The sequence below is a fragment of the Methylocella sp. CPCC 101449 genome (assembly GCF_031921685.1).
GTDB lineage: Bacteria > Pseudomonadota > Alphaproteobacteria > Rhizobiales > Beijerinckiaceae > Terripilifer.
The window spans coordinates 734,933-791,956 of the sequence record NZ_JAPDHU010000003.1 but is presented as its reverse complement, the minus strand read 5'-3'; the positions used below and the strand labels follow the sequence as shown (position 1 = coordinate 791,956).

The window sequence follows — 57,024 nt, the reverse complement described above, 5'->3', positions numbered from 1 at the left end:
ATATTGGAAATTGCATGCCTATAGATTCGGCGGCGCTGCACAAAATTTGCTTGTCCTGCATGCGCGCTGTGCAGGATCGTGGTGGTGAAGGTGGATCAAGCCGATGGCAGTTGACGGCAGAACCCGTTCGGAAGTGCTCGCAGGGGAGATCGCCGACGAAATCCTGACGGGCAGTTTCGTCCCCGGCATGCGGCTCGACGAGCATATGCTGGCGGAGCGGTTCAAGGTGTCGCGCACGCCGGTGCGCGAAGCTTTGCGTCAGCTTGTGGCGACGGGCTTGATCGACATGCAGCCGCGGCGCGGCGCGCATGTGGCCGCCATCACCGCCGATCGGTTGAGCGAATTGTTCGTTGCCATGGGCGAGGTGGAGGCAACTTGTGCCCGTCTCTCAGCGCTTTCCATGAATCCGATCGAGCGGCGCCGGCTGCAGGCTCTGCACGAAACCATGGCCGGCATGGTCGAAGCCAACAACGAGCCTGACTATGTCGAGGCCAATCGACAATTCCATGTGGCGATCTATGCCGGCGCTCATAACGCGACCATGAATGATTTCGCCGTGGCGCTGCGCCGTCGTCTCGATCCGTTCCGGCGGGCGCAGTTTCGGACACCAGGCCGCTTGCGCCAGTCCCATGCGGAACACGAGCGGGTGGTCACGGCGATCCTTGCCGGCGATTCGGTCACGGCGCATGCGGCGATGCTCGACCACGTGAATCTGGTCGAGGATGCCTTCGATCAGATGAGCCATGGCGGCCGGCGTGCCGCCGGATCGCGCCTCTGACATCTGGCGACGGTGGCGCCGCTCCCTGGTGAGGGCTATGAAAGAAGCGGGACCGGCGGTTGTCGGGTCGGCGTGGGCATGAAGCTTGCCTGCCTGATCTGGAGACCGCAGCTTTCGGGAAATCAGCAGCTTGGCACTCAACGTCGCGCTCCACCACGTCACCAGCTACAAATATGATCGGCCGATCGCGCTCGGGCCGCAGGTCATCCGCCTGCGCCCGGCGCCGCATTGCCGGACCAAGGTGACGGGCTATTCGCTGAAGGTCGTTCCCGAAAACCATTTCATCAATTGGCAGCAGGATCCGCACGGCAATTGGCTGGCGCGGTTTGTCTTCCCGGAGAAGACGACGAAGTTTTCGGTCACGGTCGATCTCGTCGCTGAGATGGCGGTGGTCAATCCGTTCGACTTTTTCGTCGAGCCCTATGCGGAAGAATTCCCCTTCGCTTATTCGGAAGAATTGCAGGTGGAGCTGGCCGCCTATCTCGAGCTTGAACCCTCGACGCCGCTGCTCGACAAATTCATCGCTGATCTGCCGCGCGACAGAAACCGCACCATCGATTTCATCGTCGATCTCAACATGCGGCTGCAGCAGAAGATCCGCTATGTGATCCGCATGGAAGCCGGCGTGCAGGCGCCCGAGGAAACGCTGGAACTCGGAACCGGCTCATGCCGCGACTCCGCCTGGCTCCTGGTGCAGATTCTGCGCCGTCTCGGTCTCGCGGCGCGTTTCGTCTCGGGCTATCTCATTCAGCTCAAGGCCGATGTCGATCCGGTCGATGGGCCGAAGGGCACCGACAAGGATTTCACCGATCTGCACGCCTGGGCCGAGGTCTATATTCCAGGCGCCGGCTGGATCGGCCTCGATGCAACCTCGGGCCTGTTGTGCGGTGAAGGCCATCTGCCGCTCTGTGCCACGCCGCATTATCGCTCCGCCGCGCCGATCAGCGGCCTCGTCGATCCGGCCAACGTCGAATTTCATTTCGACATGCACATTAATCGCATCAACGAAGCGCCGCGCATCACGCTGCCGTTTTCGAGCGAAGCCTGGCAAGCGCTCGACGAACTGGGCGAAGCGGTCGATCGCGATCTCGTCGCGCAGGACATGCGCCTCACCATGGGCGGCGAGCCGACCTTCGTGTCGATCGATGATTTCGAAGCGCCGGAATGGAACACCGCCGCCGTCGGTCCGACCAAGCGCGCCTTGGCCGATGAATTGATCCGTCGCCTGCGCGAGCGCTTCGCGCCCGGCGGCTTTCTGCACTATGGCCAGGGCAAGTGGTATCCGGGCGAAAGCCTGCCACGCTGGGCCTTCTCGCTCTATTGGCGCAAGGACGGCAAGCCGCTGTGGGGCGACCCGGGTTTGATTTCGACCATGGACAATGGCGGCCGCGCCACCATCGATCAGGCAGCGACCTTGGCCGACGGGATCGCTGAGAAGATCGGCATCGAGCCGGACTTCGTTCTGGCGGCCTATGAAGACAGCGCCCATTGGATGGTGCGCGAAGGCAATCTGCCTTTCAATGTCGATCCCTCCGATCCGAAGATCGATGATGCGGAAGAACGAGCGCGCATGGTGCGCACGTTCGAGCGCGGCCTGTCACAGCCGAGCGGTTTCGTCCTGCCGGTGCAGCGCTGGAACGCGGAAGCCAAGGCGCAGCGTCGCTGGCGCAGCGAGAAATGGGCCTTGCGGCGTGGCAAATTGTTTTTGGCGCCGGGCGATTCACCGATCGGTCTGCGCCTGCCGATGAATGCGCTGCCCTGGGTGCCACCCTCCGCCTATCCCTATACACACGAGCAGGATCCGCTGGAGCCGCGCGGGCCCTTGCCTGATCCAGGCTCCCCTTCGGGCCATGATCCCAGCCACGTGCAGCAGACGGTGGCGGTCGATGGGGGTGGTGGGGACCGGCAGCACGTTCTGGAGCAAGCGTTGTCAGAAGACGCCGTACGCACGGCGCTGGCGGTGGAAGTGCGTGACGGGCTGCTCTGCGTGTTCATGCCGCCGGTGGAAACTTTCGATGATTATGTCGAACTGCTGGTCTCGGTCGAAGACGTAGCGCGCGAAAAGAAGCTGAAGATCCATGTGGAAGGCTATGCGCCGCCCTTCGATCCGCGTGTCAATCTCATCAAGGTGACGCCAGATCCGGGTGTCATCGAGGTGAACATTCATCCGGCGACGTCCTGGCGCGAAGCGGTTGAGACAACGACCGTGCTCTATGAAGAAGCGCGGCAGATGCGGCTCGGCGCTGACAAATTCATGACCGATGGCCGCCACACCGGCACGGGCGGTGGCAACCATCTGGTGTTCGGCGGCCTCACACCGGCCGATTCACCCTTTCTGCGCCGGCCCGACATGCTGCGCAGCCTCGTGCTCTATTGGCAGCGCCATCCGGCTTTGTCCTATCTGTTCTCCGGCCTGTTCATCGGCCCGACAAGCCAGGCGCCACGCGTTGATGAAGCGCGACACGACTCACTCTATGAACTGGAGATTGCGCTCGCCAACACGCCGATGCCGGGCGATGGCAAGTTCCCGATCTGGCTGGTGGACCGGCTTTATCGAAATCTGCTCGTCGATGTGGGCGGCAATACGCACCGCGCCGAAATCTGCATCGACAAGCTATATTCGCCCGACAGCTCAACGGGGCGCCTGGGGCTAGTGGAGTTCCGCGCGTTCGAAATGCCGCCTGATGCACGCATGTCGCTGGCGCAGCAATTGTTGTTGCGCGCGCTGATGGCCTGGTTCTGGCGCGAGCCGCAGCAGGGCAACCTGGTGCGCTGGGGCACGTCGCTGCACGATCGCTTCATGATGCCCCATTTCATCTGGGAAGATTTTCTGAGCGTGCTGAGCGATCTTGGTGGCGCTGGTTACGAATTCTCGCCTGAATGGTTTCAGGCGCAGTTCGAATTCCGCTTTCCGGTCTATGGCACGATTGAGCATGGCGGCGTGAGCTTGGAATTGCGGCAGGCGCTGGAGCCCTGGCACGTGCTGGGCGAGCAGGGCGCGGCGGGCGGCACGGTGCGCTATGTCGATAGTTCGGTCGAGCGGTTGCAGGCGAAGGTGACGGGCTTCGTGCCGGGCCGGCATGTCATCGCCTGCAACGGCCGGCGCATGCCGATGACATCGACGGGCGCGGCCGGCGAGGCGGTGGCGGCCGTGCGTTTCAAGGCCTGGCAGCCGGCGGCCGGCATGCATCCGACCATTGCGGTGCATGCGCCGCTCACCTTCGACATTATCGACACCTGGAACGGCCGCTCGCTTGGCGGTTGCGTCTATCACGTGGCCCATCCGGGCGGTCGCAATTATGAGACATTTCCGGTGAATTCCTATGAGGCGGAAGCGCGCCGGCTGGCGCGATTCCAGGATCACGGGCATACTCCGGGGCGCGTCGAGCCGCCGCGCGAGGAAATTCCCGGGGAGTTTCCGATGACATTGGATCTGCGGAGGAAGATTGGCAGATGAGCTCCTGTCCCCCGTGCGTACGCCGCAGCGTGCGCAGGCATGGACGCAATCCTATGCACCGCTGCCAGGCATTCCCGATGAGTTCATAGGACCGGACGGGACGCCGCGCGCCTATTGGCGTGGCTTCCTCGATGCGCTCGGCCAGTTCGATCAGGATGATCTCGACCAGCGTCTGGCGACGGCCGAACGGCGTATCCGCGAAGGCGGCGTTTCCTATCGCATCCAGGGCGAGACCAACGAACAGTCCTGGCCGCTGAGCGGCCTGCCGCTTCTCATCTCGCAGGCGGAATGGAACGAGATTTCGGCCGGCGTCGTGCAGCGCGCGCAATTGCTCGATCGCATCATCGCCGATCTCTACGGCGATGGGCGGCTGGTGCGCGACGGTGCCTTGCCGGCGGCGGTGGTGGCCGGTTCGCCGGAATTCCTGCGGCCGCTGGCCGGCGCGAAACCTTTTGGCGGCCGCTGGCTGCAATTTTATGCCGCCGATATCGGCCGTGGTCCTGACGGGCGCTGGTGGGTATTGGGCGATCGCACCCAGGCGCCTTCTGGCGCCGGCTATGCGCTCGCCAACCGTCTGGTGACGTCGCAAGCCTTTCCCGGTCTTTATCGCGACATGAACGTGCAGCGTCTGGCGCCGTTCTTCCGGGCGTTTCGCGATGGGCTCGCCCATGCGGCCGAGCGATCCGATCCGCGCATTTGTCTGCTGACGCCGGGCGCTTTCAGCCAGACCTATTTCGAACAGGCCTATCTGGCGCGTTATCTCGGCTTCCTCTTGGTCGAAGGCGCCGATCTCGTTTATGCCGATGGCAAGATGCATGTGCGCACCATCGCCGGGCTGAAGCGCGCCGATGTGATCTGGCGTCGCATCGATGCGGAATGGTGCGATCCCCTGGAGCTGAACGGCGCGTCGCGTCTCGGCGTGCCCGGCATGGTCGAGGCGATCCGCCAGGGCAAGGTGAGCATGGCGAACATGCCCGGCGCCGGCCTGCTCGAAGCGCGTGCGTTTCAGGCTTTCATGCCGGGGCTGGCGCGTCATCTATTGGGCGAGGATCTGCGCCTGCCGAATATCGCGACGTGGTGGTGCGGTCAGGAGCGGCAGCGTGGCGAAGTGCTCGAACAGCTCGATCATCTGTCGATTTCTGGGGCCTTCGCCAATCAACTGCCAGGTTTCGATGGTCGCCACAGCGCGCTCGTCAGCGAATTGTCGCCGGCGGAACGCGAGCGGCTGGTCGAGGCGATGACGGCGCGCGGCATGGATTATGTCGGCCAGGAGGTCGTGCGCCTGTCGACGACGCCGGCGTGGGAGACGAGCGGCGATCGGGCACGGCTGGTGCCGCGGCCTTTCGTGCTGCGCGTCTTCGCGGCGGCGACGCCCGACGGCTGGCAGGTTTTGCCCGGCGGTTTCTGCCGCGTTTCCGATCGCTCCGATGCGCGCGCCGTGTCGATGGATGCAAGCGTACGTTCCGCCGACGTCTGGGTGTTGTCGGACAAGCCGGTGGAGATGGAAACGTTGCTGCCTTCGGGCGATGACGTGCGGATCATCCGGCTGCTTGGCAATCTGCCGAGCCGCGCCGCCGATAATCTTTATTGGTTCGGCCGTTATCTTGAGCGGGTCGAGGCGATCCTGCGTATCGTGCGTGCTCTGGTCGCGAAAGCCTTGGACCCGGACGCGCCGACACGCGTCGATCATGGACCGGCGGAGCGGTTGCAACGTCTGCTCGTCTCCTGGGACGCGGCGCCGCGCGTGGTGGCGAGCAGCCTGTCGCTCGACATGGCGCAATCGGCGCTGCACGACGAGAACAATTACGGTTCGGCTCTGTCGAACACGATCGCGGCGCGCCGCGCCGCATCGTCGATCCGCGAACGGCTGTCGCCCGATGTCTGGCTGCTCGTCGGGCGTCTGGAAAACATTCTGCGCAAACCCTTGGGGCAGAGCGCCGTCGAAGCCGGCGTTCTCGAACAGAGCGAGCAGGCGCTCCAGGTGATCGCTGCGATCGCCGGCTTCGTCAACGAGAACATGAACCGGGTGGCCGGTTGGAATTTCCTCGACATGGGCCGTCGCATCGAACGGAGCATCAACACCTTGCGCTTCGTCAGCCAGTTCGCCGGCGACGATGCCGATCTCGAACTGCTCGATGTGCTGCTCGATCTGATCGATTCGCAGATCACCTATCGTTCGCGTTATCTCACTGGCGCAACGCTGGCACCGGTGCGCGACATGGCAATGCTCGATGCGTTCAATCCGCGTTCCGTCGCCTTCCAGGCCGGACGTATCGAAGAACATCTTGCCGGTCTGCCTTCGCTGCGTGAAACTGGCATGCTCGAACAGCCGCGTCAGATCGCCTTGAAGCTGAAGGGCGATCTGGCCGTGGAGGATGCGCGTCGCCTCAATAGCCAAGCGATCTACGATTACGAAAATCGGCTCGTGGCCTTGGCCATCGCCGTCGCCGATCGCTATTTCCTGCATGACGCGAGCGAGCCCAGCCCCGGTAAGGTGAGGGGGCTCGCATGATCTACGACGTCACCCATGTCACCAGCTATGAATATGAATTGCCGGTGGCCTCGGCCGATTTCATGCTGCATCTGACGCCCCACGAGGGTAATGGCCAGCATGTGATCAAGACCCGTATCGAAATCGATCCGCCGGCCATGGATATGCAGGCGCGGCAGGATTTCTTCGGCAACCGCACGACGGTACTCAAAATATCGCGGCCGCATCAGGCGCTCGATATTCGCACCGTCTCGCGCATCGAGGTTGAACGGCCGCAAGTGCCGGCGGCGGCGCTGACGCGGCCTTGGGAAACCGTGGCACGTGACGCACTGAATGCGCCCTCGCTCGGCCCGCAGTCACCGGTGCATTTTCTTTATGCCAGTCGGCTGGCTTATCTCTCGACACCCGCCACGCAATTCGCGCGGGCGAGTTTTGCGCCGGGACGTCCTATCCTGGAAGCCGGCATCGAATTGATGACGCGTATTCGCGACGAATTCCGCTATGTGCCGGGCACGACGGCAATCTCCACGCCGCTGGACCAGGTCTTCGAGCAGCGCAGCGGCGTCTGTCAGGATTTCGCCCATCTGATGATCGCCGGCTTGCGTGGTCTCGGCCTCTCGGCCGCTTACGTCAGCGGCTATATCCGCACTATTCCGCCGCGCGGACGGCCGCGTTTGCAGGGCGCCGATGCGTCTCATGCCTGGGTGTCGCTGTGGTGCGGCGCCGAGTTCGGCTGGATCGGTCTTGATCCCACAAACGCCTTGCTGATCGGCGACGATCATGTGGAAGTCGCCATTGGTCGCGACTATAGCGACGTGTCGCCGGTGAAAGGCGTCTTCATCGGGTCGGGACGCGACAGCCTTTCGGTCAGCGTCGACGTGGCACCGGTAACGGCCTGATTTGCGCGAAATCCACGAATCTGTAATGCGATGAGCCTGCGCCTGGAGGCGCGGACGGTGGACCTGAAAATGGCGAAGACCTATCGATTGAAACTGGGCCAATCGGCGATCCATGGACGCGGTCTGTTCGCGGCCGAGCGGATTCCGGCCGGTGCCTGGATCATCGAATATACGGGTCAGAAGATTTCCCTGGCCGAGGGCCGGCGGCGCGACACGTTCTATAACTCCATCGGCTATACGCTGCTGTTCAAGCTCGATACGCACTATGTCGATGGCCTCGTGGGCGGCAACGAGGCGATTTACATCAACCACTCGCTGACACCGAATGCCGATGCCATCATGCATCGCGGTGGTGTGTGGATTCGCGCGCTGTGCGATATCGCACGCGGCGAGGAGCTGACTTACGACTATGGTTTCGATCCGGCCAATCCGCCGGGAGCGAAGCGGCGGGGCGGCAAGCGCAAGAAGCCGGCCTGAGCGACCGACGGTTCACAAAACCGCGATGTTAGCCGTAGTATGCTTGGGCTTTTGCTTGGGCTTCATGACGAAGGATGGTGACCCGTGATCGTTTCATCCTTGAGCGGCTTGCCGGCCTTCGCCGCCTATCTCGTCGCCGCCATTGGTTTTTGCGCGCTCTTTCTGTTGATCTACACGCGCATCACGCCGCATCGCGAATTCACGTTAATCGTCGAGAACCACAATGCCTCCGCCGCCGTGGCTCTGGGCATGAGCCTGATCGGCTTTGCCATGCCGCTGACCTCGGCGATCCGGCATTCGGCCGGCATGATCGATTTCGCGATCTGGGCGCTGGTGTCCCTCATCGTGCAGGTGGCGGGCTACGGCCTGGCGCGGTTGGCGCATCCGACGTTGTCGAAGAGCATCGAGGATAATTCGATCGCCGCGGCGATCTGGCTCGGCACGGTGTCGCTGACGGTCGGCATCGTCAGTGCCAGCAGCATGACGCCGTGAGCGCGACATGAGCGTCAATCCTGCCAAACGTCCCATCAATCTGGGTAAATCGGGCGCCGCGCAACGTGGTGTCTCAAGCAAACCGGGCATGTCGGCGGGGCGCAAGAGTACGCTTGCCATCGGCCTCATCGCCGCCGGCGGCATGTCGATCTTCGCCTTCACGCCGCGCGAACAGTGCGAGGTCGATCCGGCGACAGGGCAGCAGCAGTGCTCGTCGTCGCGCAGTTCATCTGGCGGTTCGTCCCATGGCGGCTCTTCCTCGTCTCGTTCGTGGGGATTTGGTTCGTCGGGTTCCGATTCGGGATCAGGTCACAGCACGATCGCGCGCGGTGGCTTTGGATCGAGCGGCGGCTTTCACTTCTCGGGCGGCGGCTAGATGAGGCGCTTGCGCATCGCGCCGCGCCCGGACTTCGCTGAATACGCGCGTCAGATCGGCTTCACCTATCATGCGGCCGATGGCCAGCCCTATTGGCAGGACGAAGCCTATTACGCCTTCACCCTCGACCAGATCGAGAACGATCTCGAAACGCCGTCCCAGGAGCTGGCGGCGCTGTGTCTCGACATGGTCGGCCGCATCGTCGGCAGCGAAAGGGATCTGACGCGGTTGCGCATTCCGGCGCACGCCTGGCCTTTGATCCTCGACAGCTGGCGCAGGCGCCAGCCGTCGCTCTACGGCCGTTTCGACATGGTCTATGACGGGCACGGTCCGGCCCGCTTGCTCGAATATAATGCCGACACGCCGACCTCGCTGTTCGAATCGGCCGTGGTGCAATGGCATTGGCTGGAGAACGGCCGCGAACGGCGCGCCTTGCCCGACGATGCCGATCAGTTCAACTCGATCCATGAAGCGCTGATACAGCGCTGGCGCGTGGTCGTCGGTGCTGGCCATGTGCATTTCTCGTGCATGAAGGACATGGTGGAGGATGAAGGGACGATCGGCTATCTGGCCGATTGTGCCGCGCAGGCGGGGCTTGGCGTGTCGTCGATTTACATCACCGATATTGGCGATGACGGTGAGCGTTTCGTCGATCTGGCCGAGAAGCCGATCGATTGGCTGTTCAAGCTCTATCCGTGGGAATGGATGCTGACGGACGCGTTCGGCCGTTCGCCGTCGATGAAGACGACGCGTTTTCTCGAACCGCCATGGAAGAGCATTCTGTCGAACAAAGGTCTGTTGGCTCTGCTGTGGGAAGCCGAGCCCGGTCATCCCAATCTGCTGCCGGCCTATTTCGCCGATGAGCCGGGCGCGGCGAAGCTCGCCCGCAATCACGTGCGCAAGCCGATCTATTCGCGCGAGGGCGCCAATATAGACATGGTCGATCGCGGCCGCGCCATCGCCCATTCCGACGGCACTTACGGCGCTGAAGGGTTCATCGTGCAGGAACTGGCGATGCCGCCGCGTTTCGACGGCCGCTATGCAACCGTCGGCAGTTGGATCGTCGGCGATACTGCGTGCGGCATTGGTTTGCGCGAGGATGACACGCCGATCATCGGCAACATGTCACGCTTCGTGCCGCACGCCATCATCGGCTGAACCCTACATCGCCGGCAGAACGGCCATGTCGCGGATCGTGCCGTTGACGCCCTTCAATGCAACGGCGCCGCTGGTCTTCGCCGTCGCCAGGTCGAGCTTGTAGAGCATGTTGCCGGAGATGAGCCAGGCGTCATTGCCGCCCTTGCCATCGGAGGCGATATCGAAGGCCGTTACTTTGTCCTTCAGGCCCAGCTTGCCGACGGTGGTCAGGACGCCATCGTTCGGAGGTGCCTGCTTCAGCAAGGTCCAGTCGGTGCTATCGATGTCGTAGAGTGTGGTTTCCTTCGCGCCCTTCATGGAGTTGATGTAGGCGCCTGCCACGACCTTCGGCGGCTTGCCCTTCATCGCATCTGTCTCGGCGAAGTTCAGCGGTTTGTCGGTCGTCACTTTGCCGTCGTCGACATTGGCGCGCAGATTCATGCCATCGGAGCCGATGACGCGTAGGCGATCGGCGACCGGGTTGAAGTCGACGGTGGCCATCGTGCCCTTGGGCAGCATCACTTCGAGCTTCGACTTCGTGGTTGCTTTGCCGCTTGCGGTATCGATGGTCACAACCGTGCCGTCTTCGAGGAGGCCATAGAGCATGCCGTCGGCGGGGCGCACGTCGATGCCGGCAAGCTTGCCGGTGATGCCGCTCACCTTCCAGCTTTTGGCGGCCATTTTGCCCGCGGGATCGACGATCGTGATGGTGGCATCGTCGGTCAGGACGGCGACGGTGTCGGCATGGACTTGGCTGGCGAGCGCCACGGAACCGAGCAGAGCGGAGGCCAAGATCGCGGACTTGTACATGGGTATCTCCCGTTACCGAGGCGGCGCCATGCCGCTCTCAAGAGGGGATACACGCGGCGGCCGGCGTGGATGCGGAAGTTGGCCGGAAAATATTTTTTGCTTACCGCGCATCCAATCGAAGAACTCACGCGTATTCACGCATTAGCGGGTTTGCGCGTGGAGGAACAATGACGACCAGGGTCGCCATCGATTGTGATGACCTCATCCGGGCCTGCGCTTTGGGAGATCGCTCGGCCCTGCGTGCGCTTTACGAATTGGAAGCATCGCGCATGATTGGGGTCGCGCAAAGATTGTTGAGACGCAGGGCTCTGGCCGAGGAAGCGGTGCAAGATACTTTCGTCTCGATCTGGCATAAGGCTTCGACATTCGATGCGGCGCGTGGCGCCGGCCGGACGTGGGTTTATGCCATTCTGCGTCATCGTGCGTTGAACATGTTGCGGGGCGAGCGGCGGCTGGAATTCTCCGATGCTCCGATCGGAGAGGAACAGGCGAGTGAGGACGACGATCCGGAAACGATCGTCACGCAATTGTCCGACAAGGCCGCGTTACGCCGTTGCCTGCAGGGGTTGGCGGCCGATCGGCGCGCCGCGATCGTACTCGCCTATGTGCATGGTCTGTCCCATTCCGATCTGGCGAGCAAGCTCGGCATGCCGCTTGGCACCGTCAAATCCTGGCTGCGCCGGAGCCTCATCTCCCTGAGGGAGTGCATGGGATGAACGATCCGGTGCCGACCTCCGAGGAAGAGAAGGATGTTCTCGCGGCCGAATATGTTCTTGGCCTCGTCGAGGCCGTGGACATGCCGCGTCTGGAGACGATGATGGAAACGGATGCGGATTTCGCTCGCCGCGTCGGCGCGTGGCGGCAAAGATTGGGCGCGCTTGATGAAACGGTCCCTGGCGGGCAGGCTGGTGATGCCCTGTGGTCCAGGATTGAGACGGCGCTGGGCCCCTCGGTTGCGCCGCGGGCCGGCCGTGTCGAGGCACGGCCATCACGCTGGATGGCTCTATGGGACTCGCTGCCGTTCTGGCGTGGCGCTGGATTCGCCGCCGCGGCAGCGGCTCTTCTTCTGGCTTTTGGTATGGGCTATTTCATGCAGCAGGCCAATCGCCAGCCCGTGCTTGTCGCGGTTCTGATGACCGATCAGAACGAGGCGGCGGCCGTCGTGCGCGCTTTTGCCGATGGCCGGGCCGAATTGCAGACCATCAAGCCGATCGCCATTCCGTCGGGGCGTGCGGTCGAGATCTGGACCTTGTGGGATCGCGCCATTGGGCCGAAGTCGATCGGCCTGATTCAAAGCGTATCGGGCAAGATCGACCTGCGGCTCGATGGCCTGCCGCGTCCAACGGCAGGCCAATTGTTCGAGATGACCCTTGAGCCGGCGACGGGCTCCCCGATCGGCCGTCCGACCGGACCGATCTTGAACAAGGGCAACGCGGCTGTCGCGCTTTAGGCGGGCTCCTGCGCCGGCTGTCGCTTGCTCGCCAGCACCAGCGGCAGACCGACGACGACGACCGCGATGCCGACCAGTGCGCCCCAGCCCGTATAGGCCAGGCTAGAATAGAGCAGATAGGCGCAGATACCGACGAAGATCGCCGGGGTCAGCGGATAGAGCGGCACTTTGAACGGCCGCACGCGGTTTGGCTCGCGGATGCGGAAGATGAACAGCGACAAGCCGGTGAGCATCAGGAAGAACCAGAAGACCGGCGCGGTATAGTCGACCATGGTGCTGAAGCCGTCGCGGGTGATCAGGCCGAAGACGACGAGGGCGAGGGAAATCGCGCCTTGCAGCAGGAAGGCATTGGCCGGGTTGTCACCGCGTTCGTTCCAGACGCCGAGCTTGGCGATCAATGGTAGATCGCGGCCCAGCGCATAGTAGACGCGCGCGCCGGTGAAGATCGTGCCGTTGAGAGTCGAGAGCGAAGAGAGGCACACCGTCAGCGCCAGGATGGCGACGCCGGTGCTGCCCGCCGCCAGTTGCATCAGATCGGCGCCAGGCGCTTTGCTGGCGGCGATGCCGCCGAGGCCAAAGGCTTTCAGCAAAGCCAGATTGAAGGCGACATAAAGCACGGTGACGATCGCCGTGCCGATGAAGATCGCGCGGGTCATGTCGCGTTTCACGTCGCGCAATTCGCCGGAGAGATAGGCGATTTCGTTCCAGCCACCGTAGCTTAGCAAGACAAGCACCATGGCGAGGCCAAGCATGCCACCGGCGCCGGGTTCAACGGGCTTCATCTCGGTGCCGCTGACGGAGAAGCCGACGACAACGACCACGATGATGGCGAGAACGGTGCAGGTTTCGAGCAGTTTCTGCATGCCGGCGCCAGGCTGCGTGCCGGCGATGTTGATGGCGGTGAAGAGAATGACCGAGATGGCCGCGTAGATCCCGGGGCCATTGGGGCCGAGTGGCAGCAATTGCTGGGCGTAATCGCCGAAGACGAAGCCGACGAGGGCGATGGCGCCGGTCTGGATGACGGTGCCGCGCGCCCAGGCGAACAGCACCGCCAGTCTGCGGCCATAAGCGCGGGACAGAAACTGATATTCGCCGCCGGCATCGGGATAGGCGGCGGCGAGTTCGGCATAGCAGAGTGCGCCGATCAAGGTGGCGAGACCGCCGGCGATCCAGGCGCCGATGAACAGGACTTCGCTGCCGGTGGCCGAGGCGACGATGGGCGGCGTGCGGAAAATGCCGACGCCGATGACGATGCCGACGAAGAAGGCGACGGCATCGGCGACGGTCAGCACGCGGCGCGGCGCGGCCGCTGTTTCAGAAGACATCGAAGGGTCCGTTCTCTGGAGGATGATGGCGTTGCTGGTGTTATTGCTCTAGTTGGCGCGCGTGGCGTTCCAGTCGCGAGCGACATCGGCGGCGGAAGCGGTGTCGACGCTCATCTTGTCGCCATCGACCTTGCCGACGAAAATACGATGACGACCGTTTGTCGGTTCGACGGTGAAGCTGATGCGATCGCCGATCAACTGGCCGCCGGTGACCTTAGCCACGGCGCCGTTGACCGTGGCGAGGCCGTCGAACTTTTGATAGGTCTGCTTCAGATCGAGCGCATAGGTGTCGTTGCCCTCTCGTACGGTCCATTTGCCTTCGACCTGCGCTGGCACGATCCAGAAATAGATATCGCGCACGCCCACCTGGGCCCGCTGGTCGGTTTCCCAATCGCCCATGGTGAAGGCGTGCGAGACGACGCGCGAGCCGGGCTTCATCTCCTTGAGAATGCGCGGACGTAGCTGCAGGTTGACGTCCGGCAGCAGATACATGGTCAGCACCGAGGCCTTTTCGATCGGCGTGCTGAACAGATTGCGCACTTCGAAGGAAACCTTGTCGGCGACGCCGGCCGTTTTGGCATTGTCGTTGGCCTCGAGGATGCGGTCGGGATTGATGTCGACGCCGAAGCCGGAGGCGCCGAACTTGCGCGCGGCGGTGACCAGCATGCGGCCGTCGCCACAGCCGAGATCCATGACGAAATCGCGGCTCGTGACCTTGGCCATGTCGAGCATGCGATCGACCACCTCCTGCGGTGTCGGCACATAGGGCACGTCGAGGCGGGGACGTCTGCTTTCCTGTGCCGAAGCTTCTTGCGCCCAGACGGGGAGACTAGCGGGCAGGGAGAGTGCGGTGCCGATCAGGCCAAGAGCCGTTCGTCGGTTCGGTCTAAAGTCCGGGGTTTGCATGATTTTCCTCGCCTTCGCCGGGCTCTGGTTGGTCCGGTTCCGCCGGATCGTTCGACGGTGCCGATCAGCAGTTTTGCCTGTGTAAGGCGCCCTGGCGTCCGTAATTCTACGAGGACTCACGGAAAATTCATCATTCCTGCGCTAGCCCTTGACCATGACCATCGTCCGGGCCCCGACCTTTGGCCGCCGTGGCGTCAAAGCCGCGCCGAAGGCGCGTTCCCGTTCGCCGGTCGCTCCGCCGCCTGACGATAACCCCCATCCATCTCCGTCCGTCGCGAAACCGGTCGACGAACGGTTCACCGCCATGGCCCGGCAACTGCTGCGCGACGGCGAAGGGGAACTGTCGATGGTGGCCACAAGCGATGGTGCCGTGCCCTGGTCGATGCGGGCGGCGCTGCTGGCCGGCCTGGTGGCGAGCTGTCTGCAAGCGGGCCTCTATGTATTGGCGGCCAAGGCGCCGCTGGAACTCATCCCCGGGCTCAAAATGACGATCGGCGACGGTTCGCAAATGCTGCTGCTGGCACTCGTCCTGGGGTTGTGGAATGGCGTCCAGATCGCGGTCACCGCGACGATGGCAAGCCATTGGGCGATGCGCTTCGTCGAACTGACCAGTCCGACCGCCTATGCCATCGCTGGCGCTGTCAGCGGCGGCATTTATGCCTATGGCATGACGATCCTGACGGGGCAGCCCCGCCATCTCATCGCGACGATGGCGAGCGGTCTGACCGCGGCCTTTCTCTACCGGCGATTTGCCGGTCAGGGCTCCTGACAAAAACTGACAGGATTGCGGCTTTTCCCGCGGCCGGACTCCCCCCATATTGCGGCCATGGCCAAATCACCGAACAAGTCCCCGAAAAGCGTCCGGCCGACGCGCGCCAAGGCGTCGCGTCCCGACGTGAAGCCGCTCGACGAGCATCTCGCCAGTCTGCTCAATCCCGCCCTGAACGAGCCGCGTGGCGGCTTCGGCGAGGCGCCGCAAAAGGGCTTCGATGCCGACGCGGTCGAGGGGATCGATCCGAAGCTGGCCAAGACCTTCCTGCCGGAGCCCGCCGGCCGGGGGCGTTCGCGCCGGCCGGAACTGACTGGCGCCACGGCGACGGTCGAATCGCTGAAGGATTTGCTGGAGCAGGGCGATCCGAATTTGCGCGGCAGCAAGCCGTGGACGCCGCATCGCCCGGAACGGCCGGAGAAGTCGGAAGGTGGCATCGCCTTCAAGCTGGTGTCCGAATACGAGCCGCGCGGCGATCAGCCGACGGCGATCAAGGAACTCGTCGCCGGGGTCGGTGCCCACGAGCGCGACCAGGTGCTGCTCGGCGTCACCGGTTCGGGCAAGACGTTCACGATGGCGCAGGTGATCGCGCGCACCAACCGGCCGGCGCTGGTGCTGGCGCCGAACAAGACCCTGGCGGCGCAGCTCTATGGCGAGTTCAAAAGCTTCTTTCCGGACAATGCGGTCGAATATTTCGTCTCCTATTACGACTACTATCAGCCGGAAGCCTATGTGCCGCGGACGGACACCTATATCGAGAAGGAATCCTCGATCAACGAGCAGATCGACCGTATGCGCCACTCGGCGACGCGCGCGCTGCTCGAACGCGACGATGTGATCATCGTCGCTTCGGTGTCCTGCATCTATGGTATCGGTTCGGTCGAAACCTATACGGCAATGACCTTTTCGGTGAAGCTCGGCGAGAAGATCGACCAGCGCCAGCTCATCGCCGATCTCGTCGCTCTGCAATACAAGCGCTCGGGCGGTGATTTTTCGCGCGGCCTGTTCCGCGTGCGCGGCGATACGATCGAAGTGTTTCCGGCGCACTATGAGGATCGCGCCTGGCGCATCGGCTTCTTCGGCGACGAGATCGAGACCATTGCCGAATTCGATCCGCTGACCGGCCAGAAGACGCAAGATCTCGAATTCGTCAAAATGTACGCCAATTCGCATTACGTGACGCCGCGCCCGACGCTCATCCAGTCGATCGCCGGCATCAAATTCGAATTGAAGCAGCGGCTCGACGAGTTGCACAACGGCGGGCGCCTGCTGGAGGCGCAGCGCCTCGAACAGCGTACGATGTTCGATCTGGAAATGCTGGAGGCGACGGGTTCCTGCGCCGGCATCGAAAACTATTCGCGCTATCTCACCGGCCGTAAGCCGGGCGAACCGCCGCCGACCCTGTTCGAATATCTGCCCGACAATGCTCTGGTTTTCGCCGACGAAAGCCATGTCACCGTGCCGCAGATCGGCGGCATGTATCGCGGCGACTTCCGCCGCAAGGCGACCCTGGCCGAATATGGCTTCCGTCTGCCGTCATGCATGGATAATCGGCCGCTGCGCTTCGAGGAATGGGAAGCGATGCGCCCGCAGACCGTGCATGTCTCGGCGACGCCAGGCAATTGGGAGATGGAGCAGACAGGCGGCGTCTTTGTCGAACAGGTCATCCGTCCGACGGGTCTAATCGATCCGCCTGTCGACGTGCGGCCGGCGCGTGCGCAGGTCGACGATCTCCTGGGCGAGGTGAAGGAGACGGCGCGCAAGGGCTATCGCAGTCTCGTCACCGTGCTGACCAAGCGCATGGCTGAAGACCTCACCGAATATCTGCACGAGAATGGCGTGCGCGTGCGCTACATGCATTCGGATATCGATACGATCGAGCGTATCGAGATCATCCGCGATCTGCGGCTGGGTGCCTTTGACGTTCTGGTCGGCATCAACCTGCTGCGCGAAGGTCTCGACATTCCTGAATGCGCCTTGGTCGCCATTCTCGATGCGGACAAGGAAGGTTTCCTGCGCAGCGAGACATCACTGGTGCAGACCATCGGCCGCGCGGCGCGTAACGTCGACGGCAAGGTGATCCTCTATGCCGATCAGGTGACGGGCTCGATGGAACGCGCCATGGCGGAAACGACGCGCCGGCGCGAGAAGCAGCTCGCCTATAATGCCGAGCATGGCATCACGCCGGAATCGATCCGCCGCGGCATTCAGGACATTCTGGGCTCGGTCTATGAGCAGGATCACGTTACCGTCGATGCCGGCGTGGCGAAGAATGCTTTGGTTGGGCACAATCTCAAAGCGACGCTCAGCGACCTCGAACGCGAGATGCGCGAAGCCGCCGCCAATCTCGACTTCGAACGCGCCGCGCGCATGCGTGACGAGATCAAGCGCCTGCAAGCGACGGAACTGGCCATCGCCGAGGATCCGCTGGCGCGCCAGCAGGCGGTGGAGGATGCGGCGGGTGCCTATCAGGGCGAGCGCAAATATGGCCGTGCGGCCAATACGCCGTCGACATCGCGCATCCACAAGCCGACGGACGAGGACATGGGGCCGCATAATTTCGGCGGCGGCGAAGCGCGGCCGAAGAGCACCGGCGGCAAGCCAGGATCGCGCGGCGGCAAATCGCGGCCGTTTCGGCGCTGACGATTATAGCGGCCCGCTGCCGGCGCGCAGCGGCCGTTCCTTGATGAAGGCCATGCACAGGGCAGCGGCGATCGAGAGGACGGCGCCGAGGATGAAAATGGCCGAGAAGCCATGTTCGAGAATGCTGCGATAGGCTTCCGCTTCGCTGGCCGAGAACAGCCGTGTGGCATCGCCGCGCATCAAGGCAATGCCGGGGTCGGCGCCGAGTTTCTCATGGCCGGGTATGGTGATGGCGCCCGCCGTCAGCCAGCTGATCAGGAAGGTGGAGAAGACGGCGACACCAAAGGCGCCGGCCAGCGATCGGAAGAAGGTCATGCCGCCGACGCCGGTGGCCATGTCGCGGATTTCCAGACCGTTCTGCACGATGACGAGCATCGGATTGATCTGCCAGCCGATCGAAGCGCCTAAGAGCGCAATCGCTACGATGTCGAACCAGACCGAGCGGCCAAGCCCGAACCAGGCGATGAGCAGGCAAAGCGTGGCCGCAGACAAACCGCCGATGATCGGAAAGATGCGGGCGCGACCGAGGCGGGCGATGGCGGAACCGCAGATAAAACTGCCGGTCGCCATGCCGCCAGTCAACGCGATCAGATGCAGGCCGGCGACGTCAGCCGGCATCTTCAGTACGATCTGATAATAGAGCGGCAGCATGACGATATAAGCGGTCATCGTCATCGAGGGGATGAAGATCGCCACATTGCCGAGGCTGAAGATGCGATTGCGGAACAGATGCATCGGGATCATCGGATCGACGGTGCGCAATTCGACGAGCACCAGAACCACCGTGAAAGCGAGGCCGATGAGTATGGGGACGATGACGTTGGCGTTGAGCCAGCCGCCTTCCTCCTCGACGCGGCTGATGCCGAGCATCAGCGGAATGGTGGCCAGCAGGATGAAAAGGGCGCCGAGCCAATCGATGCGCGCCTGTTTCACCGGCAAGGAAAGAGGACGCAATTGCCGGTCGATGACGACGAAGGCGATGGCGCCGAGCGGCAGATTGATCCAGAAGGCCCAGGTCCAGGACAGATGTTCGGCGAAGAAGCCGCCGAGCACCGGGCCCAGCGCCGTCGACACCAGAAAGTTGGTCGACAGATAGCCCTGATAACGGCCGCGATGGCGCGGCGGGATGATGTCGGCGATGACAATTTGGGCAATCGAGCGCAGGCCGCCGCCACCGATGCCTTGCAGGACACGCGCGGCGATCAGGAGTTCCATGGAAGTGGCCAGCGCGCAGGCGGCCGAGCCGATGACGAACAGAGCGATCGAAACAAGCAGCATGTGACGCCGACCGTAGAGATCGCTGAGGCGCCCGTAGATCGGTGTCATGGCGGTCGAGGCGATCAGATAGGCGGAAATGATCCAGGGGAGTAGTTTCCAGCCGCCCAGATCATTGGCCATGGCGGTGAGACAAGTGGCGACGATGGTTTGGTCGAGACTGGCAAGAAACATGGCCAGCATCAGTCCGAACATGATCGGGGCGATATTCTGCAGCTCGACTTTCGGCACGCGCTGGCGTTCTCCTCGGAGTTTCTTAGGTTCCATATAGCACCGTCTCGGGCGGCGTCGATCCGTGCCGGTGGGATGCCGCTATGAGGCAGGCGCGCATGACAAGTGCGGCCCGGCAAGCTAGACCTGGGGCCATAAAAATGAGGGGAGGGCCCATGACCAAGGGACATGCGGGCAAAATCGCCGTGATCAGCGGTGCGGCCAGCGGAATCGGCCAGGCGATGGCCGTGCGGTTGGCCGAAGATGGCGTCGATATCGCCATTGCCGATCTGCAACCGGCCGATGAAACCGTGCGGCGCATTACGGCCCTGGGGCGCCGGGCTATTTCACGCTCCTGCGACGTGTCCGATCCACAGGACGTGCAGCGCTTCGCCGATCACATTTTACGTGAACTCGGCCGTTGCGATATTCTCATCAACAATGCCGGTTTCTTCAAAACCCGCAAATTCGAGGATCTGACCATCGCCGACTGGCGGCGGACCATGGCCGTGAATCTCGATTCGATGTTCCTGATGACGCAAGCCTTCATCGGAGGCATGCGAGAGCGCAAATGGGGCCGCATCGTCAATGTAGCCTCGAACTCGCTTGGGTCAGTCTCGCCCAATCATGTCGATTACATCGCCAGCAAGGGCGGCGTCGTCGGCTTCACGCGTGCTTTGGCGAGCGAGATGGGCGTCGATGGCATTACGGTGAATGCCATATCTCCCGGGCTGACGCGCACCCCCGGCACGCTGGAAGGCCAGTTCCGGCCGCGTGGCCTGCCGATCGAACAGGCCTTCGACGTGGTTTCGCAAGCCCAGGCCATCAAGCGACATCAGACGCCGGATGATCTCGTCGGCGTGGTGTCCTTCCTGACAAGCGATGACGCCGCCTTCATGAGCGGACAGACATTGATTGTCGATGGCGGCTTAGTCAGAGTGTGATCTTTCCATGGTCAGTTGCCGGCGATCGATTCGGAAGCCTTAAGGAGTTCGCGCGATGAGATCGATGATGATGATAGGCGCGCTCTGCCTGGCGCTTTTTGCACCGGTGGCGCCTGCCACCGCCAAGCCGGAGAACGCCCTGATCGAGGCGATGCTCAAGGGACCGATCGAGGCGCGCGATGCAGCATGCAATTATGTTATGGCGCATCCCGAAGCGATCAATCCGATCTATCTGTCGACCGTGGCGCTGAGCCTGTGGAAGCGTGGCGACCGGGCGCAAGCGGCTTTCTGGTTCTATGTTTTCCAGGTGCGCTCGCGCGCCTGGATCAATGCGGATAAATCGGCGGCGCCGCTGCGTGGCTCTCTCAACCAGCAGATCGGTGCGATGATCAACCCTTGGGTCGCAAGCGATCTCGAGGCTTGGTACGATATCGCCGGGCGCGCGCTGTCCTATGAAAAGAAAATCCCGCTCTATCCGAAACAGCCCGCCGATCTGACGCCGGAACAATGGCAGGCGGTGGTCGCCAAGGCGCGGCAGGACAACGATGCGCAATTCGAGGAAGTCATCGGTGGCTTCCGCAAAGACCCTGCGGCCTTCGCCGCGAAGCGCCGCGAGAACGGTTTGCCCGTGGGGCCGTTGCAGGAGCCTGGCGCGCCTTTGCCGTCCGACTGGCGTTGACAAAAAGAGAGCGGGAATGATCCCGCTCTCTCATCGCAATGCTAACGCGCTTTAGTTGGCAGCGAAGCAGTAGAGCAGTCCATTGCCGCCGGTGCGGATCAGCGCCGGTCGATCGCAGCCGGCGGAAGGATGCGCGGAATTCCACGAGCGGGCCGCCGCGTCATCGCTCAGGCCCATGCGGTCGTTGTGGCCGACGATCGCCGAACCTTCGCCGTTCTTCGTCCAGTTGCCGCAGGTGAGATCCTTGCCCGGAGGCGGCGCGGTGCCATCGGCATTCGAGCCCGTGAGAATGTCGTGCTGGTTGATGGTGAACAGGCGGCTGGGCACGCGCTTGCCGGTTTCGGTCAGCCCGGTCTCAGTGGTGATGCGATTGCGATAGGCATTGTGCAGGTCTTCCACATTGGCGGCGATCAATGTGCCTTCCGCATTGGCCCAAGGACCCTTGCCGATGCGATCCTTGGCATTGACTGCCGGTTTGCCGTTCAGCTCCTGCTGGCTGAGATAGGCGCGCCAGGTCTTGGCGCCGGCGCCCGCCTTTTCGGCGAGGCCCTGGCAGAATTTATCGGCGCCTTCGAGGCCGCCGAAATTGGCACCGTCAGGGCCCGGCTGGCTGGTGATGAAGAACGTCATGTTGGGATATTGCGGGGGCTGCTGTTGTGCTTGCGCCGCGCCCATGAAGATAAGGCCTACCGCTGCGGCCAAGGCAATTCGAGAATGTAACAACATAACTCCCTCCTCGTGCCGCCCGGCGACTATTTCGCTCACGTTAAGACGGCGAGGGCAGAGTGTCAGACTGGCTCAACACTGCAACGACGATGATGGACACATGTGCGTGATCCGACATGAACCGTGTGTCGCGGCGTTTGCTGTTTGAGAGGACGAGAAAATGCGGTTCTGCGGAAACGCATTTGCTTCAATCGCCGAGTTCGCCTTCCGGCACGAAGGCGCCATCGTCGCGAATGGAGCCGCGCTCGACGCGCGAGGCTTGCGGCACCGTCATCGGTGCACCGACATCGAGTTCGCCGATGCTGTTGATGCTGCGCGGCGGCCGCGATGAGCCGCCTCCCGACATCGGCGGCAATGCGCCACGCGAGATCGGCGCGGGGGCTGCCTGCTGTTCGCTGTAAGGGCCGCGTGCCAGGGCCAATGCATTGCGCGCATTGGGATTGTTGCGCGAGATATCGATCTCGGGCTCGAGTTCCGGCGGATCGGGCAGATTGTCTTGACGCGGCGGCGGCGCGATGTCCTTGATGATCGGGCGGCAATAGCGGCGCAGGCCGCGCGACGATGAGCCGTGCATCGCCAGATCGACGTGAATGTGATTGTAGTGGAAGGCGTTGGAGCCGGGGCCCAGCACCGTGGTGAAATGTTCGCAGGCGCCCGCATGCACTTCGCGCAGGAAAGCTTGTTCCTGGGGATCGCCGCGCGTCCAGCCTTGCACGACGGTGATCTTGCGACCGTCGGCGAGACGGAAGCCGCCGATGTCGATGGCATTGCCATAGGCATGTTCGGACAGTTTGCCGCCGGCGGTATTGTTGATCGGGCGGCAGGAATAGGCGCCCATGGAATCGATCTGCGCCACCGGCTGGCCGAAGCGGGCCATGGCGGAGGGCTGCACGACCGCCTGGATCCATTGTTCGAGCGCTTCGGTCATCGGGCAGCCGAGCGTCTGGGTCGAACTGAGCGTAACGGCGCCATCGAGCAGGGCTGTGGTGCGCAGCGGCATGGTGAGGCCGCAGATGCTCGGTCCGTCGATGGGTTTCGATTGCTGGATATAGGCGGAGAGTTTGACGCCACGGCGGGCGAAACAGGCCTTTTCCGCCGCTTCACGCCAGGCAGCACGCTGCGGGCGTTCAAACACGCCGCATCCGGAGATCGTTGCCAGCAAACCCGCCAGAACGAGATATGGCCATACGCTACGCGCCATTCGTTACAAATGTGCGGGATTTCTTAACCGGCGTTGAAGGATGACGGTTAACGAATTCTTCCCAGGCGATTTTTGCCCCGTGTGGGCATCACGCCACGGATTTCGCGGTCTTTTCGAAGTTTTTTTGATCTGAAGCCGCTAGCGGGCTTGCCAAGCTCTCGTCTTTGCGCCTAATATCTATAAATCTTATAGACAATATAGGAAAACTAGAAAATGAGTGACGCGTCCAGCCTTTACAGCTTCACCATCTCGCCGAATGGCCCGGTGTTCGATCTGCCGCTTTATGTCGCCCGCGACGAGGGCCTGTTCGAGAAGCACGGCCTGAAAGTGGAGTTCGCCAAGGCGTTCGATCCGCTGAACACCTCGAAGGACCCGTTCCAGCGCCAGAAGGAAGTGCTCTACGAATCGGGCAAGGCCAGCGCCTACAATCTGTGCGAATGGGCCGGTCTCGACCGATCGGAAAAGAGCGGACGCGGCAGTCGCGTGTTCAGCCTGCGGCCGGCGGTTGCGGCACAGGCGCTTGTCACTTTCGACGAAGACATTCAGGAGCCGCGCGACCTGGAAGGCGTCGCCGTCGGCATCAACGAGCTCACCGGTTCGCATTACACGACCTTGCAGCTTCTGGAAGGCACGATTCCGCGCGAGGGCATCATCCTCGAGCACGCCGGTTCCCCGCATGTGCGCTACGAAGCGCTGAAGCGCGGCGAGATCAAGGTGATCGCCATCATGGAGCCGTTCATCAGCCTGGCGCTGAAGGAAGGCGCGCATATCGTCGCCGTCAATTACTATCGCGGTTCGGAAGTGATTTCGCCTGATGTGCCGGAGCAATATCGCGAGGCCTATGTGGCCGCGGTGAACGAAGCGGCCGATCGCATCAAGGCAAACTTCGACAAGTACAAGCACCACATCGTCAAGCAGGTGGAAGGCAAGCTGAAGCCGGAAGAGCTGTTCTCGCACTTCGTCCACTACACCCGCTCCAAGCCGCTCGACGAGAAGCGCTTCGACTATACCTATGAATGGATGAAGACCTGGAACCTGACGCCGGGCATCAGCAGCTATCACGCGCTGGTGGCGTAAGCTGCGATGGCTTCATTCAGAGTTGACCGGCGGCGTTTCGCCGCCGGTGCGGGAAGCGCGGCGCTGCTCCTCCTCCCCGGTGTGGCGCTTCCCGCTCCTTCTCCCGCCTATAAGGCGCGGCTTAGCAAATCCCTCGCCGGCACGGCGGGGACGTTGCAGGACGGCATGATCGCCAAATTCCCTGAGGTTTCGCAGGGATTGGAGATCGAATGGGTCGATGGCGACCCGGGTCAGTTGCAGGTGTTCATCCTGTCGGGTGCGATCGATTCCGGGCCGTTCGGCGCGTTGGGTCTGGCCGAGGCGGCGCTGAAGGGCGCGGACCTGTTGATGTTTGGGCCGCGGCTCAACAATCACGGCTCGTGGATCGTGCGCGGCGACAGTTCCTTCAAACATCCCTCCGATCTAAAGGGCCGCAAGATCGCGACGCAGTTGCCGACCAGCGACACCTATCGTCATGCGCGCATGGCGGCGGCGCTGCATAAGCTCGATCTGCAAAAGGACTTTCAGGTCATTTTCGGGTCGTCGATCGCCAATATCGCTTTGTTCAATCGCGGCGATGTGGATGCCGTGATCGCCATCGAACCGACCTCGACGCGGCTGATTGCGCAAGGGCATCGCGAGATCGCCCGTGTCGCCGATCAGTGGAAGGAAGCGACCGGCGATAGCGCGCCGCTTTCGCTCGTCACCTGCGCGGCGACGCGGCAGTGGGTCGAGAAGAATCCAGAAACGGCGCGGCGCGTCGGACAGCAGGCTCTGGCGATCAATCGCAAGTTCGTCGCCGATCCGACGGTCGTGCGCGATCCCGATATCTATCGACCGATGGGCTTCAAGGACACCGACAAGGCGGCGATCGACCTGCTCGTCGAACGTTTGCCGCGTGTCTATGCCACGGAATGGAACAAGGCAGTCTTCGATGGTTTCGATCGACAGCTCGAAGTCGCGCTCTCTCTCGGTATCATCGAGAAGAAGCCGGCCAAGCGCTACTACCAAGAGCTTTAACGGGCCGCCGCTCAGCACGCTGCTGCTGCCGGCTCTGTTCCTGATCCTGCTCGCCGTGGCCTGGGAGGCCATGGCGCGCACGCTCGCCAATCCGCTCGTGCCGCATGTCGCCGAGATCGGCACGGAGCTGGTGCGCATTTTCAGCGACGGTTCGTTCTTTCGCCAGTTGCAGGTCACGCTGGGTCGAGTCGGGCTGGGCTTTGTCTTCGCTTTCATTCTTTCCCTGGCGCTAGGCATCGCGATGGGGCGCAACAAATATGTGGCGCGCTTCGCCGAGCCGGCGGTGTTGATCGGGCTCACCGTACCAGGCCTGGTCTGGGCGCTGCTCTGCGTCATCTGGTTCGGCATTTCGCTGACCACGTCGACAGTGGCCGTGGCCCTGAGCCTGGCGCCGCCGTTGACCTTGAGCATCGCGCAGGGGCTGAAGACCGTCAGCGCCGAATTGCAGGAGATCACCGCCGTCTATCAATTGTCGTGGCGGGCGCGGCTGCGCTTTCTCTGGCTGCCGACGCTCTATCCGTTTCTGCTCAACGGCATTCGCATCGGCCTGTCGATGGCCTGGAAGGTGATCGTCCTGGTCGAAATCTTCGGCCTCTCCAGCGGTGTCGGTTATCGGCTCAACGTCGAATACAGTTCGATGAACGTGGCGGGCGTGCTGGCCTGGACCATCGGTTTCGCTCTGGTCATGGCCATTCTCGAATATGGTTTTATCGGCGGGCTCGAGCGGCGACTGACGCGCTGGCGGCGCGTGGCGGCGGTGTGAACATGTCACTTGTGGATTCTTTCCCGGCTGCCACGATCGCGCCAGCCCTGGCCATCGAACACGTCTCGAAACGTTTCTCGTCGCGCACTGGTACGGTCGTGGCGCTCGACGATGTGTCGTTGACCTTGGAACCGAATGAAAGCCTCGCCATCGTCGGGCGCAGCGGCTGCGGCAAGTCGACCTTGTTGCGGTTGATTGGCGGGCTCGAACCGGATTTCGAAGGGCGCATCCGTTTCGAGGGGCAGGATATCGCCGGGCCGGGGCTCGATCGCGGCATCGTCTTCCAGGATCACCGTCTGTTTCCCTGGCTGACCATCAGCCAGAATGTCGGCATCGCGCTGCACGAGGCCGATATGCCGGAAGCGCAGAAGCGCCAGCGTGTCGCCGAGCATATCGAGCTCGTGGGCTTGTCGGGGTTTGGCGATGCCTTCCCGCATCAATTGTCGGGCGGCATGTTGCAGCGTGCCGCCATCGCACGCGCACTGACCGCCGATCCGCGCCTGCTGCTGCTCGACGAACCGTTTGGCGCGCTCGATGCGTTCAACAAGATCAATCTGCAGCAGGAACTGTTGCGCATCTGGCACGTGCGCCACATTCCGATGATCCTCGTCACCCACGATCTTGAGGAAGCGATCTACCTGTGTGACCGCATCGTGGTTCTCTCGCCGCGACCCGGTCGCATTCAGAGCATCGTGCCTGTGACCTTGTCGCGGCCGCGCGATCGCACGTCGCCAGAGTTCACGAGCATCCGTAAGGAGTTGCTCGGGCAGCTTGGGTTTTAGGGTTTTTTGTTTTGACGCATTTTCTTCACGCGAACCGGCAGCCACTTCGCTCGAAAATGCTATAATGTAAACCATCAAGTTTATTTACTTGACCGTTCTCCCCTCGATACGCGACAGTGCGCGCGTTTTGTTGGGGGAGGATTTTATGCTGACACGCCGCCAGGCTTTGGCTGGTTCGCTCGCGGGCGCCGCCGCTTTGGGATTTCATCAAGCTTTCGCGCAGACGATCGGCAAACAGGCGACGATGATCGTCGGTTTTGCTGCCGGCGGCAGCACCGATGCGACCGCGCGTCTGTTCGCCGAGCAATTGCGCGCCTATGCGCCAACCGTCATCGTCGAAAACAAAGTGGGTGCCGCCGGCCGCATTGCCGTCGACTATGTGAAGAATGCCGCGCCGGACGGCAGCACCTTGCTTTACACAGTCGATTTTCCGCTGACGCTTTATCCGCACATCTTCAAGAAGCTCAATTACGATCCGATCAACGATCTGACGCCGGTGGCGCCGTTGACCAAATCGGCGCTGGTGCTCAGCGTCGGTCCCTCGGTGCCCGACAGCGTCAAGACGCTGCAAGGCTTCGTCGAATGGTGCAAAGCCAATCCGGGCAAGGCGAGCTATGCAACGACGGGCGCCGGCGGCACGCCGCATTTCGTCGGCGTGTTGCTGTCGAACGCCAGCAAGGTGCCGATGACGCCGGTGCATTACCGGGGCGGCGCGCCGGCGCTGCAAGATCTGCTGGGCGGTCATGTGGCGGCGAGCATCAATCCGATCGGAGAAGCGCTGCCGCTGGGTCAGGCCGGCCAGATCCGCATGCTGGCGGTGGCAAGCTCGCAGCGTTCGCGCTTCCTGCCTGATGTGCCGACCATGCGCGAAGTCGGCTACGACGCATCGGTCGACACCTGGACCGGCATTTTCCTGCCCGCCAAGGCCGATCCGAAAGTGGTGACGGCCCTGAGCCAGGCGCTGGAAAAGGCGGTGCAGCTGCCGGCGATGATCGAAGCCCAGGCCAAATTCGCCAATGAAATGTATTTCCTGCCGCAGCCGCAGTTTGCCCAGCAGGTGAAGGCCGATACGGAGCGCTGGGGACCGATCGTCAAAAGCTCGGGCTACGTGCCGGAGGAATAGGGCTCTATCCGCCATTCTTCAGATGGTTAGGCCGTTGGGGACGATCGGAGCTGTGCCGGTCCTCTCCGGCGGTCTTTGTTATTTTGCGTTGGTTATTTTGTGCTGGCGCTGCCGCTGGGGTTGTTATAGTATAACAGTACATTTTCCGCGTTCCGGCAGTTTTGGCGTGCAAGATCATCATCATTCCGCTTCCCACGACCATGGCCATGCCCACGGATATAGCCACGCTCATGGTCATGCCGCTGCGGCGCAGATTCTGGCGCGACCGGCTGTTCCGGGCTTTTCACTGCTGCGTCTCTCGGCCGGGCAGCGTCTGGCGGGTGCCGGGCTGATCGTCCTGGCGCTTTGGGGCGCCGTGTTCTGGGCTCTGCAATAAGATGAGCGCCGCCATCACATTTCGCGACCTGACGCTGGGCTACGACCGGCATCCGGCCGTGCATCATCTCTCCGGCCGGGTCGACAGCGGCGCGCTGCTCGCCGTCTGCGGTCCCAATGGCGCCGGCAAGTCGACCTTGCTGAAAGGAATTGCCGGCACGCTGAAGCCGCTCGACGGGGCGGTGAAGCTTGAAGGCTGCCGGCCGCGCGACATCGCCTATCTGCCGCAGGCGGCCGAAATCGACCGGTCTTTCCCGATCAATGTTTTCGATCTCGTGGCGCTGGGCGCCTGGCGTTCCGCCGGCTTGTTCGGCGGCCTCGGCCGCAAGGCGCGTGAACGCACGTTTGAGGCTATCGCGGCCGTCGGCCTCACCGGCTTTGAGGATCGTGCCATAGGCACCTTGTCGGGCGGGCAGATGCAGCGTGCTCTGTTCGCGCGGGTTCTGTTGCAGGACGCGCCGATCATTTTGCTCGACGAGCCGTTCAACGCCATCGATCAGCGCACCGTGGCCGATCTCGTCGATCTCATCGGCCGCTGGCATGGCGAAGAGCGCACCGTGCTCGCGGTGCTGCATGATCTCGAACTCGTCCGTAAACATTTCCCGCAGACCCTGCTGATGGCGCGCGAGAGCATCGCCTGGGGTGACACGACGCAAGTGTTGAGCGCCGAGAATCTGTTGTCGGCGCGGCGCATGGCGGAAGCTTTCGACCGACAGGCGCACGAATGCGAACGCGCCGCGTGATGCCATGATTTATGACGCGCTGATCGGCCCCTTCGTCGAATTCGATTTCATGCGCCGCGCTCTCGTCGGCGCCGCCGCCTTGGCGCTGTCAGGTGCGCCACTTGGCGTCTTCCTGATTTTGCGCCGTATGGCGCTCACCGGCGATGCGATGGCCCATGCCATTCTGCCGGGCGCTGCGCTGGGCTATCTCGTGGCCGGCCTGTCGCTGCCGGCCATGACCTTGGGCGGCCTTGCCGCCGGTTTCACGGTGGCTTTGGCGGCTGGTGTCGTCGCGCGTTTCACCGCCTTGCGGGAAGATGCTTCGCTCGCCGGTTTCTATCTCTTGTCGCTGGCGCTCGGCGTTATCATCGTTTCGGTGCGTGGCTCCAATGTCGATCTGCTGCATGTGCTGTTTGGCAGCGTGCTGGCGCTGGATGACGCGACCTTGCTGCTGCTCGCCTGCATCGCCAGTGTCACCTTGATCGTGCTCGCCATCGGCTATCGCGCTTTGGCGCTGGAAACGCTCGATCCGGGTTTTCTGGCTTCCGTCAGTGGCGCCGGCGCGCCGACGCAATTGGTGTTTCTCGGGCTTGTCGTGCTCAATCTCGTCGCCGGGTTCCATGCGCTGGGCACTTTGCTGGCCGTGGGTGTGATGATGTTGCCAGCGGCGGCTGGGCGTTTGTGGTCGGCTGATATCACGGTGATGACCTTGATCGCCGTCGGCATCGGGCTCGCCTCCAGTTATCTCGGCCTGCTCTTGTCCTATCATTACGGTTTACCTGCCGGCCCGGCGATCATTCTCGTCGCTGGCGTCCTGCATATGATCTCGCTCGTCTTCGGACGCGCGGGTGGTTTGATCCGTCACGTTTCGACTGGCCGACATCTCGAAGCATAGGAAAATCATGCGCTATCTCGTTCCCTCACGGCGCCATGCCCTGGCGCTGGCTTGCGGCCTATTGGCTGTTTCGACCCTTCCCGTCGCGGCGCAGACCGAGACGAAGCTGCCGGTTGTCGCGTCGTTTTCGATCTTGGGCGACATGGTGCGGCAGGTGGGCGGCGATCGGGTCGCGCTCGACGTTCTGGTCGGGCCGGGCGGCGACGCGCATGTCTATGCGCCGACGCCAAGCGACGCGAAAAAGCTCACGGCTGCGAAAGTGGTTTTCGTCAACGGCATCCGCTTCGAGGGCTGGATGGACCGGCTGGTGCGCTCCTCTGGCACCAAGGCGGCCGTGGTGACGGTGACCAAAGGGCTGAAGCCGCTGACCATGACGGAGCGACACGCCGGGCACAATCACTCGGCTTCGGATCCTCATGCCTGGCAGGATGTCGCCAATGCCAAACTCTATGTCGCCAATATTCGCGACGCGCTGATCCAGGCCGATGCAGCGGGCGCTGACGGCTACCGCAGCCGGGCGGATGCTTATCTGAATCAGCTCGACGGGCTCGACGCGGATATCCGCGCTGGCCTTGGCACCATTCCGCCGGAGCGGCGGCTCATCATCACCACCCATGACGCCTTCGGCTATTTCGGCGCGGCTTATGGCATGAAACTGATTTCGCCCCAGGGCATTTCGACCGAAAGCGAGGCCTCGGCCCAGGACGTGGCGCGGATCATCCGTCAGATCCGCCAGGACAAAGTGCCGGCGGTGTTCGTGGAAAACATCTCCGATCCGCGCCAGGCCGAGCGGATCGCCCAGGAAACCGGGGCGCGGATCGGCGGCACGCTCTATTCGGATTCCCTGTCGCCGCCGGATGGTCCGGCATCATCTTATGTCGGGATGATGCGCCACAACCTCGGCGAGCTCACCAAAGCGCTGAAACCGTGACCGAAACGCTGGTTTAGAGCCGCGATTCTCCTGAATTTTCCGTCGGATCGTTCCAAGCTTGTCAGGGGCGGGGCGGCCGACTATCTCTCCGGTCGGATTGCCTTTCGGGCCAGGCTCGGGCCCTAACTGACATGCCGTGCTCCGCAGAAGGGCCCGGCCGGAGACCGCCATGACCGCCACCAACGAAAAAATTCCCGTCACCGTGCTCACCGGCTATCTCGGTGCTGGCAAGACGACCCTGCTCAACCGCATTCTCACCGAGGACCACGGCCACAAATTCGCGGTTATCGTCAATGAGTTCGGCGAGATCGGCATCGACAATGACCTGATCGTCGGTGCCGATGAAGAAGTGTTCGAGATGAACAACGGCTGCATCTGCTGCACCGTGCGCGGCGACCTGATCCGCATCATCGAAGGCTTGATGAAGCGCAAGGGCAAGTTCGACGCCATTCTTGTGGAGACCACCGGCCTCGCCGACCCGGCGCCGGTGGCGCAGACCTTTTTCGTCGACCAGGACGTGCAGGACGAAGCGCGCCTCGACGCCGTCGTCACCGTCGCCGACGCCAAATGGCTGGCGGAACGGCTGAAGGATGCGCCGGAAGCCAAGAACCAGATCGCCTTCGCCGACGTCATTCTGCTCAATAAGCAGGATCTGGTTTCGCCGGAAGAGCTGCGTGAAGTCGAGGCGCGCATCCGCGCCATCAACCCCTATGCCAAGCTGCACAAGACCTCGCGCTGCGACGTGCCGCTCGACGCCGTGCTTGGCCGCAACGCTTTCGATCTCGACCGCATTCTCGAAATCGAGCCGGATTTCCTCGAGGCCGACGATCACGATCACCACGACCATGATCACCATCATCATGATCACGGCCATGGCCATCACCACGATCATGGTCACGGGCTGAAGCACTATCACGACGAGGATATGCAGTCGGTGTCGTTCCACATCGATGGTGAGGTCGATCCGCACCGCTTCATGCCGTGGATCAATCACATTGCCCAGACCGAAGGCCCGAGCCTGCTGCGCTACAAGGGCATTCTGGCGTTCAAGGACGAGCCGAAGCGTTTCGTCTTCCAGGGCGTGCATATGATCCTGGACGGCGATCTGCAGCGTGACTGGAAGCCGGGCGAGAAGCGGGAATCGAAGATCGTCTTCATCGGCCGCAAGCTCGACGAAGAGATGCTGCGCGAAGGCTTCATGGCCTGCAAGGCCTGAAACTCTTACAGTCGCTTTATAGACGGTCCTAACAGGCGGGGTGGTACGGCGTGCCACCCCGGCCTCACAACAAGACACCGGATCCATGCTCACCAATTACGACCAGTCCCTGACTTCCCACGTGCAACCGATCGAAGCGGGGGCCGAGGCCGTCGCCGGCGCCTTTCTCGATGGCCGGCCGGTGCTGGCGCTGGCCAATGGCGAAATTCTTTTCACCGACAGCGGCGAGCGCGTGTTCGCCCATCCGGATGCGACGATCCTGTGCGCTGCCGGGGGCCGCGATCGGCTGGTCACCGGCGGCGATGACGGCCGTGTGGTTGAAACGCGCGGCAATGGCACGGCGACCGAGATCGGCAACGAGAAGGGCAAGTGGATCGATGCTTTGGCGCTGCGCGAAGATGGCGCAGCCGCCTGGTCGGCGGGCAAGGATGTGCGGGCGCGCGATCCGAAAGGCGCGGTCAAGAGCGTGCAGGCGCCGTCCGGTGTGCGCGGCCTTGCCTTCATGCCCAAGGGCTATCGGGTCGCCATGTCGCACTATAATGGCGCGAGCCTGTGGTTTCCCAACATGGTGGCGGAGCCGGAGATGCTGCGCTGGGCCGGCTCGCATCTCGACATCACCGTGTCGCCCGATGGCCTGTTCTGCGTCACCGCCATGCAGGAAAACGCGCTGCACGGCTGGCGTATCGCCGACAAGAAGGACATGCGCATGACGGGCTATCCGTCGAAGACGCGCTCGTTCTCCTGGTCGCCCGATGGCAAGTGGCTGGCAACCTCCGGCGCCGACGCCTGCGTGATCTGGCCGTTCGAATCCAAGGATGGGCCGATGGGCAAGGCGCCGCGCGAATGCGGCGTGCGCCCGGCGCGCATCAATCGCGTCGCTTTCCATCCCAAGGCGCCGATCGTCGCGCTTGGCTATGACGACGGCTGGGTGCTGCTGTGCCGCATCACCGACAGTGCCGAGCTTCTGGTGCGCAAGGGCCTTGAGGAGACCGACGAGGTCGATGCGCGCAACCGGCCGCGCGCGCCGGTCACCGCTTTGGCCTGGGATGCCGACGGCAAGCGGCTGCTCTTCGGGCTCGAGACCGGCGATGCCGGCCTGCTGACCCTGCCGGTGGTTTGATCGTTTCTCGATCTGGCGGCGATTTTATTGTGAGGCGCTTGTTCCCGAAGTAAGCTTCGGCCATGCGCCTCACGATCTTTCGCTCTTTGGGTCTGGCTCTCTTCCTCGGTTTGGGCCCGATGGCCGTGGCGCAGCCCGCGCCATCTCCCCCCGTCGTGACACTGATCAGCGAGGCGCCGTTGCTGGCGGAGCTCGATCGCGACAAGATCGCGCCGCTGTCGCTCTACAGCCTGTTCAAGCGTCTTCACGAAGCCCGCAAATTGACGTCGCCTGCGCCGGTGGCGGCTTCGGGACCGACGCGGGCCAGCGACCTCACGCGCTTCGGAGAGAGCTACGGCAAATTTACTTCGGTCATGTCCGCCGACATCGCGCGGATGATTTCGGAACTGGGCATCGATTGGGAAAAGGAGATTCTGAAGACCTACGTTCCCTCGGCCGCGAAGACGGAGGCCGGCAAAAGGTTGCGGCAGAACGGCAATGTGATGCGCGTCTTCAACGAGAAATGGCTGAACTCATCGGACGGCCTGTTCATTCTCGCCGGCGTCGTCAACCGCATCGATCGGCGCGATTTCGATCCCGGGCATTGCGGCGAAGTGCGCTTCATCTATCGTCTTGGCTACGACGTGAAGATGAATGGTAAGACCTATGCGTCGCGCATGCCGTTCACCGTCAACATGGTGTTCAGCTACAATGATGATGGCGACAATTGCCGCGGCATCGCCACGCGTTGGCGTGTCGAGGGCATGGGCAAGGACAGCGCGGCTGTGATCGCCCAGCGTCTGCTGCAAGGGCCGCTCGATTTTTCCAAGCTCACCTTCAAGCAGATGGAGATCAATGCGCAGGTGGCGCGCTTCCCGTCTGATCTTGAGCGGATGGAGAACCGCAGGCTCGCGGGGCAAGCGATCTATTGGATGCGTATTTTCGCTTTCCGAGACGGTGGCTTTCGGCCCATTGCTCTGGAGAATACGCCCGACGTGCAGGCGATTTTGAAGGAGCCGGCTAAGCAGAAGCAATTGCAGGACTATCTTTCCGCCCACATGGGGGAGATCGATACGGGCGCCTTCAAGATTCCAGACGAGCTTTCCGCCGACATCGCCCTGAGTTATTCGACGGCTGGCAGCGCGCGTCTGGCCAATCGTCCGTTCGATCTGGTGGTCAGCCCCGAACTGGCCAATAAGATGGTCAGCGCTTGGAGTGATCCATCGCGTCAGTTCATCCGCACGGGCGCGGCCTTGCTCGAGCGGCTCAACACGTCCTCCTGCATGGGCTGTCATCAATCGTCATCGACGGCGGGCTTCCATTTCCTCGGCGTCGATCGTTCCGATTTTGGCGATGCGGCCGCCGTGCAGGGCGCGATCGACGGCAACAGGTTGCAATTGCCGTTCTCGCCGCATGTCTCAGCGGAATTGCCACGTCGTAAGAGCTATGTGGAACATTTGACGCGCGGCGAAGCGCCGGATCGTTTCCGCCCGCATCCGTCGGCGCCCGCTGCCGATTGGGACAAGAAGGCAGTGCCGATCACTGCGGCAGCGGGCGACAACATGCCGTGTCCGCTCAGCGCCGATCTTGCCACCGAGGCCAATTGGAGTTGCAGCAGTGCGCGCGGTCTCACCTGTCAGGCGATGACGACGAATGGTGCCGCGTCGTTTCATCTCGGCCAATGCGTGCCGGCGCAAAAGAATATCTATGCGGGGCTGAGCTGTCGCGCCAACGTCATCACCGACGCTACGCCTCAAAATGCTTCGGGCAGTCGGCTCAGCTTCAACGTGCGGTCGTTCAGCGATCGTGTCACCAAGGAGGAGCTGATCTATAAAGTGCCGGAAGGCAAGCTCAGCGGCTACGACAACAATTGTCGTCCCAGCCAGATCGGTGTGCCGCTGGGTCGTCTGTCGCGACCCTGTACGCCGGAGGAGGCGCGGCTCGCCGCTTTTCTGCCGGGCAAAGCGGCCAATGAAATCTGCGCCATCGTGGGTGGCAAGGGCTTCGAGCAGATGGCAAAGGGTTATTTCGACAGCGCGGCTTTCGCCGCCAGTGTCGGGCGCGGCATGCTCGACACCTGTTCCCCGACGCGGTTCTGCCGCGAGGATTATATCTGTCAGGCGATGCCGGAAGATTTGACGCGCGGTGCGATCAAGCCCAGTGCGCAGGCGCTCAATGTTTTAAAGACCGAAAAGATCGGCTTCTGCACGCCGACCTATTTCGTCTATCAGCTACGCCTCGATGGGCATCCCAATCCGAAGTGACTAAGCAATCTCGCCGCGCGCGCTTTCGGCCGCCTTGCGGATCGCGGCGATATTGCCGGCGAAGGCGTTCTGGCCGCCTTTGAATACGGCGGACCCGGCGACGAGATAATTGGCGCCGGCGGTGACGCAAGCCGCCGCCGTTTGGGCGGTCACGCCGCCGTCGATCTCGATGTCGATGTCGCGGCCGGCGCACATGGCGGCGATGCGGCGCACCTTGTCGAGCACCGGATAGATGAACTTCTGGCCGCCGAAGCCCGGATTGACGGTCATGGCCAGCACGAGATCGACATCGTCGAGCACGGGTTCGATGGCGCTTTCCGGCGTGCCCGGATTGATGGCGACGCCGGCGCGTTTGCCAAGTCCACGGATGGTCTGAAGCGAGCGATGCAGATGCGGCCCGGCCTCGGCGTGGACAGTGATGATGTCGGCGCCGCCCTTGGCAAAGGCTTCGAGATAAGGATCGACCGGCGAGATCATCAGATGCACGTCGAATGGCTTGTCGGTGACGCCACGGATCGAGCGCATCACGTCGGGGCCAAAGGAAATGTTGGGAACGAAATGACCATCCATGATGTCGACATGGACGAGATCGCCGCCCGCTTCCATCGCCGCCCGCGTGTCATCGCCGAGCCGGGAGAAATCGGCGGCAAGGATCGAGGGCAGGATTTTCAGCGGGCGCATGGGTCATCTCCAAATATGCCGTGGCTTATCGCAGGTTCCGCCGCGAGAAGAAACGATATTTGGCGATAAAACCCCAGAAAATCGGCCCTTTTCGGGCTTATTCGGCGGCAGAAGCCGGGATCTGGGTTGCTTCCTGTTCCTGCCGCAACAGTTCGTCCATGATCCGGCGGAACCGCGTCGGGCCGGCATCGACCTCCAGAAAGATCGGCTTTTCCTTGTCGATGGCGGGGTCGTCCATGTTGCGCTGCTGGCCCTCGATCATCACCCGGTCCTGCGCGTCGAAGGCTTCGTGACGCAGTTCCGAGAGTAAAGCGCGCAACTCGCTGTCGATCGGCTCACCCCAGGCGCGCGGGTTCTGCCGCACGGCAGCGAAATGATAGAGAGTCGTTGTCGCTGTTTCCGGCGTGAGGAAATGCGCACCGAAGACGCCCGTGCCATCTTCGTGCCGGCCGCCTGGCGTGGTCGCGCCTGTGTCGTTCAACAGGGTTGAGGGTGCATACCAGAGAATGTTGGCCCATACGTCGACTGGCGCATTGTCGCGCCGGAACAGCAGATTGTAGAGTTGCGGTGGCGGTACGTTTTCGTTGAGACGGGAGACCTTCAAGGAAGCGCCGTTCTGCTCGACGCCGACTTTCGCGGGCATCATCTCCTCATTGCCGAGTATGCTTTCATGCAGAACATTGGCGTGACTGAGATCGAGCAGGTTTTCGACGATGCGATAGTAATGCGCCTTCATGCGCATCCATTCCTTGCGCGAGACGGTGGTGGGATCGGCGGTATCGAACAAGGAGAAGTCGGGAATGGTTGACGGATCGGCCTTGGCTTCGCCCATCCAAACCCAGACGAGCGTGTGTTTCTCGACGACCGGATAAGCACGTACCTTGGCATTGGGCGGAATGCGTCCCGAAGCATGCGGATTGCGCACGCAAGCGCCCGAGGTATCGAACTCAAGGCCATGATATTGGCAACGCACGCGGTCGCCGACGATCTTGCCGAGATGCAGCGGCGCTTGCCGATGTGGGCAGGCGTCGATCAATGCACGGGCTTTACCGTCGGCCGTGCGAAAGAAGACAAGCGGTTCGTCGAGAATGCGGCGTGGTTGCGGTGTGTCGCCGAGATCTTGCGACCACATCGCCACATACCAGGCATTGCGCAGAAACGTCATCGTGATCCTCCCTCACACACGATGCTAGGCATAGGCCGTGCTTGCGGTAAAGCCGTTCAAAGGCATGTGCTCACATTGCGATACGAAATTTTTGCTTGGGCTCCGGGTGGGCATCTTTCACGCGCGCAACGTCATGCTAGGCTTTCCGCATTGAACAGGGAGCCTGGGAGGGAACATGTTCGGGAGGCTGTTGGCGGCTGGTGCCGCTTTATTCGTGTCTACACATATCGCTGCGGCACAGGGTGCGGCGAACTGGCCGCAGCGGCCGGTAACGCTGATCGTTTCGCAAGCGGCGGGTGCAAGTCCCGATGTGATGGCGCGCCTCATCGCCGAAAAGCTCGGCAAGGAATTGGGGCAAGGCGTCGTTGTCGAGAACAAGCCGGGTGGTGGCAATGTCATTGGCGCACTGGCGGCGGCGCGCGCCGCGCCTGATGGCTATACCTATTTCTTCGCGACGTCGGCGGCCTTGGCAAACAATGTCTTCATGATGAAGGATCTGCCCTATCATCCCACGAAGGACTTCGCGCCGGTGGCGCTGGTGACGCGCAGCAATCAGGTGATCGTGACGACACCGGACTTGCCGGCAAAGACTTTGACGGAGCTGATCGCGCTGGAGAAAGCGGCGCCCGGTAAATATTCGCTGGGTGTCGATGGCCCACGCAATCTGGCCGGCGTGACGGCGCAAGCGCTCAACAAGCGCACCGGCACGACCTTCGTTCTGGTGCCTTATCCCAATATCAACAATGCAGTGCAGGACACGATCGCCGGACGTCTGCAAGTCGGCGTCTTCTCGGTGTCGATCGTCGAGGCGCAAATCCGCGCTGGATCGATGCGGGCGATCGCCATGGCTTCGGCCAAGCGGGTGTCGGCTTTCCCAGACCTGCCGGCGGCGGGCGAAACCGTGCCGGGCTTTGATTTCGCCGGCTGGTTCATGCTGATGGCCCCCACCGGCACGCCGCCCGACATCGTTGCGAAGATGAATGCGGCGACCGATCGGGCGACGCGTGACGAGCAGGTGCGCGAGATGGCGCCAAAACTTGGCTTCGACATCAATCCGCAGGGCGTCGGATCGCCCGGCGATGCGGCAAACTTCCTTGGCGAACAGCTCGCCCTGTGGGAAAAGACCACGAAGGAACTGGGGATCGAGCCGCAATAGTGAGAAGGAATGGAGCCACGATATCTGCGGCAACTGGCCGAAATCGTTGAACTGGGCTCGCTGTCGCGGGCCGCGGAAGCGCTCCATCTCACTCAGCCAACGCTCAGCCGCAATATGAAGAGCCTGGAGGCGCAAGTGGGTGCGCCTCTTTTGAAGCGTGGCCGTTATGGCGTGGCGCCGACGGTGATCGGCGCGGCGCTGGCGCGCCAGGGCCGCCTGATCCGCGACGCAATGGATCAGGCGGAAGGCGAAGTGGAGCGCTGGCGGCAAGGGCAGGATGGCAAATTGCGCATCGCCGTCGGCGCCATGCTGGCGCGCTCGATCATGCCGGGCTTCGTCAGCCATATCCTGCGTTCGAAATGGAATGTCGGCTTGCGGGTGTCGGTCGACGGTGCCGAGCGGTTGCTCGACCGCTTGCGGCGTGACGAACTCGACATCGTACTAGCGCCAGGCCTGCGCCATTTCGCGGCCGACGATCTGATCCACGATGTAATGTTCGAAGATCACATCGGTCTGTTCGCCAGCGAGAAGCATCCGTTGGCGCAGCGCCGCGAGGTCAGCGTCGCCGATCTGGCTGCGGCGACCTGGACGACGGTGGGCGTACTGTCTGGCGCCCGCGATACGACCCGCGAAATTCTCTCGCGCATCGGCGTCGACGGCGCACGCACCGTGATCGAATTTTCCGGCGACATTTCGATCGCGCTCACTCTGGTCAGCAGTGGCAACTATTTGATGGCGGCGCCGAGTTTTCTGATGCGCCATATCGACGATCCCAGGCGTTTCGTCGAATTGCGTTTCAAGGCGGAGATGCCGCGCCGAGACGTGGCCATGTGGCGCCGCCAGGACATGAAGGATCATCCCCTGATCGACGAATTCAAAGCGCGCTTCGAGACCTATGTCCGGGGGCTGGCGGACAGCAAGCCGGACTGAGATATACGTTTTTGGTATGATTGCTGCCAAAATTGTTGTTTTCGAATAAGTAAAACCTCTCCACAATCCGCGCCGAAAAGCCGGGAGGCCCGAGCCGTCCGTTTGAGGGGAGTGGATCCGAAATGATGTTGCCGAAAATCGCCGCCGCCGCGTTCTGGCTGGCGGGCGCCATGGCTGTTGCCGCGCAATCGCCGCTTGAACAAATCCCGCCGGGGCCGATCACGGTCATCGTGCCGTTGGCGCCGGGCGGGCCGGCCGATGCGATCGCGCGCGTACTGGCTGAACGTCTCAGCCAGGACATCAAACGTTCGATCGTCATCGAGAACCGCACGGGTGCGGCGGGCAATGTCGGCGCCGCCTTCGTGGCGAAATCGGCGCCCGACGGACTGACCTGGCTCTTCTGCCCGGATTCGATCGTCACGGTGAATCCGAATGTCTACAAGTCGCAGGGCTTCGATGCGACGCGCGATCTCGTGCCTGTCGCCAAGGTCGGCCAGAACCTGCTGCTGCTCGCCGTCAACGCCAAGACCGTTCCAGCCAAGAGTTTCAAGGAGCTGGTCGAATACGGCAAAAGCCACGAACTGAATTTCGGTTCGGCCGGCATCGGTTCGCCCGGCCATCTGGCGCTCGAATATCTGAAGATGGTGAGCGAGCTGCGCGCCGTGCACGTGCCGTATCGCGGCGCGGCGCTCGCTTTGCAGGATCTGCTCGCCGGCAACATCCAGGCGAGTTTCATCACCGCCGGCGTGCTCATTCCGCACGTCAATTCGGGCGCGCTGCGGGCGCTCGCCGTGTCGGCCAACGAACGGGTGCGTTTCGTGCCCGATATTCCCACCGCTGAAGAGGCTGGCATCAAGGGCTTCGAAGCACGTTTCGTCAATTACATGTTCGCACCCGGCGGTATGAAGCCGGAGCTGCGGGCGGCTTTCGGCAATGCCGTTCTGGAAGCGCTGAAGAACCCGGAGGTGCGTGCCCGCATCGAACAGCAGGCGACCGATCCGATCGGCGCCGACGAAGCGGCTTCCGTCGCTCAGATCGCTCGTGACCGGCAGAAATGGGGCGAAGTCATCGCCAAAGCTGGTATGAAGATGGAATGATGGTTCGCCGCCCGTGATGGCGGCACCGCTCAAACGATTGCTTGGAAACGCTGTCTAAGAGGCTTTTATGTCGCGTCCTAATTTTCTGTTCTTCATCACCGACCAGCAGCGGGCCGATTATCTCGGCTGCGCCGGCCATCCGATCGTCAAGACGCCCAATATCGATGGTCTCGCGGCTAATGGTACGAGGTTCGACCGCTTCTACGTGGCATCGCCCGTCTGCATGCCCAATCGCGCCTCGCTGCTGACCGGTCGTTTTCCCAGCACCCATGGCCTGCGCCACAACGGCTGCGATCTCTCTATTCGCGCCAATACGTTCACCGACGTGCTGCGGGCCGGCGGCTATCGCACGGCGCTCATCGGCAAGAGCCACGTGCAGCCGATGACAGGTATCGACTCGCAAAAGCGCTACAAGCCCGACGAACTTGGCGTCATCAAGGAAGCCTGGAAGGCGGAGGAGGCCGACTACGATCAGGAAGATCCGTCGCGCTACGCCAGTCCAGAATTCTTCAAGATCAGGACGCCCTATTACGGCTACGACCATGTCGACATGGTCACCAATCACAGCGACCAGTGCAACGGCCATTACTATCAATGGCTGAAGTCGAAAACCAATCAGGCGGACTTCTGGCGCGACAAGGCCAATCAACTGCCGCACGATTACGTCTGCCCGCAGGCGGTGCGCACGCCGATCCCGGAGGAACTCTATCCGACGTCCTTCATCCGCGATCGCGCGATCGATTATATCAATGCGTCGAAAGGCGACGATCAGCCGTTCTTCGCTTTCGTCTCTTTCCCCGATCCGCATCACCCGTTCACGCCGCCGGGCAAATATTGGGACATGTACAGCCCCGAGGATTTCCATCCGCGGCTGCCCTATGAGGCGCATAAAAATCCGACGCCGCCGATGCGCTGGCTGCACGATCATTGGACCAAGGGCACGCGCCAGGCGCAGACGCAGGAAGCCTTCATGGCCAATGAGCGCGAGACGCGCGAAGCCATGGCGCTGTCCTGCGGCATGATCACGATGATCGACGATGCCATCGGTTCTGTGATCAATGCGCTGAAAGCCGCCGGCAAATATGAGAATACGGTGATCGTGTTCAATTCCGACCACGGCGACTATCTCGGCGACTTCAACCTGATGTTGAAGGGCGCGATCATGCTCGATTCCATCAACAACGTGTCGATGATCTGGTCCGATCCCGCCGATCGGACGGCGCGCGTGTCGCACGCTCTGTCCTCGACCATCGATCTGGCGCCCTCCATCATCGATCGCGCCGGCCTGAAACCCTATTGGGGCATTCAGGGCAAGAGCCTGCTCGGCAATGTCGCCGGCTCCCACGAGCTGCGCGACGAACTGGTGATCGAATATGAGGATACCCAGCCGCGCATGGGCTTCGAGAAATCGGCGGTGGTGCGCACGCTGATCACCGCCGATCACCGGCTCACCCTCTACAAGGGCATGCCGTGGGGCGAACTCTACGATCGCCGCACCGATCCCGACGACACCCATAATGTGTGGGACGATCCGGCCTATGCCGGCGTGCGCGCCGAATTGACCGAGCGTCTCGTCCATGAACTCATGGAAAATGTCGACAAAAGTCCGCACGCGCGCCGACGCGCATAAGGCTCTTGCAAAAATCGCGTTTCTATCGAAACGCGATTCATTCTAAGAGTTGATCAGCGGCAGAATGCTGTCGATGAGGTGCCGGCCCGGATGATCCGCCGGGCGGGGTGGAAACAATGGGCAGCGAGGGGCAGGGAGCGAAGACGGCGCCGGGTGAAAACCGGATCATCTGGGGCGTCGCCATTTCCCAGCTGATTGCCATCGGCGTTCTCTGGCATTCGATCGCCCTGTTTCTGAAACCGCTCAACCAGGAATTCGGCTGGAGCGCCACGGAAGTCGCTTCGGCCTTCACCCTGGCGCTCGTCGTGGCCGATATTTTTGCGATTCCCTTCGGCTATCTGATGGACCGGCGCGGCGGTCGCTGGATCATGACCGGTGGCGGGCTGGTCGGCGCGGCGGCGCTCATGAGCGTGCCGCATATCAGCAGTCTGACCGAGCTTTACATGGCTTTCACCGGCGTCGGCATTTCGCAGTCGATGCTGCTGGGCAATATTCCGGCCTCCGTCGTCACCGCCAACGTCAAGGATTTTCGCCGCGGCCTCACCTATGCGGCGATTATCGGTGGCCTGTCGTCGGCGGTCGTACCGCCGGTGGTCGGCCTGATCATGGGCGAATATGGCTGGCGCGCCGGCATGATGGCGCTGGCCGCGATCCTGGCTTTCGGGCCGACCTTGATCTGTTTCTTCACCTTGCGCGGCACGGTCGGCAGCCGCACGGGCGAATTTCAGCGACGCAAGCAGGCGCTTTCGGAAGGGGGGCTGCCATCGGCGCCGCAAGGCGGCACGTCGCCGTTGCGCAGCGCCATCCGTACGGGCGCTTTCTGGACCTTGGCGATCGCCTTCAGCGTGCATTGGTTCGTCATGTCGGGCATCACCATCCATCTGGTGCCGTTGCTTGACGAGCGTGGCCTGCCGCAGAGCCTGGCGGTGGTGATCTTTTCAATGACCGGACCGGCCGCCGTCGTTGGGCGGATCATCACCCATGTGCTCGATCCGGTCGGATCGGCGCGCCGCACCGGACGGATTGTCTTTCCGATGTTCGGCGTCGGCATGCTCATTCTGATTTTCGCCGGCTCCTATGGCGCGACCGGTAATTTTCTCTTCGCGCTCGTACATGGCGCGGCTGGCGGCGTCATCATGATCGTCCGCCAGACGGTGATCGCTGAGATCTTCGGTCTGCGCGGATATGCGGCGGTGTCGGGCGCGATGACGACCGTGTCGATCCTGCCGCGCACCATGTCGCCCGTCGTGCTGGCGATGTTGCACGACGTCTATGGCACCTATCTGCCGGTGCTGTGGTTCCTGTTCGGGCTGATCGTCATCGGCACCATCGCTTATTTCATCGGAACGTCGGAGCGGATGGCGCCGAGACGATAACGGTCAGGCGACGTTGCGGCCGCCAAGCCCGCTGTCGGGCGCGGCGCTGCTGAGGCCGGACATGCGCATCAGCTTGCCGACCACGCGCAGGGAGAAAGCCAGCAGCAGCGGCATCGAGTGGCGGCAGTAAGCAAGTTTACGGACGTAGTTGTCGATGCGCCACGTCGCCCAGGTGCCACTCGCGAAGAAAGCGACGTCACCGGGCTTGAGCATGCGGACCGATCCGTCCTGGGCGGTCACTTCGACCTCGCCTTGCAGGATGTGGACGGTTTCGTCGACACCGAAATACCATTTGAATGTGCCAGCCGTGCAATCCCAAACATTGCAGGTGGCGGCGCCGTCGGCGCTGCGGAACACTTCCACCGAACGGGCTTCAGGGGATCCGGCGAGGATCCAATCTGAATTGATAGGCGCCGGCTCGAGGACGACCGCGTCGAGCGCGGCGGCGGCGAAGTCGGGCGATGACATAAAAAGAGCCTCCTGTTTGTGCAGGAGGCACTATCGCCGGCAAACCTTCACGAAAGCTCAATCCCAGAGCAAATCACGTTTCGGTGGAAACGTGATTTTGCTTGGATCTCTTATTTTGACGCGTCTTCATGGCGTTCGGCTAAGCCGAACTGTGAAACGCTATAACCCCAGCTTAATCCTGGTATTCGGCCGGGATTTTGCGGATTTCGTCGACGGCGTTGGTCATCGCCGAGCAGAAATCGTTGCGATCCGCCACGGTCTCATATTCGAGCTTGGAGAAAACCTCGTCCAAAGCTTCCTTCGGCATATCGACGCGGCGTTCGACATAGCCGATTGCGTCTTCGAGACGGATCATTTCCTCGCCCGTCGGCAGAACCTGCTCGCAGCGGTCGATGGCGAGATCGAGACGGTAGAGATCGTTTAGAAGCTCGCGCCAGTTGGTCGACTGCTCCTGCTGAATGGGTTCTTGCGCGACAGCCGGAGCGACAGCCAGCAGCATCGCTCCAAAGATAGCGATTTTTGCAAGTTGCCTCATAGATAAGCTCCCAGACCCGACATCTGCACGTTTTACACCCGATATTGCGGCGCAACCATGGCGTGAATGTCTTGTCACGGACATGTGAAGCAAGAGGCGCGCCAGCAGCGATCAACGGAATTGTCACTGAGTGTCTGAAACACCAGAGTTAAAAAAGAGTTCCCGCCACGCAGGTTTCGCACCGGGAACCTTTGGCGCTGGCGCGGCGGCGAAAACAGCGCGCGCGATGGCGCGGGCCAGACAATCGGCAGCAGCCTGGCCGATTTCAATGTGATCGCGCGTATCCGGTGTCTTGCCGGCGCGGCCGGTGCTGGCTGCGAAAATGAGATCGCCATCCATCGCCGCATGCGAGGGGCGCAAAGCGCGGCTCATGCCATCATGCGCCATCACGGCGAGGCGGCGGGCGCCGCCTTTCGTCAATGCCGCATCGGTGGCGACGATGGCGATGGTGGTATTTTCCGGTTTCGGCGCGGCCGCGCCTTTGATGACCAGATCGAGATCGGCTGTTTCGATCCGCGCCGGTAGGCCCAGCCCGCCGAACTCACCGTTTTGCTCATAAGGTGCTGCCCAGAAATGCGGTCCCGAACCGATCGTGGCACTACCGATCGCATTGGCGGCGACTAGCGCGCCGACCGTGAAGCCGCCGGCGGTGCGGCAGGAGGCTGAACCCAGGCCGCCACGCAGATTGGCGGTGGTGGCACCAAAGCCGGCGCCAACGGAGCCGATGGCGAAATCCGTCGCGACCGCCTCGGCGGCGGCATGACCGAGCTCCCAATAGGGCGACATGCGCGGCCAGGTCTTGTCGCCGCCATTCAGGAGATCGAACAGGATAGCGCCGGGAACGATAGGTACTTTTACGGAGCCGACGGGGAAGCCGCGTCCTGCGGTCCGCAACGCCGCTTGAACACCGCCCGGCGCATCGAGGCCGAAAGCCGAGCCGCCCGACAGCACCAAAGCGTCGACCCGTTCGACGGTCATTTCGGGATCGAGCAAGGCAGTATCCCGCACACCGGGTGCGCCGCCATGAATGGCGATGGAGGCGATGGCCGGTTCGTCGAAAATCACTGCCGTGACCCCCGACAGCACGGTTTCGTCTTGGGCATTGCCGACTTTCAGGCCAGGGACGTCGGTGATCAGGTTCAGCACGGGTCACGCTCCATCACGTCATCTTCACGCCCACATCACCTCTTGGCGAGGCGGCGTTCCGCCGCTTTGCATGGGCAGCGCCTAGGTTTTAAGCAGTAGGGCTGGTCTAGCATGTTCGTGGCGCCCGCGCCTCGGCCTGCGGGTGCGCCCGGTTGGCGCGATCGGATGTGAGATGTCGGATATTTCGCTGCCTGCCGCTTTGATTGCCGGCTTGCTGTCATTCCTAAGCCCCTGCGTCTTGCCGCTGGTGCCGCCTTATCTGACCTTCATCGCCGGAACGACGGTGGAGGAATTGTCGAGCGAACGGGCGACGCGGGCGCGACGTGACGTGCTGCTGGCGGCTGTGCTGTTCGTGCTTGGCTTCTCGACCGTCTTCGTCGGGCTTGGCGCCACCGCGTCGTTGTTCGGCCAGCTCATCCGGCAATATTTCGGTCTGCTGTCGGCGCTGGCAGGTGTCGCCATCATCGCGATGGGTCTGCATTTCCTCGGCGTATGGCGGCTGGCGTTGCTTTATCGCGAGGCGCGGCTCGACGTGCGCAAGCCCGTCGGCCTGTGGGGCGCTTATGTCATGGGCCTCGCCTTCGCCTTCGGCTGGACGCCCTGTATCGGGCCGATCCTGGCGGCGATCCTGACGATCGCCGGCAGCGAAGGCACCGCCGGGCGCGGCGCGCTGTTGCTGGCGGTCTATTCGGCGGGGCTTGGCATTCCGTTTCTCATCGCGGCTTTTGCCATCGAGCCGTTCATGGAATTTCTCGGCCGGTTCAAGCGCCATCTCGGCACGGTGGAGAAAGTGGTCGGCGTTTTGCTCATCGTCACCGGCGTCGCTTTCCTCACGGGCAGCATGCAGGCAGTGTCGTTCTGGCTGCTTGACGTTTTTCCAGGGTTAGCGACGCTCGGCTGATCGCGCGTTCAGGAGGCAGAGAGATGGAAGAATTGAACGGCCGCATGCTGGCCTGCCAGATTCTCATCACCGGGCTGGTCGCGCATGTCGCCAATTCTTCGCCCGATCCGCTGCGCTTCCTCACCGGCTTTCGCGACGAGATCAAAGCGGTCATTGCCGGCATCGACATCAGCGGCACGGAATCGGCCGAGCGCGTCAGGGCCGCGGCGCAGCTTTCGGTGGACGAATTGTTCGCCTTGATGAAGCCGCCGAGCCAGGAAATCTGAGCAGGCCACTTTCAATAAAATCCCGATTGTTGCCGAAATGCGCCGCCTCGGTAGGAGCGATCGGTCAGTCTTCATCGTACCTGCTGACAATGAGCGGGAATGACTTTGCTTTTCTCGCTTATTTAATTTGGACCAAATCTAAAGTGTGTCGTCGTGATGCCGCCGGCGCGCACCTCTGTGGCTGTTGATAATAATCGTTCTAAAACAGAGGCTTTGACGGACGCCCCGTCCTCTGCGATGACCGCCCCATCAATCTACATCCGTATTATTACTAGGGGCGAGCTGATGACTGTTGAGAAGGCGCCACATTCGCTGCGCGCGGCGACCACGCGTATGGCCTGGCCGGTGGATATCGATTCACGTGGTGCTTTGGCGACGGCCGCCGCTTTTCTGGTGACGGCAGGATCGGTCGGCAGCGCCGATGCGCAGCAGGGACCAGTGCAGCCCAGCGAGGCCTTGCCGTCCGTCACTGTCGACGCGCCAGTAGTGCATCACCGCAGCGCGCCGCCGCGCCAGAGTGCGGCGCATGTTCGTGCCCGCGTTGCCTTGCGCCGCCGCGCCGCGCCACGCGCGCCCGTGGCACCCGTGCAGCCCGCGCCAGCGCCGGGCGCCGTCAGCGCGCCGGCAATCGCGCGCCAGCCTGGCAGCGATCCCTATGCCGATGCAGCCGCGCCCTATAAGGCCGACCGCCTGGCTTCATCAGCCAAATTCGCCGAGCCGATCCTCAACACGCCCAAGAGCGTAACCGTTCTCACCCGCGAGGTGATCGACGACAAGAACGCCACCTCGTTTCGAGATCTGGCACGCACCACCGCTGGCTTGACGCTGGGGACGGGCGAGGGCGGCAACGCGTTCGGCGATCGCTTCTTTATTCGTGGCTTCGATGCGCGCAACGACGTTTTCGTCGATGGTGTGCGCGATCCGTCCGTCAGTATCCGCGAAAATTTCTTCACCGAACAGGTGGAAATCCTGCGCGGTCCGTCATCGTCCTTCGCCGGACGCGGCACTACGGGCGGTGCGGTCAATATCGTCACCAAACAGGCGCAAGATCGGAATTTCTACAAGGCCGACGCGACCATCGGCACGGATTCGACCCGGCGTTTCACCTTCGACGTCAATCAGGTCATCTCGCCGGCGCTGTCGATCCGCGCGGCGGGCATGGGCCAGCAGGCCAATGTGGCCGGACGCGACTTCGTGTTCGATGATCGTTGGGGCGGCTTGCTGGCCGTGGCATTCAAGCCCAATGACCAACTGAAGGTCACCGCCAATTACACCCATGTCTATCTCAACATGCTGCCGGATTTCGGTGTGCCCTATAACACGGCGGCGGGTGCGCCCTTCACCGAAACCGGCGTACCGCGCAACACCTATTACGGCTTCGTCAATCGCGACTTCCAGAAAGCCAAGCAGGATATTCTCACCCAGAACACGGAATATGCCGTCAACGATCATCTGACGATCAGCAACAAGTTCCGCTACGAATGGTCGTTGCTCAATTATCTCGGCACGATTCCCGAAGCGCCCAATCTGACGACGTTGACCTATACCGGCAATCCGCAGAGCCGCTATCAGGTGACGACCGTGCTGGCGGATCAGACGGATGCGACGCTCAAATACGATCTGGGGCCGATCAAGAGCACGACGTCCATCGGCACCGAGTTCTCGCGCGAACGCATGAGCTTCGACACCTATAGAGGTTTAACGTCGGAAGCTTTGCCGGGCGGTTTCAACGGGACGGGTTCGATCATGAACGCGTCCATCTTCAATCCGCCGAATGAATTGCCGTTCTCCGGCACGCCGGTTCTCGCCGGCAATCCGATCGTCACAACGGTCAATACCAAGAGCGCTTATCTGATCGAGAGTGTCAATTATCAGGATCTGGTCATTCTCAACGGCGGCCTGCGCTACGACAATTACAACATCAGCTCCTGGCAGGCGGGCAAGACGGTTTCGAACACGTCGGGGCTGGTCAATTACAACCTCGGTATCACGGTCAAGCCGCTGCCTTATGCGAGCGTCTATGCCGCCTATGCCACATCCGCCAATCCGGTTGGTGGCGCGCTCGATGGTTCATCGCTTGCTTACGGCGGCTTCAATCCCATCGCGCCGGTCAATCAAGTGTTTTCGCCGCAGCGGAACAAGGCGTTCGAAATCGGCACGAAATGGGAGCTGTTCGATCGCCATCTCCTGCTGACGGCGGCTCTGTTTCATACCCGCGTCGACAATGCGCTTGAATCGATCACGCTCAACGGTGTGCGCGGCACCATCGTGTCGGGCGCCTCTTATCACGTGCAGGGCGTTGACATCGGGCTTGGCGGCAAGATCACGCCGGAGTGGAGCGTGTTCGGTGGTATGACCTTGATGGAATCGCGTGTCGATCAATCGGCGATGCCGAGCAATGTCGGCCTCAAACTGGCTAACATCGCGCATCAGTCGTTCAATCTGTTGAGCAAATATCAGGTGACGAACTGGCTCGAGATCGGCGGCCAGGCGACCTATATGTCGCGCATCTATGGCGGCACCTTGCTGGCGGCCAATGCCGGCACGTCGATCCCGTCCCATTGGCGTTTCGACACGTTCCTGGAAGGCAAGATCAACGACAATCTGACGGTGAAGCTGTTCGTGAACAACATCTTCAACACACGCTACTACGACGCCCTCTACCAGAGCGCCGCGCCCTTCGTCTTCATCGCGCCGGGCCGCTCGGCGCAACTCATGCTGTCAGCGAAGTTTTAACCGAAGGCGTTCGCAAAATGAAAAGGCCGGACGCAAGCCCGGCCTTTGTCGTTTGGATATAGCGTGCCTTACGGCGCGCTCTGCATCTCTTCGAAGATCAGCTTGCCGTCGGCCGCCTTCTTCCAAATGTACATGACATAGTCGGAATCGGTGCGGTCGCCCTTGGCGTCATAGGAGATGGTGCCGATCACCGTGTCGAAGGGTTTGCCGGAATGCATATATTCGGCGACCTTCTTCGGGTCGGTCGTCTTGGTCGCTTCCATCGCCTGCTGCAGGATCTGCACCGCCGCATAGGTGTAGAGCGTGTAGGATTCCGGATTGATCTTCTTGTCGATGAGTTTCTTGACGATGGCCGCCGCATTGGGGCGCTTGGTCGGATCCGGGCCGTAGGTCATCAAGGTGCCCTCGACGCCAGGACCGCCGACGGCGCCGAATTCGGCCGAAGCGATGCCGTCGCCGCCGAGCAGAACGGCATTGACGCCCTGGTCGCGCATCTGGCGCACCAAAAGGCCGCCTTCCGGATAGAGGCCACCCCACACCACCAGGTCGATGCCCTGCTGGCGCAGCTTCGATACGAGCGCGGAGAAATCCTTCTCGCCGACGTTGACGCCTTCATAGAGAACTTCGGTGACGCCGGCGCTGTTCATGTTCTTCTTGATCTCGTCGGCGAGACCTTTGCCATAGGGCGTCTTGTCGTGGATGACGGCGACCTTTTTGCCCTTGAAGTTCTGGGCAATGTATTTGCCGCCGACGGCGCCTTGCTGGTCGTCGCGGCCGCAGGTGCGGAAGACGTTCGTCAGCTTGCGCTCGGTCAGGACCGGATTGGTCGAGGCCGGCGTGATCTGCAGGATGCCGTTCTCCTGATAGACGTCGGAGGCGGGGATCGAGACGCCGGAATTGAAATGGCCGACGACGAATTTGACGCCATCGCCAGCGAACTTATTGGCGACGGACACGCCCTGTTCCGGCCGCGAGACGTCGTCGCCGAGGAACAGTTGAACCTTCTGGCCGAGGATGCCGCCGGCGGCGTTGATGTCCTCAACCGCCTGTTCGGCACCGTTCTTCATCTGCGAGCCGAAGACGGCGCTGCCGCCGGTGATGGGGCCGCCGAGGCCGAGTTTGATCTGCGCCTGTCCCGGACCGACGGCCACCAGGGTGGTGGCGACGGCGGCAAGGAGTCCCAACCATGTTCTTTTCATTTAAGTCCCTCCGGACGGTTCCGTGGTCGTCTGCGCCCGACGCCATCGGCGTGAATACTTCCCTGAATTGCGCATGAAGTCATCAGTAAACCTTCGGATATAGCAGGCGTCATTTCGACGGGTCGGTTTGGAACCCGTACTGCCGGCGCATCTGTCGCGCGCGCGTTACGATGTAGCCGGCGAGAGCGAACAGAATGATGACGAGCAGGATCACCGCGTAATAGCGCAGGGCGTCGACCAGGGCTGCCCCATCCTGCGCGCCGACCGCGGCGATCACCCTGTCCAGCGGCACGGTGTTTTCGTGAAACAGCACATAATGCAGGAAGGCGACAACGCCGGCCAACAGAACGGCATAGGGCACGACCTGCCAGAGCGGGCGCCAGGTCCAAGCCAGGATGCGGCCGGCGGCCCAGGCGGCGGCTCCGCCCATGACCACCGTCACGGCGAGAAAAGACCAGGGCTCGTAGGGCGAGGGCGCGTAGAGAAGCCCTTCCATCAATGGCCTCCCTCGAGATAGGCGGCGCGGATTTCCGGCCGCGACAACAGGTCGGCGCCGGTGCCGCTCATGGTAATATTGCCGTTGACCATGACATAGGCGCGATGGGCCAGGCGCAGGGCATGGAAGGCGTTCTGCTCGACCAGGAAGACGGTCAGGCCGTCGCGCCGGTTGAGATCGCGGATGACGTCGAAAATCTGCTTCACGACCAAAGGCGCCAGGCCGAGGGAGGGTTCGTCGAGCAGCAGCAGGCGCGGCCGGGTCATCAAGGCGCGGGCGATGGCGAGCATCTGTTGTTCGCCGCCGGACAGGGTGCCGCCGCGCTGGTGCAGCCGCTCCTTGAGGCGCGGGAAAATGGTGAACATCCGTTCGAGATCGTCGGCGCGTTTGGCTGGGTCGCCGAGCGCGGCACCCATCAGCAGATTTTCCTCGACGCTCATGCGCGGGAAGATGCGTCGGCCTTCCGGCGATTGGGCGATGCCGAGGCGGGCCACGTCATGGGTCGGCAATTGGGTGATGTCGCGGCCGTCGTAGACGATGCGGCCACGGCGGGCGCGCGGCGAACCGAAGATCGTCATCATCAAGGTCGATTTGCCGGCGCCGTTGGCACCGATCAGGGTGACGATCTCGCCTTGATCGACATGCATGTCGACGCCCTTCAGCGCGATGATCTTGCCATAGCCAGATTCGATGCCGGTGAGTTCGAGCAGGGCGGTCATGCCGGCCCTCCGTGTTCGTCCTCGTCGGCTGTGCCGAGATAGGCGGCGATCACCTTGGGGTCTTCGCGCACCTCGGCCGGCGCGCCATCGGAAATCTTCACGCCATGGTCGAGCACGACCAGATGGTCGGAAATGTTCATGATGACGCTCATGTCGTGCTCGATGATGAGGATCGACACGTTGTGTTCGTCACGGATGCCGCGCAGCAGGCGGGTCAGCTCGGCGGATTCGCGCGGATTGAGGCCAGCGGCCGGTTCGTCGAGACAGAGCAGGACCGGCTCGATGCACATGGCGCGGGCGATTTCCAGCCGGCGCTGGTCGCCATAGGGCAGGTCGCCGGCGGGATCGTCGGCACGATCGATGAGGTTGATGCGCTCGAGCCAATAGGCGGCGCGATCGACCGCCTCGCGTTCGCGCGGACGATAGAACATCGGCGCGACGAGGCCCGTGACCGAGAAGCCGGACGCCCGCATCAGCGTGTTGTGTTGCGCGACGATCAGGTTTTCGAGCACGGTCATGCCAGCGAACAGGCGGATGTTCTGGAAGGTGCGCGCCACTTTCGCCTTCTTCGCGATGTCGTGGCCGGGCATGCGTTCCAGGAGATAGATGTCGCCGCTCGGCATGCGGCGGTGGCGGCGCGGCGAACGCGTCAGCGCCTCGATGTCGGCGCGCGCCGTCTGTCCCTCGCGGGTGAAGGCGAGGCGGCCGGAGGTTGGCTTGTAGAAGCCGGTGATGCAGTTGAACACCGTCGTCTTGCCGGCGCCATTGGGGCCGATGATGGCGGTGATGTCGCCGCGGCCGGCGGCAAAGGACAGATTGCTGACGGCGCGAATGCCGCCGAACTGCATGCTCAGGCCGTCGACGGTGAGGACGGGGTCACTCAACCAGCGCATCAGCCGTGACCTTCCTTCACCAGATCGCCGGCGATGGCTTTGCGCTGTTTCAAGAAGATCGAAGGCGTTCGCGTCGAGATCAAACCTCGCGGTTTCCAGATCATCATCAAGACCATGGCGAAGCCGAAAATCAGCATGCGATATTGGTTCGGATCGAACTGGCCACCGAACAGGGTTTTGAGGAAGTCGAGTTCGCGCAGCGCTTCCGTGCCGCCGACCATGACGGCGGCAGCGAGCGCCACGCCGATCTGCGAGCCCATGCCGCCGAGAACGACGATGGCGAGAATGCTGGCGGACTCGATGAAGGTGAAAGAGTTCGGATTGACGAAGCCCTGCCGCACGGCAAAGAACGCGCCGGCGAAGCCGCCGAACATGGCGCCCAGCGCGAAGGCGGTGAGCTTGACGTTGGTGGTGTTGATGCCCAGCGAGCGGCAGGCGATCTCGTCCTCGCGCAAGGCTTCCCAGGCGCGTCCCACAGGCAGGCGGCGCAGGCGCAAGGTGATGAAATTGGTGATCAGCGCCAGAACCAGGATCAGATAGAACAGGAAGATCGTGCGATGGATCGGCGAGAATTCCAGGTCGAAGCGCGCGGCAAAGCCGTCGTCGCCGGCGGTGAAGGGAATGCCGAAGAAGGTGACGCGAGGGATCGAGGGGATGCCGGCCTCGCCATTGGTGAGGTCGATCCAATTGGTCAGGACGATATTGATGATCTCGCCGAAGGCCAATGTGACGATGGCGAGATAGTCGCCGCGCAGGCGCAACACCGGGAAGCCGAGCAGGATGCCCCAGAAGGCGGCGAGAATGCCGGCGAGCGGCAGGCAGATCCAAAACGACAGGCCGAATTTGGTGGCAAGCAGCGCATAGGCATAGCAGCCGACCGCGTAGAAGGCGACGTAACCCAGATCGAGCAGGCCGGCGAGACCGACGACGATGTTGAGCCCCCAGCCGAGCATGACGAAGATCAGGATCTGGATGCCGTAATTGTTGATCCACTTGAGCGAGCCTTGCGGCCCGAGCCAGTTGTTCATCACCAGCGGAAAGGCGAGGGCGGCCGCCAGGGCGAAAATCGCAATGACCGTGCCGGTGCCTTGCGGCGGCTTGATCGAGATGCGCTCGCCCGCGCCATCGAAATCGACCCGATCGATCGCGACGGCCGCGATCAGCGCAACGACGCCGGCGATCAGGCAGAAGACAGTGGTGGTCGTCGACGGAAAGGCCGTGAAATAGCCATGGCCGGCGACGAACAAGAGCAGAGCGATGCCGATCACCGCGAGCGTGCGTCCAAGCCCCGTGTTCAGCATCGATGCCGCGAAGCGGAAGGCGAACATGGCGATTGCCGCCCCGATGAGCCATTCCCAGCGCTGCAGCAGCACCAGATGATTGGTCATGTCCGCTTCGGCGCGCAAAGCGATCATGGGGAAGCAGAGGCCGGCGGTGACGAGGCCGACGAGGGTCGCGTCGCGCAGGGCGCGCGTGAGGCGGGATGGTTCTTCCTGGGAAGGCTTTTGGGTCAGGGGGGTGGCGCCGCGGGCGCGTTTGGCATCCTGCATGCGCTCAGACCTTCTCGACTTCCGGTTTGCCGAGCAGGCCGGAAGGCATGAAGATCAACACGACGATGAGGACGGAGAAAGCCGCGACGTTTTTGTAGTCGTTCGAGACATAGGCGGCCCACAGGGTTTCGATCAGGCCGATCAACAGGCCGCCGAGCACGGCGCCGGGGATCGAGCCGATGCCGCCAAGCACGGCGGCGGTGAAAGCCTTCACGCCGGGAATGAAACCGTCGGAGAAACTGACGACGCCGTAGTAGACGAGATAGAGCGTGCCGGCGACGGCGGCGAGCGCCGCACCCATGATGAAGGTGATCGACACCGTGCGGTCGACGTCTATGCCGAGCAAAGAGGCCATACGGCGGTCCTGTTCGACGGCGCGCTGGGCGCGGCCGAGCGGGGTTTTCTGCACCAGATACCAGAAGCCGGTGAGCAGGATGACGGTGACGGCGACGATGACGAATTTCTTATACGCGATCATCAGGCCGCCATCGCCGACGGGAAGCAGGATCATCTCGTTGAACATCGGCGGCAGCGGCTTGACCTGCGGGCCCTGGGCAACCTGGGCGAAATTCGCCAGGAAGATCGACATGCCGATGGCCGAGATGAGCGGCGCGAGGCGGAAGGAGCCGCGCAACGGCCGGTAGGCCAATCGTTCGATGCTCCAATTCCAGAGCGATGTGATCAGCATCGCCACAAGCAGGACGATGAACATCGCCACATAGATCGACGACAGGCCGACCAATTGGGTCAGCGCCAGAAACAGGATCAGAGCGATGAAGGCCGAGAGCATGAACAAATCGCCATGGGCGAAATTGACCATGCCGATGATGCCAAACACCATCGTATAGCCGATGGCGATCAGGCCGTAGATCGAGCCGAGGGTGATGCCGTTGATCAGTTGTTCGAGGAAATTAGCCCACATCGCGCTGCAGCCCTTCTCTGCGACGCGACTGCTAGACGCCTAAATCCCTGAAGACCTGCTGCGCCTCGCGGACTGCGTGGTTGGCGGCGGGGATTCCGGCATAGGCTGCGCAGTGCATCAGGATTTCCTTGATCTCGTCTTTGGTAATGCCGTTGTTGAGTGCGCCTCGCAAATGCAGGCGGAACTCGTCCCAGTGGCCCAGCGAAAGCGTGACACTGAGCACGACCACGGACCGCATCTTGCGGTCAAGCCCCGGCCGCTGCCAAGGGTCGCCCCAGGCGGTGCGGACGATATAGTCCTGAAATTCACGGGTGAAATCGTCGATGCGCGCCACCGCGGCATCCACATAGGCATCGCCCAGCACGGCGCGCCGGGTCTGCATTCCCTTTTCATACCGTTCTTTGTCATCCATCAGCGCGATTTCCGTCCCGATTTCTTCTTGGCTGCCTTCTTCACAGCTTTCTTTGCCACTGTCTTAGCTGCTTTTTTCTTGGCTGCTTTTTTCGAGGCCTTCTTAGTGGCCGTCCCGATTTTCTTCTTCACGGCTGTTTTCGTGCCAGATTTTTTCTTGGCAGATTTTTTAGCCGCTTTGCTCGCCGTCTTCTTCACGCTCTTTTGGGACGCCGTTTTTTTTGCGGCTGCCTTCTGAGCGTTCTTCTTGCCGCTTTTCTTGGCAGCAGATTGACCAGTTTTTGCGGTGGATTTCTCGACCGGTTTCGGCGCGGCGGTTTTCGCGCTCGGGGCCTCTGCCGGTTTGGCGGCGGCCTTCGTTTCGTTTTTGCTTTTTTGCTTGGTCTTTTCTTTGGGTTTGGCGGGCGCGGTCGTTTCGGTTGGCGCCGATTTGTGGTCCGCCGCGCTCAGGAAGGACAGGATCGCCCGATTGAAACTGTTGGAGGCCTCGATATTCGACAGATGGGCGGCTTCGAGGGCCAGCAGGCGCGAGCCCTTGATGTGATCGGCGATCAGGCCGCCCATGGTCGGCGGGGTGGCCGGATCATGGGTGCCAACGATGACGAGCACCGGATTGGTGATGGCGCGGATGCTCTCGCGCTGGTCCATGTCGCGGATCGCGGCGGCGCAGGCGGCATAGCCTTCCGGCGACGTCGCCCGGAACATCTGGGCAACACGCTCGACCGCCTGGGGGGAACGTTCCTGGAATTCACGGGTGAACCAGCGGTCCATCGTCGCAGCCGTCAGGGCTGCGAGCCCTTCGGATTTGGCCGTGCGGATGCGGGCATTCCACAGATCCGGACCGCCGAGATAGGCGCCTGTGTTGGCGAGCACGGCGCGGCCGATCCGCTGCGGCGCGTGGGTGAGCAGCCACATGCCCACCATGCCGCCCATTGAGAGGCCGATATAATGGGCCTGTTTGACGTTGAGCGCGTCGAGGATGGCCAGGGCGTCCTGCGACAATTGCTCTATCGTATAAGGACCTTCGTCGGCGACACTCTGCCCGTGGCCGCGCGAATCGTAGCGGATGACGCGGAAACGCTGTTTCAGCGCGTCCATCTGATCATCCCACATATGCAGATTGGTGCCGAGCGAATTGGACATCAGCACGGCGGGCGCGCCGTCGGCGCCTTCGACTACGACGTTGAACTCCCCTGTACCGACCTGCATCCGCGCCATTGGCCATGCCCCTATTCTGTCGTGGCGTCAAAAATCGCTTCTGTTATCGGTTGTTATGCCGGCATAGCGTCCCTGATCGCCGGGCGCAACTATTGATCAGGGCGTCAAAACTGGTAGACCCGCGGGGGGAAACGGCTGGACTTTGCCGTCCGGTCCGCGGGATAAACCGCCTGCGCAAGCGAGGACAAGACAATGGCGATGACGATGAAGGGGGAGGTCACCCTCCCCGCGAGCAAGC

54 protein-coding genes (1 of these 54 running past the window's edge) are annotated in these 57,024 nt (G+C 62.3%); 35 read left to right on the top strand and 19 right to left on the bottom strand.

Annotated features, from left to right (window positions below):
* Window positions 1–103 precede the first annotated feature (103 nt).
* The 8 genes from OIM99_RS23920 to OIM99_RS23885 all read left to right on the top strand — a co-directional run bounded on the left by OIM99_RS23920 (window position 104) and on the right by OIM99_RS23885 (window position 10,128).
* Complete coding sequence (locus tag OIM99_RS23920; RefSeq protein ID WP_311852992.1) at window positions 104–778, top strand: GntR family transcriptional regulator; 675 nt, start codon at window positions 104–106, stop codon at window positions 776–778.
* Window positions 779–908: 130 nt separating this feature from the next.
* On the top strand, window positions 909–4,235 hold the full coding sequence (locus OIM99_RS23915; RefSeq protein WP_311852991.1) for a transglutaminase family protein: 3,327 nt from the start codon (window positions 909–911) through the stop codon (window positions 4,233–4,235).
* Window positions 4,225–6,747 carry a circularly permuted type 2 ATP-grasp protein gene (locus tag OIM99_RS23910; RefSeq protein ID WP_311852990.1) on the top strand — a complete coding sequence of 841 codons (2,523 nt, stop codon included), beginning with the start codon at window positions 4,225–4,227 and terminating at the stop codon, window positions 6,745–6,747. Before OIM99_RS23915 ends, OIM99_RS23910 begins: the two co-directional genes overlap by 11 nt.
* Window positions 6,744–7,625, top strand: a complete 882-nt coding sequence (locus OIM99_RS23905) for a transglutaminase family protein (RefSeq protein WP_311852989.1) — start codon at window positions 6,744–6,746, stop codon at window positions 7,623–7,625. The genes OIM99_RS23910 and OIM99_RS23905 overlap by 4 nt, the downstream gene beginning before the upstream one ends.
* A 30-nt stretch (window positions 7,626–7,655) precedes the next feature.
* A complete protein-coding gene (locus OIM99_RS23900) occupies window positions 7,656–8,102 on the top strand; it encodes an SET domain-containing protein-lysine N-methyltransferase (RefSeq protein WP_311852988.1) in 447 nt (148 codons plus the stop codon).
* 84 nt (window positions 8,103–8,186) lie between these two features.
* On the top strand, window positions 8,187–8,594 hold the full coding sequence (locus tag OIM99_RS23895) for a DUF350 domain-containing protein (protein ID WP_311852987.1): 408 nt from the start codon (window positions 8,187–8,189) through the stop codon (window positions 8,592–8,594).
* Between the two features lie 7 nt (window positions 8,595–8,601).
* A complete protein-coding gene (locus tag OIM99_RS23890; protein WP_311852986.1) occupies window positions 8,602–8,970 on the top strand; it encodes a hypothetical protein in 369 nt (122 codons plus the stop codon).
* On the top strand, window positions 8,971–10,128 hold the full coding sequence (locus tag OIM99_RS23885; protein WP_311852985.1) for a glutathionylspermidine synthase family protein: 1,158 nt from the start codon (window positions 8,971–8,973) through the stop codon (window positions 10,126–10,128).
* A 3-nt stretch (window positions 10,129–10,131) separates the two neighbouring features.
* Here OIM99_RS23885 and OIM99_RS23880 read toward each other — a convergent pair whose 3' ends face one another.
* Complete coding sequence (locus OIM99_RS23880) at window positions 10,132–10,917, bottom strand: DUF4394 domain-containing protein (protein ID WP_311852984.1); 786 nt, start codon at window positions 10,915–10,917, stop codon at window positions 10,132–10,134.
* A gap of 167 nt (window positions 10,918–11,084) precedes the next feature.
* On the opposite strand from OIM99_RS23880, the gene OIM99_RS23875 reads away from it, so the two are divergent.
* Both OIM99_RS23875 and OIM99_RS23870 read left to right on the top strand, forming a co-directional pair.
* Entirely contained in the window at window positions 11,085–11,633 is a 549-nt protein-coding gene (locus OIM99_RS23875; RefSeq protein WP_311852983.1) for a sigma-70 family RNA polymerase sigma factor, read from the top strand.
* A complete protein-coding gene (locus OIM99_RS23870) occupies window positions 11,630–12,367 on the top strand; it encodes an anti-sigma factor domain-containing protein (protein ID WP_311852982.1) in 738 nt (245 codons plus the stop codon). Before OIM99_RS23875 ends, OIM99_RS23870 begins: the two co-directional genes overlap by 4 nt.
* Here OIM99_RS23870 and OIM99_RS23865 read toward each other — a convergent pair.
* Together OIM99_RS23865 and OIM99_RS23860 are read right to left on the bottom strand one after the other, a co-directional pair.
* Entirely contained in the window at window positions 12,364–13,692 is a 1,329-nt protein-coding gene (locus tag OIM99_RS23865) for an amino acid permease (protein ID WP_311852981.1), read from the bottom strand. The genes OIM99_RS23870 and OIM99_RS23865 overlap by 4 nt on opposite strands.
* 48 nt (window positions 13,693–13,740) lie before the next feature.
* Window positions 13,741–14,598 (bottom strand): class I SAM-dependent methyltransferase, encoded by an 858-nt coding sequence (locus OIM99_RS23860; protein ID WP_311852980.1) that lies wholly within the window; start codon window positions 14,596–14,598, stop codon window positions 13,741–13,743.
* Between the two features lie 154 nt (window positions 14,599–14,752).
* On the opposite strand from OIM99_RS23860, the gene OIM99_RS23855 reads away from it, so the two are divergent.
* Together OIM99_RS23855 and uvrB are read left to right on the top strand one after the other, a co-directional pair.
* A complete protein-coding gene (locus OIM99_RS23855; protein WP_311852979.1) occupies window positions 14,753–15,367 on the top strand; it encodes a hypothetical protein in 615 nt (204 codons plus the stop codon).
* Between the two features lie 57 nt (window positions 15,368–15,424).
* Window positions 15,425–18,010, top strand: coding sequence for an excinuclease ABC subunit UvrB (uvrB, locus tag OIM99_RS23850; protein WP_311852978.1), 2,586 nt, complete (start codon window positions 15,425–15,427; stop codon window positions 18,008–18,010).
* Between the two features lie 3 nt (window positions 18,011–18,013).
* Here the strand turns inward: uvrB and OIM99_RS23845 are convergent, their stop codons facing one another.
* Window positions 18,014–19,516 (bottom strand): MDR family MFS transporter, encoded by a 1,503-nt coding sequence (locus OIM99_RS23845; protein ID WP_311852977.1) that lies wholly within the window; start codon window positions 19,514–19,516, stop codon window positions 18,014–18,016.
* 155 nt (window positions 19,517–19,671) lie between these two features.
* On the opposite strand from OIM99_RS23845, the gene OIM99_RS23840 reads away from it, so the two are divergent.
* Window positions 19,672–20,439: an SDR family oxidoreductase gene (locus OIM99_RS23840; protein WP_311852976.1), complete on the top strand. Its 768-nt coding sequence runs from the start codon at window positions 19,672–19,674 to the stop codon at window positions 20,437–20,439.
* Window positions 20,440–20,494: 55 nt separating this feature from the next.
* Entirely contained in the window at window positions 20,495–21,118 is a 624-nt protein-coding gene (locus OIM99_RS23835; protein ID WP_311852975.1) for a hypothetical protein, read from the top strand.
* Window positions 21,119–21,169: 51 nt separating this feature from the next.
* Here OIM99_RS23835 and OIM99_RS23830 read toward each other — a convergent pair whose 3' ends face one another.
* Both OIM99_RS23830 and OIM99_RS23825 read right to left on the bottom strand, forming a co-directional pair.
* Entirely contained in the window at window positions 21,170–21,844 is a 675-nt protein-coding gene (locus tag OIM99_RS23830; protein WP_311852974.1) for a hypothetical protein, read from the bottom strand.
* Window positions 21,845–22,031: 187 nt separating this feature from the next.
* Window positions 22,032–22,979, bottom strand: a complete 948-nt coding sequence (locus tag OIM99_RS23825) for an extensin family protein (RefSeq protein ID WP_311852973.1) — start codon at window positions 22,977–22,979, stop codon at window positions 22,032–22,034.
* Window positions 22,980–23,258: 279 nt separating this feature from the next.
* Here OIM99_RS23825 and OIM99_RS23820 point away from each other — a divergent pair, with 279 nt between their 5' ends.
* From OIM99_RS23820 to OIM99_RS23765, 12 genes are all read left to right on the top strand, one after another.
* Window positions 23,259–24,122: a hypothetical protein gene (locus OIM99_RS23820; protein ID WP_311852972.1), complete on the top strand. Its 864-nt coding sequence runs from the start codon at window positions 23,259–23,261 to the stop codon at window positions 24,120–24,122.
* Between the two features lie 6 nt (window positions 24,123–24,128).
* Window positions 24,129–25,121, top strand: coding sequence for an ABC transporter substrate-binding protein (locus tag OIM99_RS23815; protein ID WP_311852971.1), 993 nt, complete (start codon window positions 24,129–24,131; stop codon window positions 25,119–25,121).
* A complete protein-coding gene (locus tag OIM99_RS23810) occupies window positions 25,036–25,884 on the top strand; it encodes an ABC transporter permease subunit (protein ID WP_311852970.1) in 849 nt (282 codons plus the stop codon). Before OIM99_RS23815 ends, OIM99_RS23810 begins: the two co-directional genes overlap by 86 nt.
* 2 nt (window positions 25,885–25,886) lie before the next feature.
* Window positions 25,887–26,666 (top strand): ABC transporter ATP-binding protein, encoded by a 780-nt coding sequence (locus OIM99_RS23805; RefSeq protein WP_311852969.1) that lies wholly within the window; start codon window positions 25,887–25,889, stop codon window positions 26,664–26,666.
* Window positions 26,667–26,811: 145 nt separating this feature from the next.
* Window positions 26,812–27,789: a tripartite tricarboxylate transporter substrate-binding protein gene (locus OIM99_RS23800; RefSeq protein ID WP_311852968.1), complete on the top strand. Its 978-nt coding sequence runs from the start codon at window positions 26,812–26,814 to the stop codon at window positions 27,787–27,789.
* A 166-nt stretch (window positions 27,790–27,955) separates the two neighbouring features.
* A complete protein-coding gene (locus tag OIM99_RS23795; RefSeq protein WP_311852967.1) occupies window positions 27,956–28,165 on the top strand; it encodes a hypothetical protein in 210 nt (69 codons plus the stop codon).
* A gap of 1 nt (window position 28,166) precedes the next feature.
* Window positions 28,167–28,907 (top strand): zinc ABC transporter ATP-binding protein AztA, encoded by a 741-nt coding sequence (aztA, locus tag OIM99_RS23790; RefSeq protein WP_311852966.1) that lies wholly within the window; start codon window positions 28,167–28,169, stop codon window positions 28,905–28,907.
* A gap of 4 nt (window positions 28,908–28,911) precedes the next feature.
* A complete protein-coding gene (locus OIM99_RS23785; RefSeq protein WP_311852965.1) occupies window positions 28,912–29,781 on the top strand; it encodes a metal ABC transporter permease in 870 nt (289 codons plus the stop codon).
* Between the two features lie 7 nt (window positions 29,782–29,788).
* Window positions 29,789–30,712, top strand: a complete 924-nt coding sequence (locus tag OIM99_RS23780; protein WP_311852964.1) for a metal ABC transporter substrate-binding protein — start codon at window positions 29,789–29,791, stop codon at window positions 30,710–30,712.
* Between the two features lie 169 nt (window positions 30,713–30,881).
* Entirely contained in the window at window positions 30,882–31,928 is a 1,047-nt protein-coding gene (locus OIM99_RS23775) for a GTP-binding protein (RefSeq protein ID WP_311852963.1), read from the top strand.
* Window positions 31,929–32,013: 85 nt separating this feature from the next.
* Window positions 32,014–33,048 (top strand): WD40 repeat domain-containing protein, encoded by a 1,035-nt coding sequence (locus OIM99_RS23770; RefSeq protein WP_311852962.1) that lies wholly within the window; start codon window positions 32,014–32,016, stop codon window positions 33,046–33,048.
* Window positions 33,049–33,110: 62 nt separating this feature from the next.
* A complete protein-coding gene (locus OIM99_RS23765) occupies window positions 33,111–35,291 on the top strand; it encodes a hypothetical protein (RefSeq protein WP_311852961.1) in 2,181 nt (726 codons plus the stop codon).
* Here the strand turns inward: OIM99_RS23765 and rpe are convergent, their stop codons facing one another.
* Both rpe and OIM99_RS23755 read right to left on the bottom strand, forming a co-directional pair.
* The gene (rpe, locus tag OIM99_RS23760; RefSeq protein ID WP_311852960.1) at window positions 35,292–35,972 is read right to left on the bottom strand and encodes a ribulose-phosphate 3-epimerase; all 681 of its coding nucleotides are present in this window, start codon (window positions 35,970–35,972) and stop codon (window positions 35,292–35,294) included.
* A gap of 97 nt (window positions 35,973–36,069) precedes the next feature.
* Entirely contained in the window at window positions 36,070–37,137 is a 1,068-nt protein-coding gene (locus OIM99_RS23755) for an aromatic ring-hydroxylating dioxygenase subunit alpha (protein ID WP_311852959.1), read from the bottom strand.
* Window positions 37,138–37,312: 175 nt separating this feature from the next.
* Here OIM99_RS23755 and OIM99_RS23750 point away from each other — a divergent pair, with 175 nt between their 5' ends.
* From OIM99_RS23750 to OIM99_RS23730, 5 genes are all read left to right on the top strand, one after another.
* Window positions 37,313–38,293 (top strand): tripartite tricarboxylate transporter substrate binding protein, encoded by a 981-nt coding sequence (locus OIM99_RS23750; RefSeq protein ID WP_311852958.1) that lies wholly within the window; start codon window positions 37,313–37,315, stop codon window positions 38,291–38,293.
* Window positions 38,294–38,302: 9 nt separating this feature from the next.
* Entirely contained in the window at window positions 38,303–39,223 is a 921-nt protein-coding gene (locus OIM99_RS23745; protein ID WP_311852957.1) for a LysR family transcriptional regulator, read from the top strand.
* A gap of 122 nt (window positions 39,224–39,345) precedes the next feature.
* Window positions 39,346–40,320, top strand: coding sequence for a tripartite tricarboxylate transporter substrate binding protein (locus OIM99_RS23740; protein WP_311852956.1), 975 nt, complete (start codon window positions 39,346–39,348; stop codon window positions 40,318–40,320).
* Between the two features lie 67 nt (window positions 40,321–40,387).
* Entirely contained in the window at window positions 40,388–41,950 is a 1,563-nt protein-coding gene (locus OIM99_RS23735) for a sulfatase-like hydrolase/transferase (RefSeq protein ID WP_311852955.1), read from the top strand.
* Window positions 41,951–42,066: 116 nt separating this feature from the next.
* Window positions 42,067–43,326 (top strand): MFS transporter, encoded by a 1,260-nt coding sequence (locus OIM99_RS23730; protein ID WP_311852954.1) that lies wholly within the window; start codon window positions 42,067–42,069, stop codon window positions 43,324–43,326.
* 3 nt (window positions 43,327–43,329) lie between these two features.
* Here OIM99_RS23730 and OIM99_RS23725 read toward each other — a convergent pair whose 3' ends face one another.
* The 3 genes from OIM99_RS23725 to OIM99_RS23715 all read right to left on the bottom strand — a co-directional run bounded on the left by OIM99_RS23725 (window position 43,330) and on the right by OIM99_RS23715 (window position 45,475).
* Window positions 43,330–43,794 carry a cupin domain-containing protein gene (locus OIM99_RS23725; RefSeq protein WP_311852953.1) on the bottom strand — a complete coding sequence of 155 codons (465 nt, stop codon included), beginning with the start codon at window positions 43,792–43,794 and terminating at the stop codon, window positions 43,330–43,332.
* A gap of 172 nt (window positions 43,795–43,966) precedes the next feature.
* Entirely contained in the window at window positions 43,967–44,329 is a 363-nt protein-coding gene (locus tag OIM99_RS23720) for a hypothetical protein (protein ID WP_311852952.1), read from the bottom strand.
* A gap of 123 nt (window positions 44,330–44,452) precedes the next feature.
* Window positions 44,453–45,475, bottom strand: a complete 1,023-nt coding sequence (locus tag OIM99_RS23715) for a P1 family peptidase (RefSeq protein ID WP_311852951.1) — start codon at window positions 45,473–45,475, stop codon at window positions 44,453–44,455.
* Window positions 45,476–45,647: 172 nt separating this feature from the next.
* On the opposite strand from OIM99_RS23715, the gene OIM99_RS23710 reads away from it, so the two are divergent.
* The 3 genes from OIM99_RS23710 (at window position 45,648) to OIM99_RS23700 (ending at window position 49,378) form a co-directional block, all read left to right on the top strand.
* Window positions 45,648–46,376, top strand: coding sequence for a cytochrome c biogenesis CcdA family protein (locus tag OIM99_RS23710; protein ID WP_311852950.1), 729 nt, complete (start codon window positions 45,648–45,650; stop codon window positions 46,374–46,376).
* 23 nt (window positions 46,377–46,399) lie between these two features.
* Complete coding sequence (locus tag OIM99_RS23705) at window positions 46,400–46,642, top strand: hypothetical protein (protein WP_311852949.1); 243 nt, start codon at window positions 46,400–46,402, stop codon at window positions 46,640–46,642.
* Window positions 46,643–46,927: 285 nt separating this feature from the next.
* Window positions 46,928–49,378, top strand: coding sequence for a TonB-dependent receptor domain-containing protein (locus OIM99_RS23700; RefSeq protein ID WP_311852948.1), 2,451 nt, complete (start codon window positions 46,928–46,930; stop codon window positions 49,376–49,378).
* Between the two features lie 68 nt (window positions 49,379–49,446).
* On the opposite strand, the gene OIM99_RS23695 is transcribed toward OIM99_RS23700, so the two are convergent.
* The 8 genes from OIM99_RS23695 to pcaD form a co-directional block, all read right to left on the bottom strand.
* On the bottom strand, window positions 49,447–50,577 hold the full coding sequence (locus tag OIM99_RS23695; RefSeq protein WP_311852947.1) for a branched-chain amino acid ABC transporter substrate-binding protein: 1,131 nt from the start codon (window positions 50,575–50,577) through the stop codon (window positions 49,447–49,449).
* A 109-nt stretch (window positions 50,578–50,686) separates the two neighbouring features.
* Window positions 50,687–51,073 carry a DUF6867 family protein gene (locus OIM99_RS23690; protein ID WP_311852946.1) on the bottom strand — a complete coding sequence of 129 codons (387 nt, stop codon included), beginning with the start codon at window positions 51,071–51,073 and terminating at the stop codon, window positions 50,687–50,689.
* Window positions 51,073–51,792 (bottom strand): ABC transporter ATP-binding protein, encoded by a 720-nt coding sequence (locus tag OIM99_RS23685; RefSeq protein WP_311852945.1) that lies wholly within the window; start codon window positions 51,790–51,792, stop codon window positions 51,073–51,075. The genes OIM99_RS23690 and OIM99_RS23685 overlap by 1 nt, the downstream gene beginning before the upstream one ends.
* A complete protein-coding gene (locus OIM99_RS23680; protein WP_311852944.1) occupies window positions 51,789–52,685 on the bottom strand; it encodes an ATP-binding cassette domain-containing protein in 897 nt (298 codons plus the stop codon). Before OIM99_RS23680 ends, OIM99_RS23685 begins: the two co-directional genes overlap by 4 nt.
* Window positions 52,685–54,235 (bottom strand): high-affinity branched-chain amino acid ABC transporter permease LivM, encoded by a 1,551-nt coding sequence (livM, locus tag OIM99_RS23675; RefSeq protein ID WP_311852943.1) that lies wholly within the window; start codon window positions 54,233–54,235, stop codon window positions 52,685–52,687. The genes OIM99_RS23680 and livM overlap by 1 nt, the downstream gene beginning before the upstream one ends.
* A 4-nt stretch (window positions 54,236–54,239) precedes the next feature.
* A complete protein-coding gene (locus tag OIM99_RS23670) occupies window positions 54,240–55,157 on the bottom strand; it encodes an ABC transporter permease subunit (protein WP_311852942.1) in 918 nt (305 codons plus the stop codon).
* A gap of 31 nt (window positions 55,158–55,188) precedes the next feature.
* A complete protein-coding gene (locus tag OIM99_RS23665; protein WP_311852941.1) occupies window positions 55,189–55,569 on the bottom strand; it encodes a carboxymuconolactone decarboxylase family protein in 381 nt (126 codons plus the stop codon).
* Window positions 55,569–56,711, bottom strand: a complete 1,143-nt coding sequence (gene pcaD / locus OIM99_RS23660) for a 3-oxoadipate enol-lactonase (protein WP_311853162.1) — start codon at window positions 56,709–56,711, stop codon at window positions 55,569–55,571. The genes OIM99_RS23665 and pcaD overlap by 1 nt, the downstream gene beginning before the upstream one ends.
* Before the next feature lie 267 nt (window positions 56,712–56,978).
* On the opposite strand from pcaD, the gene OIM99_RS23655 reads away from it, so the two are divergent.
* Window positions 56,979–57,024, top strand: partial view of a CoxG family protein gene (locus OIM99_RS23655; RefSeq protein ID WP_311852940.1) — the 5' portion only. Its footprint extends 407 nt past the window's final position; only the first 46 of its 453 coding nucleotides appear in the window; it begins with the start codon at window positions 56,979–56,981; its stop codon lies beyond the right edge, outside the window.

Bases quoted from the DNA above. Each gene is read 5' to 3' on its own strand.
- OIM99_RS23870 (WP_311852982.1), top strand. From the start codon at position 11,630: ATGAACGATCCGGTGCCGACCTCCGAGGAAGAGAAGGATGTTCTCGCG.
- OIM99_RS23750 (WP_311852958.1), top strand. From the start codon at position 37,313: ATGTTCGGGAGGCTGTTGGCGGCTGGTGCCGCTTTATTCGTGTCTACA.
- OIM99_RS23780 (WP_311852964.1), top strand. From the start codon at position 29,789: ATGCGCTATCTCGTTCCCTCACGGCGCCATGCCCTGGCGCTGGCTTGC.
- OIM99_RS23815 (WP_311852971.1), top strand. From the start codon at position 24,129: ATGGCTTCATTCAGAGTTGACCGGCGGCGTTTCGCCGCCGGTGCGGGA.
- OIM99_RS23770 (WP_311852962.1), top strand. From the start codon at position 32,014: ATGCTCACCAATTACGACCAGTCCCTGACTTCCCACGTGCAACCGATC.
- aztA (WP_311852966.1), top strand. From the start codon at position 28,167: ATGAGCGCCGCCATCACATTTCGCGACCTGACGCTGGGCTACGACCGG.
- OIM99_RS23885 (WP_311852985.1), top strand. From the start codon at position 8,971: ATGAGGCGCTTGCGCATCGCGCCGCGCCCGGACTTCGCTGAATACGCG.
- OIM99_RS23875 (WP_311852983.1), top strand. From the start codon at position 11,085: ATGACGACCAGGGTCGCCATCGATTGTGATGACCTCATCCGGGCCTGC.
- OIM99_RS23685 (WP_311852945.1), bottom strand. From the start codon at position 51,792: ATGACCGCCCTGCTCGAACTCACCGGCATCGAATCTGGCTATGGCAAG.
- OIM99_RS23690 (WP_311852946.1), bottom strand. From the start codon at position 51,073: ATGGAAGGGCTTCTCTACGCGCCCTCGCCCTACGAGCCCTGGTCTTTT.
- OIM99_RS23880 (WP_311852984.1), bottom strand. From the start codon at position 10,917: ATGTACAAGTCCGCGATCTTGGCCTCCGCTCTGCTCGGTTCCGTGGCG.
- OIM99_RS23920 (WP_311852992.1), top strand. From the start codon at position 104: ATGGCAGTTGACGGCAGAACCCGTTCGGAAGTGCTCGCAGGGGAGATC.
- OIM99_RS23775 (WP_311852963.1), top strand. From the start codon at position 30,882: ATGACCGCCACCAACGAAAAAATTCCCGTCACCGTGCTCACCGGCTAT.
- OIM99_RS23820 (WP_311852972.1), top strand. From the start codon at position 23,259: ATGAGTGACGCGTCCAGCCTTTACAGCTTCACCATCTCGCCGAATGGC.
- OIM99_RS23710 (WP_311852950.1), top strand. From the start codon at position 45,648: ATGTCGGATATTTCGCTGCCTGCCGCTTTGATTGCCGGCTTGCTGTCA.
- OIM99_RS23810 (WP_311852970.1), top strand. From the start codon at position 25,036: ATGGTTTCGATCGACAGCTCGAAGTCGCGCTCTCTCTCGGTATCATCG.
- OIM99_RS23745 (WP_311852957.1), top strand. From the start codon at position 38,303: ATGGAGCCACGATATCTGCGGCAACTGGCCGAAATCGTTGAACTGGGC.
- OIM99_RS23800 (WP_311852968.1), top strand. From the start codon at position 26,812: ATGCTGACACGCCGCCAGGCTTTGGCTGGTTCGCTCGCGGGCGCCGCC.
- OIM99_RS23735 (WP_311852955.1), top strand. From the start codon at position 40,388: ATGTCGCGTCCTAATTTTCTGTTCTTCATCACCGACCAGCAGCGGGCC.
- OIM99_RS23830 (WP_311852974.1), bottom strand. From the start codon at position 21,844: ATGTTGTTACATTCTCGAATTGCCTTGGCCGCAGCGGTAGGCCTTATC.
- OIM99_RS23900 (WP_311852988.1), top strand. From the start codon at position 7,656: ATGAGCCTGCGCCTGGAGGCGCGGACGGTGGACCTGAAAATGGCGAAG.
- OIM99_RS23755 (WP_311852959.1), bottom strand. From the start codon at position 37,137: ATGACGTTTCTGCGCAATGCCTGGTATGTGGCGATGTGGTCGCAAGAT.
- livM (WP_311852943.1), bottom strand. From the start codon at position 54,235: ATGCAGGATGCCAAACGCGCCCGCGGCGCCACCCCCCTGACCCAAAAG.
- OIM99_RS23865 (WP_311852981.1), bottom strand. From the start codon at position 13,692: ATGTCTTCTGAAACAGCGGCCGCGCCGCGCCGCGTGCTGACCGTCGCC.
- OIM99_RS23700 (WP_311852948.1), top strand. From the start codon at position 46,928: ATGACTGTTGAGAAGGCGCCACATTCGCTGCGCGCGGCGACCACGCGT.
- OIM99_RS23785 (WP_311852965.1), top strand. From the start codon at position 28,912: ATGATTTATGACGCGCTGATCGGCCCCTTCGTCGAATTCGATTTCATG.
- OIM99_RS23730 (WP_311852954.1), top strand. From the start codon at position 42,067: ATGGGCAGCGAGGGGCAGGGAGCGAAGACGGCGCCGGGTGAAAACCGG.
- OIM99_RS23765 (WP_311852961.1), top strand. From the start codon at position 33,111: ATGCGCCTCACGATCTTTCGCTCTTTGGGTCTGGCTCTCTTCCTCGGT.
- rpe (WP_311852960.1), bottom strand. From the start codon at position 35,972: ATGCGCCCGCTGAAAATCCTGCCCTCGATCCTTGCCGCCGATTTCTCC.
- OIM99_RS23720 (WP_311852952.1), bottom strand. From the start codon at position 44,329: ATGAGGCAACTTGCAAAAATCGCTATCTTTGGAGCGATGCTGCTGGCT.
- OIM99_RS23725 (WP_311852953.1), bottom strand. From the start codon at position 43,794: ATGTCATCGCCCGACTTCGCCGCCGCCGCGCTCGACGCGGTCGTCCTC.
- OIM99_RS23665 (WP_311852941.1), bottom strand. From the start codon at position 55,569: ATGGATGACAAAGAACGGTATGAAAAGGGAATGCAGACCCGGCGCGCC.
- OIM99_RS23680 (WP_311852944.1), bottom strand. From the start codon at position 52,685: ATGCGCTGGTTGAGTGACCCCGTCCTCACCGTCGACGGCCTGAGCATG.
- pcaD (WP_311853162.1), bottom strand. From the start codon at position 56,711: ATGTCCAATTCGCTCGGCACCAATCTGCATATGTGGGATGATCAGATG.
- OIM99_RS23805 (WP_311852969.1), top strand. From the start codon at position 25,887: ATGTCACTTGTGGATTCTTTCCCGGCTGCCACGATCGCGCCAGCCCTG.
- OIM99_RS23905 (WP_311852989.1), top strand. From the start codon at position 6,744: ATGATCTACGACGTCACCCATGTCACCAGCTATGAATATGAATTGCCG.
- OIM99_RS23855 (WP_311852979.1), top strand. From the start codon at position 14,753: ATGACCATCGTCCGGGCCCCGACCTTTGGCCGCCGTGGCGTCAAAGCC.
- OIM99_RS23740 (WP_311852956.1), top strand. From the start codon at position 39,346: ATGATGTTGCCGAAAATCGCCGCCGCCGCGTTCTGGCTGGCGGGCGCC.
- OIM99_RS23695 (WP_311852947.1), bottom strand. From the start codon at position 50,577: ATGAAAAGAACATGGTTGGGACTCCTTGCCGCCGTCGCCACCACCCTG.
- OIM99_RS23835 (WP_311852975.1), top strand. From the start codon at position 20,495: ATGAGATCGATGATGATGATAGGCGCGCTCTGCCTGGCGCTTTTTGCA.
- OIM99_RS23840 (WP_311852976.1), top strand. From the start codon at position 19,672: ATGACCAAGGGACATGCGGGCAAAATCGCCGTGATCAGCGGTGCGGCC.
- uvrB (WP_311852978.1), top strand. From the start codon at position 15,425: ATGGCCAAATCACCGAACAAGTCCCCGAAAAGCGTCCGGCCGACGCGC.
- OIM99_RS23890 (WP_311852986.1), top strand. From the start codon at position 8,602: ATGAGCGTCAATCCTGCCAAACGTCCCATCAATCTGGGTAAATCGGGC.
- OIM99_RS23705 (WP_311852949.1), top strand. From the start codon at position 46,400: ATGGAAGAATTGAACGGCCGCATGCTGGCCTGCCAGATTCTCATCACC.
- OIM99_RS23670 (WP_311852942.1), bottom strand. From the start codon at position 55,157: ATGTGGGCTAATTTCCTCGAACAACTGATCAACGGCATCACCCTCGGC.
- OIM99_RS23860 (WP_311852980.1), bottom strand. From the start codon at position 14,598: ATGCAAACCCCGGACTTTAGACCGAACCGACGAACGGCTCTTGGCCTG.